General features: G+C 38.6%; 48 protein-coding genes (1 of these 48 running past the window's edge). 27 read left to right on the top strand and 21 right to left on the bottom strand.

The features are described 5' to 3' along the window. Positions 1 to 724, bottom strand: the 5' portion of a protein-coding gene (locus ACXAGS_RS11990) for a bifunctional aldolase/short-chain dehydrogenase (RefSeq protein WP_474907007.1). 1,376 nt of this gene lie to the left of the window's left edge; 724 of the gene's 2,100 nt are visible here — the first part of the coding sequence; it begins with the start codon at positions 722 to 724; its stop codon lies beyond the left edge, outside the window. 303 nt (positions 725 to 1,027) lie between these two features. On the opposite strand from ACXAGS_RS11990, the gene ACXAGS_RS11985 reads away from it, so the two are divergent. After that, positions 1,028 to 1,540, top strand: coding sequence for a GNAT family N-acetyltransferase (locus tag ACXAGS_RS11985; RefSeq protein ID WP_474907006.1), 513 nt, complete (start codon positions 1,028 to 1,030; stop codon positions 1,538 to 1,540). A 175-nt stretch (positions 1,541 to 1,715) separates the two neighbouring features. Here ACXAGS_RS11985 and ACXAGS_RS11980 read toward each other — a convergent pair whose 3' ends face one another. Beyond that, entirely contained in the window at positions 1,716 to 2,450 is a 735-nt protein-coding gene (locus tag ACXAGS_RS11980) for an NUDIX hydrolase (protein ID WP_474907005.1), read from the bottom strand. Between the two features lie 186 nt (positions 2,451 to 2,636). Between ACXAGS_RS11980 and ACXAGS_RS11975 the strand changes: the two genes are divergently transcribed. The 7 genes from ACXAGS_RS11975 to ACXAGS_RS11945 all read left to right on the top strand — a co-directional run bounded on the left by ACXAGS_RS11975 (position 2,637) and on the right by ACXAGS_RS11945 (position 13,084). Beyond that, entirely contained in the window at positions 2,637 to 4,178 is a 1,542-nt protein-coding gene (locus ACXAGS_RS11975; RefSeq protein WP_474907004.1) for an alpha-N-arabinofuranosidase, read from the top strand. A gap of 114 nt (positions 4,179 to 4,292) precedes the next feature. Further along, on the top strand, positions 4,293 to 6,329 hold the full coding sequence (locus ACXAGS_RS11970; protein WP_474907003.1) for an alpha-L-arabinofuranosidase C-terminal domain-containing protein: 2,037 nt from the start codon (positions 4,293 to 4,295) through the stop codon (positions 6,327 to 6,329). Between the two features lie 7 nt (positions 6,330 to 6,336). Continuing rightward, complete coding sequence (locus tag ACXAGS_RS11965; RefSeq protein ID WP_474907001.1) at positions 6,337 to 8,004, top strand: ribulokinase; 1,668 nt, start codon at positions 6,337 to 6,339, stop codon at positions 8,002 to 8,004. Between the two features lie 8 nt (positions 8,005 to 8,012). Next, on the top strand, positions 8,013 to 8,714 hold the full coding sequence (locus tag ACXAGS_RS11960; RefSeq protein ID WP_474906999.1) for an L-ribulose-5-phosphate 4-epimerase: 702 nt from the start codon (positions 8,013 to 8,015) through the stop codon (positions 8,712 to 8,714). A gap of 12 nt (positions 8,715 to 8,726) precedes the next feature. Beyond that, positions 8,727 to 10,235: an L-arabinose isomerase gene (gene araA, locus ACXAGS_RS11955; RefSeq protein ID WP_474906998.1), complete on the top strand. Its 1,509-nt coding sequence runs from the start codon at positions 8,727 to 8,729 to the stop codon at positions 10,233 to 10,235. Positions 10,236 to 10,256: 21 nt separating this feature from the next. Further along, positions 10,257 to 11,444, top strand: a complete 1,188-nt coding sequence (locus ACXAGS_RS11950) for an aldose epimerase family protein (RefSeq protein WP_474906997.1) — start codon at positions 10,257 to 10,259, stop codon at positions 11,442 to 11,444. 20 nt (positions 11,445 to 11,464) lie between these two features. Continuing rightward, positions 11,465 to 13,084, top strand: coding sequence for a sodium:solute symporter (locus ACXAGS_RS11945; RefSeq protein ID WP_474906995.1), 1,620 nt, complete (start codon positions 11,465 to 11,467; stop codon positions 13,082 to 13,084). A gap of 33 nt (positions 13,085 to 13,117) precedes the next feature. Here ACXAGS_RS11945 and ACXAGS_RS11940 read toward each other — a convergent pair whose 3' ends face one another. The 5 genes from ACXAGS_RS11940 to nirB are packed head-to-tail and all read right to left on the bottom strand — an operon-like array spanning position 13,118 to position 18,816. Beyond that, positions 13,118 to 13,486, bottom strand: coding sequence for a DUF7009 family protein (locus tag ACXAGS_RS11940; RefSeq protein WP_474906994.1), 369 nt, complete (start codon positions 13,484 to 13,486; stop codon positions 13,118 to 13,120). After that, on the bottom strand, positions 13,476 to 15,290 hold the full coding sequence (locus ACXAGS_RS11935; RefSeq protein ID WP_474906993.1) for a PAS domain-containing sensor histidine kinase: 1,815 nt from the start codon (positions 15,288 to 15,290) through the stop codon (positions 13,476 to 13,478). Before ACXAGS_RS11935 ends, ACXAGS_RS11940 begins: the two co-directional genes overlap by 11 nt. Before the next feature lie 3 nt (positions 15,291 to 15,293). Continuing rightward, positions 15,294 to 15,881 (bottom strand): DUF4202 domain-containing protein, encoded by a 588-nt coding sequence (locus tag ACXAGS_RS11930; RefSeq protein ID WP_474906992.1) that lies wholly within the window; start codon positions 15,879 to 15,881, stop codon positions 15,294 to 15,296. A 20-nt stretch (positions 15,882 to 15,901) separates the two neighbouring features. Then, positions 15,902 to 16,279, bottom strand: coding sequence for a nitrite reductase small subunit NirD (gene nirD / locus ACXAGS_RS11925; RefSeq protein WP_474906990.1), 378 nt, complete (start codon positions 16,277 to 16,279; stop codon positions 15,902 to 15,904). A gap of 23 nt (positions 16,280 to 16,302) precedes the next feature. After that, complete coding sequence (gene nirB / locus ACXAGS_RS11920) at positions 16,303 to 18,816, bottom strand: nitrite reductase large subunit NirB (RefSeq protein ID WP_474906989.1); 2,514 nt, start codon at positions 18,814 to 18,816, stop codon at positions 16,303 to 16,305. Between the two features lie 120 nt (positions 18,817 to 18,936). Between nirB and cobA the strand changes: the two genes are divergently transcribed. The 9 genes from cobA (at position 18,937) to ACXAGS_RS11875 (ending at position 31,326) form a co-directional block, all read left to right on the top strand. Further along, on the top strand, positions 18,937 to 19,713 hold the full coding sequence (gene cobA / locus ACXAGS_RS11915; protein ID WP_474906987.1) for a uroporphyrinogen-III C-methyltransferase: 777 nt from the start codon (positions 18,937 to 18,939) through the stop codon (positions 19,711 to 19,713). Between the two features lie 213 nt (positions 19,714 to 19,926). After that, positions 19,927 to 21,300 carry a CmpA/NrtA family ABC transporter substrate-binding protein gene (locus tag ACXAGS_RS11910; RefSeq protein ID WP_474906986.1) on the top strand — a complete coding sequence of 458 codons (1,374 nt, stop codon included), beginning with the start codon at positions 19,927 to 19,929 and terminating at the stop codon, positions 21,298 to 21,300. A gap of 12 nt (positions 21,301 to 21,312) precedes the next feature. Next, on the top strand, positions 21,313 to 22,419 hold the full coding sequence (locus ACXAGS_RS11905) for an ABC transporter permease (protein ID WP_474906984.1): 1,107 nt from the start codon (positions 21,313 to 21,315) through the stop codon (positions 22,417 to 22,419). Between the two features lie 11 nt (positions 22,420 to 22,430). Then, positions 22,431 to 23,270, top strand: a complete 840-nt coding sequence (locus ACXAGS_RS11900) for an ABC transporter ATP-binding protein (RefSeq protein ID WP_474906983.1) — start codon at positions 22,431 to 22,433, stop codon at positions 23,268 to 23,270. An 18-nt stretch (positions 23,271 to 23,288) separates the two neighbouring features. Then, positions 23,289 to 24,116, top strand: coding sequence for an ABC transporter ATP-binding protein (locus ACXAGS_RS11895; RefSeq protein ID WP_474906981.1), 828 nt, complete (start codon positions 23,289 to 23,291; stop codon positions 24,114 to 24,116). 42 nt (positions 24,117 to 24,158) lie between these two features. Next, entirely contained in the window at positions 24,159 to 25,442 is a 1,284-nt protein-coding gene (locus ACXAGS_RS11890; RefSeq protein WP_474906980.1) for an alginate export family protein, read from the top strand. Between the two features lie 100 nt (positions 25,443 to 25,542). Continuing rightward, positions 25,543 to 26,217, top strand: coding sequence for a response regulator transcription factor (locus ACXAGS_RS11885; RefSeq protein WP_474906978.1), 675 nt, complete (start codon positions 25,543 to 25,545; stop codon positions 26,215 to 26,217). Between the two features lie 128 nt (positions 26,218 to 26,345). After that, positions 26,346 to 29,873, top strand: a complete 3,528-nt coding sequence (locus tag ACXAGS_RS11880; RefSeq protein WP_474906977.1) for a molybdopterin-dependent oxidoreductase — start codon at positions 26,346 to 26,348, stop codon at positions 29,871 to 29,873. Positions 29,874 to 29,883: 10 nt separating this feature from the next. Then, positions 29,884 to 31,326 carry a rubredoxin gene (locus ACXAGS_RS11875; protein WP_474906976.1) on the top strand — a complete coding sequence of 481 codons (1,443 nt, stop codon included), beginning with the start codon at positions 29,884 to 29,886 and terminating at the stop codon, positions 31,324 to 31,326. Positions 31,327 to 31,340: 14 nt separating this feature from the next. Here the strand turns inward: ACXAGS_RS11875 and cls are convergent, their stop codons facing one another. The 5 genes from cls to ACXAGS_RS11850 are packed head-to-tail and all read right to left on the bottom strand — an operon-like array spanning position 31,341 to position 38,423. Further along, positions 31,341 to 32,747, bottom strand: a complete 1,407-nt coding sequence (cls, locus tag ACXAGS_RS11870) for a cardiolipin synthase (RefSeq protein WP_474906975.1) — start codon at positions 32,745 to 32,747, stop codon at positions 31,341 to 31,343. A 60-nt stretch (positions 32,748 to 32,807) separates the two neighbouring features. Next, a complete protein-coding gene (locus ACXAGS_RS11865) occupies positions 32,808 to 34,109 on the bottom strand; it encodes an ATP-dependent 6-phosphofructokinase (RefSeq protein WP_474906973.1) in 1,302 nt (433 codons plus the stop codon). Between the two features lie 14 nt (positions 34,110 to 34,123). Then, positions 34,124 to 35,752 (bottom strand): phosphoenolpyruvate carboxykinase (ATP), encoded by a 1,629-nt coding sequence (gene pckA / locus ACXAGS_RS11860; RefSeq protein ID WP_474906972.1) that lies wholly within the window; start codon positions 35,750 to 35,752, stop codon positions 34,124 to 34,126. A gap of 21 nt (positions 35,753 to 35,773) precedes the next feature. Next, positions 35,774 to 37,612 (bottom strand): SLC13 family permease, encoded by a 1,839-nt coding sequence (locus ACXAGS_RS11855; protein ID WP_474906971.1) that lies wholly within the window; start codon positions 37,610 to 37,612, stop codon positions 35,774 to 35,776. A gap of 19 nt (positions 37,613 to 37,631) precedes the next feature. Next, positions 37,632 to 38,423: a universal stress protein gene (locus ACXAGS_RS11850; protein WP_474906969.1), complete on the bottom strand. Its 792-nt coding sequence runs from the start codon at positions 38,421 to 38,423 to the stop codon at positions 37,632 to 37,634. 188 nt (positions 38,424 to 38,611) lie between these two features. Here ACXAGS_RS11850 and ACXAGS_RS11845 point away from each other — a divergent pair, with 188 nt between their 5' ends. The 5 genes from ACXAGS_RS11845 to ACXAGS_RS11825 all read left to right on the top strand — a co-directional run bounded on the left by ACXAGS_RS11845 (position 38,612) and on the right by ACXAGS_RS11825 (position 43,074). After that, the gene (locus ACXAGS_RS11845; protein WP_474906968.1) at positions 38,612 to 39,328 is read left to right on the top strand and encodes a DUF2490 domain-containing protein; all 717 of its coding nucleotides are present in this window, start codon (positions 38,612 to 38,614) and stop codon (positions 39,326 to 39,328) included. A gap of 99 nt (positions 39,329 to 39,427) precedes the next feature. Beyond that, entirely contained in the window at positions 39,428 to 40,159 is a 732-nt protein-coding gene (locus tag ACXAGS_RS11840; protein ID WP_474906966.1) for an energy transducer TonB, read from the top strand. 167 nt (positions 40,160 to 40,326) lie between these two features. After that, positions 40,327 to 41,685, top strand: coding sequence for an oxygen-independent coproporphyrinogen III oxidase (gene hemN / locus ACXAGS_RS11835; protein WP_474906965.1), 1,359 nt, complete (start codon positions 40,327 to 40,329; stop codon positions 41,683 to 41,685). Positions 41,686 to 41,704: 19 nt separating this feature from the next. Further along, the gene (locus tag ACXAGS_RS11830; RefSeq protein WP_474906964.1) at positions 41,705 to 42,526 is read left to right on the top strand and encodes a universal stress protein; all 822 of its coding nucleotides are present in this window, start codon (positions 41,705 to 41,707) and stop codon (positions 42,524 to 42,526) included. 128 nt (positions 42,527 to 42,654) lie between these two features. After that, entirely contained in the window at positions 42,655 to 43,074 is a 420-nt protein-coding gene (locus ACXAGS_RS11825; protein WP_474907229.1) for a CBS domain-containing protein, read from the top strand. Between the two features lie 64 nt (positions 43,075 to 43,138). Here the strand turns inward: ACXAGS_RS11825 and ACXAGS_RS11820 are convergent, their stop codons facing one another. Beyond that, the gene (locus ACXAGS_RS11820) at positions 43,139 to 43,408 is read right to left on the bottom strand and encodes a heavy-metal-associated domain-containing protein (RefSeq protein ID WP_474906962.1); all 270 of its coding nucleotides are present in this window, start codon (positions 43,406 to 43,408) and stop codon (positions 43,139 to 43,141) included. A 2-nt stretch (positions 43,409 to 43,410) separates the two neighbouring features. Continuing rightward, positions 43,411 to 44,823, bottom strand: a complete 1,413-nt coding sequence (locus tag ACXAGS_RS11815; RefSeq protein WP_474906961.1) for an MBL fold metallo-hydrolase — start codon at positions 44,821 to 44,823, stop codon at positions 43,411 to 43,413. Positions 44,824 to 45,089: 266 nt separating this feature from the next. On the opposite strand from ACXAGS_RS11815, the gene ACXAGS_RS11810 reads away from it, so the two are divergent. The 5 genes from ACXAGS_RS11810 to ACXAGS_RS11790 all read left to right on the top strand — a co-directional run bounded on the left by ACXAGS_RS11810 (position 45,090) and on the right by ACXAGS_RS11790 (position 51,075). After that, a complete protein-coding gene (locus ACXAGS_RS11810) occupies positions 45,090 to 45,950 on the top strand; it encodes a DUF5694 domain-containing protein (protein ID WP_474906960.1) in 861 nt (286 codons plus the stop codon). Between the two features lie 80 nt (positions 45,951 to 46,030). After that, complete coding sequence (locus tag ACXAGS_RS11805; protein WP_474906958.1) at positions 46,031 to 46,774, top strand: sulfite exporter TauE/SafE family protein; 744 nt, start codon at positions 46,031 to 46,033, stop codon at positions 46,772 to 46,774. Positions 46,775 to 46,837: 63 nt separating this feature from the next. After that, a complete protein-coding gene (locus tag ACXAGS_RS11800; protein ID WP_474906957.1) occupies positions 46,838 to 49,330 on the top strand; it encodes a glycoside hydrolase family 3 protein in 2,493 nt (830 codons plus the stop codon). 90 nt (positions 49,331 to 49,420) lie between these two features. Then, positions 49,421 to 49,783, top strand: a complete 363-nt coding sequence (locus ACXAGS_RS11795; RefSeq protein ID WP_474906956.1) for a DUF2200 domain-containing protein — start codon at positions 49,421 to 49,423, stop codon at positions 49,781 to 49,783. Positions 49,784 to 49,785: 2 nt separating this feature from the next. After that, on the top strand, positions 49,786 to 51,075 hold the full coding sequence (locus ACXAGS_RS11790) for a nucleoside hydrolase-like domain-containing protein (protein WP_474906955.1): 1,290 nt from the start codon (positions 49,786 to 49,788) through the stop codon (positions 51,073 to 51,075). Positions 51,076 to 51,119: 44 nt separating this feature from the next. Here the strand turns inward: ACXAGS_RS11790 and ACXAGS_RS11785 are convergent, their stop codons facing one another. From ACXAGS_RS11785 to ACXAGS_RS11755, 7 genes are all read right to left on the bottom strand, one after another. Then, positions 51,120 to 51,728: a hypothetical protein gene (locus ACXAGS_RS11785; protein WP_474906954.1), complete on the bottom strand. Its 609-nt coding sequence runs from the start codon at positions 51,726 to 51,728 to the stop codon at positions 51,120 to 51,122. 143 nt (positions 51,729 to 51,871) lie between these two features. Then, entirely contained in the window at positions 51,872 to 52,294 is a 423-nt protein-coding gene (locus tag ACXAGS_RS11780; RefSeq protein WP_474906953.1) for a hypothetical protein, read from the bottom strand. Between the two features lie 148 nt (positions 52,295 to 52,442). After that, positions 52,443 to 53,408, bottom strand: a complete 966-nt coding sequence (locus ACXAGS_RS11775; RefSeq protein WP_474906951.1) for a hypothetical protein — start codon at positions 53,406 to 53,408, stop codon at positions 52,443 to 52,445. 197 nt (positions 53,409 to 53,605) lie between these two features. Next, complete coding sequence (locus tag ACXAGS_RS11770) at positions 53,606 to 54,094, bottom strand: YybH family protein (RefSeq protein ID WP_474906950.1); 489 nt, start codon at positions 54,092 to 54,094, stop codon at positions 53,606 to 53,608. Between the two features lie 516 nt (positions 54,095 to 54,610). Continuing rightward, entirely contained in the window at positions 54,611 to 55,126 is a 516-nt protein-coding gene (locus ACXAGS_RS11765; protein ID WP_474906949.1) for a hypothetical protein, read from the bottom strand. A gap of 328 nt (positions 55,127 to 55,454) precedes the next feature. Beyond that, on the bottom strand, positions 55,455 to 56,138 hold the full coding sequence (locus ACXAGS_RS11760) for a hypothetical protein (protein WP_474906947.1): 684 nt from the start codon (positions 56,136 to 56,138) through the stop codon (positions 55,455 to 55,457). A 186-nt stretch (positions 56,139 to 56,324) separates the two neighbouring features. Next, the gene (locus ACXAGS_RS11755; protein ID WP_474906945.1) at positions 56,325 to 57,500 is read right to left on the bottom strand and encodes a DmpA family aminopeptidase; all 1,176 of its coding nucleotides are present in this window, start codon (positions 57,498 to 57,500) and stop codon (positions 56,325 to 56,327) included. Between the last annotated feature and the right edge of the window lie 171 nt (positions 57,501 to 57,671).

Raw genomic sequence — 57,671 nt, 5'->3', positions numbered from 1 at the left:
CAAAAACACTGCCTTTTTCGTTTATTTTTTTAGTAATGTATTCAGAGGCCGTTTCAATTACCTCCAGGCTGTTCATATAGCACTCGTAAGAGGTATCGCCCCACGTAAATAATCCATGGCTACCTAACACAATGCCCCTAATTCCCGGATTATCGTTAAGGCACTTTTCTAACTGTAAACCTAAATCAAAACCAGGTCTTTGCCATGGTACCCAACCCATGGTATCTCCCCATATTTCTTTGGTAACTTTTTCGCTATCTTTTGCTGCGGCCACTGCAATTAATGCATCTGGATGCAAATGATCTATATGCTTAAAAGGAAGTAGACCATGCAGGGGAGTGTCTATTGATGGTGCCCTACTATCTAAATCGTATATGCAGTGATTAAACAGGCCAACCATTCGGTCTTCGTCATCAAGACCCTTGTAAACTTTTTTAAGGTTTCTAAGTCTTTCTGTATATAAGCCGGCTATTCCGGCCCTATTTAAAGTACCAATATCGCCACCGGAACCCTTTATCCACATTACCTCTACCTCCTCGTTGGTTAGTGGGTCTTTTTCTATGGTTTTACAACTGGTATTTCCTCCACCGTAATTGGTGATACGTAAATCTGCTCCTAAAATATTGGAACGATAAAGAAAAAGTGCTACTTGGTCATCTCCCAATTCTGCAGCTTTTTGCTCATTCCATAGGTAGTTTACGTGTTTAAAGGTTTTTATGGACATCAGAAGTTCTATTTTAATGGTTTAGGGTAAAAGTAATTCCTGAGGTATTTTTAAGTGTCCTGTACTGTTCTGTTTTAGTTTTAGAACATAAACTGGATGAGTAACCTAATACACCTTTAATATAAATACTTTCAATGGTTTATTGGTCTATTTTACAACAATTAAGTAAATACCAAAAATTAAAAAGGTTTATCTTAGATAGTGATTTTAGTGCTGCTTTAAAAACGGGTTGTCTAGGTTGTTTGTGAACCGTTAGTCAACTATATTCCTAAGCGCGAAATAGGTTAAGATTCTAAATTTATTATGATAGTAAGAGGAGTAACTCTAAAAGATATTGATGCGTTAGTAGAGCTATCAAAAACCACGTTTTTTGATACGTACGCGGCAAAAAATACCGCCGATGACATGGATTACTATTTAGAAACCAATTTTTCTAAAACAGTGTTATTGTCAGAATTAAACGATTCAAACATCAATTACTATTTTATAGAATTAGAAAACGACAGGGTAGGTTACCTAAAACTCAATGTGGGTAATGCGCAAACAGAACTCAAAGAGGCTAAAAGCTTAGAAATAGAGCGTATTTACCTAAAAAAAGGATATCAGGGCAAAGGTATTGGTCTACAACTTTTAAAAAAGGCCATAGCGGTTGCTAAAGAGAAAGCGGTAACGTATATCTGGTTAGGCGTGTGGGAAGAAAATCCAAAGGCAATCCAATTCTATAAGAAGCATGGGTTTGAAGTTTTTGACACGCACACATTTTTGTTAGGTTCAGATGAACAAACGGATTATATGATGCGATTGGACTTGAAATAATGTGATTATCGGATTTTCTAAGTTTGTATAGAAGGAATTAATTGTAGGTGACACGCCAAAACCAAAAGAAGAAATTTAAGCTACCTAAAAAGCTTAAATTTCTTCTTGTTGTAAGTGATTGAAAATTACCTGTAATCTATAGAAGGCAAATAGCTTTTATTTCCAAGCTATATAATTATAGTTTAAAACTAAAACCATCTTCTTTAACTTTCTTCTCGTACTTTTCCTTATCAAAATTATAGAGGTAAGCACCCTTTCTAGAAACGGTTTTGTCTTTTTCTTCTAATTTAATAAGAACGTCTAAAGAGTTTATTTTATTGATAAAATTTCGTTTGTCTAGTTTTTTATCCAAAATAGACTCATACAAAGTTTGTAGCTGGCGCATGGTAAATTTTTCGGGCAACAATTCAAAGCCAATAGGTTTGGAAAGTGCGCGCCTTCTTAACCTGGCTATTGCTTTATCTACCATATCCTGGTGGTCAAATATCAATTTAGGAGCTTCATCCAAATCAAACCATTTGGCAGATTCTAATTGTATTCCATCAAATTGGTGGTTGGCCACATCTATCAAAGCAAAGTAAGATACGGAAATGGTGCGCTGCCCTGGGTCACGGTCTACTTTACTGTAGGTGTAGAGCTGTTCCATGTAAATATCACTCAATCCGGTAAGTGTATAAAGAACCCTAGCGGCGGTAGTATCCAGATTTTCATTTTTTTTCATGAATCCACCTATTAAAGACCACTTGCCTAGTTCTGGTTCAAGATTTCTTTTTACCAATAACAGTTTTAATTTGTTTTGGTCAAACCCAAAAATAATACAGTCTACCGCCAGTAAAACTTGGTCTTCTTTTTCATAATACGTAAGGGGCTGTTTTACATTTGTGATTTTGTCCAGTTCTGATTGATTCATGTCTAATGTTAATAGCTAATGTTAGTTACGAAAATTTAAAGTGTCAAAAATACATTTTTCTGATCGTTTCTTTGGTAGAAAGGTTATTCTTTCCTTAATTTACAAATGTAAAACTGACACTTTTTAAAAATGTACCTGATTTTGTTAGGGTACAACTTTGAAAAGATACCACAACAAGCTGTAATTATGAAAATTAAAGCATTCTTATTTTGTGTTCCACTACTATTACTAAATTCCTTAGTAGGGTGGGGACAAGAGGTCAATATTTCTATAAAGCCAGATGAAACGGCCCCAAAAATTAGCAAACACATATATGGGCATTTTGCAGAACATTTGGGAAGATGTATTTACGATGGTTTATACGTGGGCGATACCAATAAGATTATACCCAATACCGCAGGTGTTCGTAATGATATAATAGCGGCCCTAAAAGAATTACGAATTCCTAATTTAAGATGGCCGGGGGGGTGTTTTGCAGATACTTACCATTGGAAAGATGGTGTAGGGCCAAAAGACGAAAGACCTACCATTGTGAACCGTTGGTGGGGAGGCACAACAGAAGATAATAGTTTTGGAACCCATGATTTTTTAAACCTCTGTGAAATTCTAGATGCAGAACCTTACTTATCTGCAAACGTAGGGAGTGGTACGGTGCAAGAACTTATAGACTGGGTACAATATACCAATCATGATGGTAAAAGCCCTATGGCAGATTGGCGAAGGGAACATGGTAGGGAACAACCCTGGCAGGTTAAATATTGGGGAGTAGGTAACGAAACTTGGGGATGCGGTGGTAATATGACGGCCGAGTTTTACGCCAATATTTATAGACAGTATGCCACCTTTATGCCTGGTTGGTCTGGTGAAACTAAGATTGTTAGAATTGCTTCCGGTGCTTCTGAGGACGATTACCATTGGACGGAAACCTTAATGAAGAACGTGCCCCACCATCTTATGGAGGCCGTTGCATTACACGATTATGCCGTTTTTAATTGGGAAGATAAGGGCCCTTCTTTAAATTTTGATGAAGAAATTTACTTCAAAAGCATGGAGCAGGCGTTGAAAATGGAAGAATACGTGACCAAACATGTTGCGATCATGGATAAATATGACCCAGCCGGTAAAGTTGATTTATTTGTAGATGAGTGGGGTGGTTGGTACGATGCTGAACCCGAAGTTAAAAAAGGAGTGCTATACCAACAAAACACCATGCGGGATGTAATGATAGCGGGTACGGTGCTTAATACTTTTAACAACCATGCAAGGCGTGTAAAAATGGCAAACTTAGCCCAAATGGTAAATGTGTTACAGGCCGTAATCTTAACAGAAGGGGAAAAAATGATTAAAACCCCAACTTACCATGTGATGAATCTATATAAAGTACATCAAGATGCTATCTTATTGCCAACTACAATTACAAATAATACAGCATATAGAGGTTTACCTTCAATTTCTGTTTCGGCCTCAAAATCAAATGTAGAAGGCGTTAATATTTCATTGGTGAATATAGATGCCAACAAGCAGGTAGAAGTGGTCATAGATTTGCAGCATATTTCTTCTAAGAAATTTACAGCCCAGCAATTGGCCTCAAAAAATATCACGGCGCATAATTCCTTTCAAAATCCAGATAGCGTAAAACCAATGCCTTTTAAAGATTTTAAGGTTAAAGGAGATAAGCTAATTGTTAACATGCCTAAACATGCGTTGGTTGTATTTAACGCTAATTAAATTTTACACCAATATTAGCTGTGTTTTTTTAGGTGGTTGGGGTTTCTAACCAATACTATCGCCAATCATAAAGAGACTATATACGATTTGATGTTTTGTAATGACAAAAATAATATGAACAAAAAAATAAAGGGTGCAATTACCGCCTTGCTACTATTGGCAATAGTAAGTAGTTGTAAACAAAAAGAACCGCAAAATACCGGTGAAAACAACAAAGCGGTTTCCGAAGAGTTTGAAACCAAATCAGACTTGGTTGTAGATTTCTCAGATACCGGAATTGGTATACAACCTACAATGTACGGGGTTTTCTTTGAAGACATCAATTTTGGTGCAGATGGGGGTATCTATGCAGAATTAATCAAGAATAGGTCTTTTGAATTTCCGAATCCAAAAATGGGATGGCAAGAACCGAACAGTGTACGTTATTCGCTAAATGGTGATTCTGGTTTTGCAAAGGTTACAGATTATGTAAATGGTAAGGGCAACAAAAGGTATGTTCATGTAATGGTAGAGAACGACCAACGTTATGAGTTATATAACGAAGGTTTTAGGGGTATTGGAGTCAAAGCAAATGCCAAGTATGATTTATCGCTTTCCTTGGCTAAAAACAAAGGCATTTCCCAAATATCCGTTGCTTTATTGGATACTGCCAATACTGTGGTAGGCCAAACAAACATACTTCCCAAAGAACATGAAGAATGGCAAACCTATGAGGCCACATTACAACCTAATAAAACCGTTTCCAAGGGGAGGCTAAAAATTACATTTAAGGGTAAAGGGAGTATAAATATGGACCTGGTTTCATTGTTTCCTCAGGACACTTGGAAAGGAAGAAAAAAGGGACTACGTAAAGATTTGGTTACGCTGTTGGATGGTTTAAATCCTGGATTTGTACGTTTTCCTGGTGGTTGTATTGTAGAGGGAATGAATTTGGACAATCGTTACCAATGGAAAAAGACCGTTGGCGCTTGGGACCAACGTGAACTAATGATCAATCGTTGGAATATAGAATTTCCTAACAAAAATGCACCAGACTATTTCCAAAGTTTTGGTTTGGGATTTTTTGAATATTTCCAGTTGTCCGAAGATTTAGGTGCGGAGCCATTACCCATTTTAGGTTGTGGAATGGCATGCCAATTTAATTCTGGCGAGCTGGTACCGTTAGAAGATTTAGACCCTTATGTGCAAGATGCTTTGGATTTGATAGAATTTGCCAATGGTAGCACCAATACCAAATGGGGTAGTTTGCGCAAAGAGATGGGCCATCCAGAACCATTTTACATGAAATACATTGGTATTGGTAATGAACAATGGGGACCGGAGTATTTTGAACGATACAAGGTATTTGCAGCAATTTTAGCAGAAAAACACCCAGAAATAACCGTGGTTTCTACCCCAGGGCCTTTTCCGGATGGTGATATGTTTGAGTATGGTTGGGAACAGCTAAATCAACTGGATGTAGCCTTGGTAGATGAGCATTATTATAAATCTCCGGAGTGGTTTTTAGAAAATGCCGATAGATATGATTCCTATGACCGTAATGGTCCAAAAGTTTTTGCAGGCGAATATGCTGCCCATCCTAAAGACAAAGATGGTATAGTAGAAAATAATTGGCAAGCGGCATTGGCAGAAGCGGCCTTTATGACCGGCTTGGAACGTAATGCAGATTTGGTACACTTAACTTCTTATGCCCCTTTAATGGCACATGCAGATGCATGGCAATGGGCTCCAGATTTAATTTGGTTCAACAATTTAGAAGCGGTGCCTACCCCTAATTATCAAGTGCAAAAATTATTTTCTAACAACCCCGGTACTAATTTAATTGCAATTACTAAAGATAATAAGCCATTAACAGGTCAGAATAGTTTATATGCTTCGGCAGTGGTAGATGTCAATACGCTAGAAGTAATATTAAAAATAGTAAATACGGCAAGCAAAGCTCAAGAGGTAAATATCAAACTAAAAGGAAAAAAAGTTGTTGCTAACGGAACCAAAACGGTGTTGACCAGTACTGGATTAGAGGATATTAATTCATTTGAAAATCCTGAAAATATTGTTCCACAAGTAGAAGATATCACAGCAATAGAAGATACGGTTCTGCTACAATTAGTACCACAATCTTTAAACGTTGTCAAATTTAAAATCAAGTAAAGTAAAAATGGGCAATTTTGTAATTGGCTTGGATTATGGCACAGATTCCGTTAGGGCTGTGTTGATAAACACAATTAATGGAAAAGAAATGGCAACTGCTGTTTTTTACTATCCAAGGTGGAAAGAACAACGGTACTGTAATGCTGCCATAAATCAATTTAGGCAACATCCTTTAGATCATATAGAAGGCCTAGAAACCACCATAAAATCGGTATTAAAAAAATCAGGGGTGGAGGCTGCATCGGTAAAAGGTATTTGTATAGATACAACGGGGTCCAGTCCAATGCCTATTCAAAAAAATGGCACGCCGTTAGCATTACATCCAGATTTTTCTGAAAATCCAAATGCTATGATGGTATTATGGAAAGATCATACGGCAGTAGCAGAAGCAAACCAAATAAACGAGTTGGCATGGAATTGGGGCGGTACGGACTACACCAAGTATGTGGGCGGAATTTATTCGTCGGAATGGTTTTGGGCCAAGATTTTACACATTGCTAAAGAAGATAAAAATGTAGTTGATGCCACGTATACGTGGATGGAGCATTGTGATTACATGACCTTTATGCTTTTGGAAGACCAAAACATAGACCAGTTTAAACGTAGTAGATGTGCCGCTGGGCATAAGGCTATGTGGCACAAGAGTTGGGGCGGGCTTCCAGAGAAATCTTTTTTAGAAAAGCTAGACCCATACTTGGCCCATTTAAAAGATAGGCTATATGTGGATACGTATACTTCTGATGTTGTTGCCGGTAACCTGAGTGGTACTTGGGCCAATAAATTAGGCCTTACTACAGACACCGTTGTTACCGTTGGTACTTTTGATGCACATGCCGGTGCTGTTGGGGCCAAGATAGATGAACACACTTTGGTACGGGTAATGGGTACTTCTACCTGCGATATTATTATAGCAAATAACGATGTTGTAGGCACTAAAACAGTAAAAGGGATTTGCGGTCAGGTAGATGGTTCCGTAATTCCGAACACCTTAGGTTTGGAAGCCGGGCAATCTGCCTTTGGAGATGTATTGGCATGGTTTAAGTCGGTTTTAATTTGGCCGGTGGATAATCTGGTATTACAATCCGATACCCTTAGTGCCCAACAAAAGGAAGAATTGACCAAAGAAGTTGAAGCTAACTTTATTAAAGTCCTTTCTAAGCAGGCTGAAGCATTGTCAGAAGAAGAAGTTGTTCCGGTAGCTTTAGACTGGGTAAATGGGCGTAGAACCCCAGATGCCAATCAAGAACTTAAAAGCGCCATAATGGGCCTTTCACTTGGTACTAAAGCTCCCCACTTTTTCAAAGCGCTGGTAAATGCTATTTGCTTTGGTTCTAAGATGATCGTGGATCGTTTTGAGGAAGAAGGTGTACCCATAAAATCGGTTATTGGCATTGGTGGTGTAGCTAGAAAATCGCCTTTTATTATGCAAACATTGGCAAATGTGTTGGACAGACCCATTAAGGTAGCAGCATCTGACCAAGCACCGGCCTTAGGGGCCGCCATTTATGCGGCAACCGCAGCTGGATTATACAAATCCGTTATTGAGGCAAGCAAAGTAATGGGTAGCAACTTTGAAGCAGAATACCTTCCAAATAAAGAACAAGTTTCCAAGTTTGCCTTATTGCATAAAAAGTATGAGGATTTGGCTGCATTTATAGAGGAACAAACAAAATAAGACAACAGATGAATGCTACCTATAAAACGTTAAAAGAAGAGTGTTATGAGGCCAATATGGAACTCAATGCACTGGGATTGGTGATATATACCTTTGGTAATGTTAGTGCTGTAGATAGAGACAATGGGGTTTTTGCCATTAAACCAAGCGGCGTGCCATATGAAAACTTACAACCTAGCGATATTGTTATCGTAGATTACGATAATGCCATAGTAGAAGGTAAACTTAGACCTTCTTCTGATACCAAAACGCATAGCTTTTTGTACAAAAATTGGCCAGAAATTGGTGGTGTGGCCCACACGCACGCCATGTATTCCGTCTCATGGGCACAGGCACAGCAAGACATTCCTATTTTTGGTACTACCCATGCAGACCATTTAACACATGATATTCCTTGTGCGGCACCAATGGCAGATGGTTTAATTGCAGGTAACTATGAGCACAATACGGGAATCCAAATAATGGACTGTTTTAATGAGCGCCAATTGGATTATAAAGAAGTAGAAATGATTCTTATTGGTAATCACGGACCTTTTGCTTGGGGTAAAAATGCTGCAAAAGCGGTGTACAATACCAAAGTATTAGAGACTGTGGCACAAATGGCATACCTAACCCTACAAATAAATCCAGAAGCACCAAGATTAAAAGCTTCTCTAATCAAAAAACACTACGAACGTAAACACGGTAAAAACGCCTACTACGGTCAGTAATAACTATAACTTATGTCTAAAATAACAACAAAAGAAATATGGTTTGTAACGGGTAGCCAACACCTATATGGCCCTGAAACCCTACAACAAGTGGCAAACAATGCCCAAACCATTGCAGAGGGTTTAAATGGCGCCATGGCAATTCCTGTACCTATTGTTTTTAAACCAACGGTTAAAACACCTTCAGAAATTACGGATTTATGTACCCAAGCAAATGCTTCCTCTAATTGTATTGGTATCATAACATGGATGCATACGTTTTCTCCTGCCAAGATGTGGATACATGGTCTATCCATTTTAAACAAACCACTTTGCCATTTACATACACAGTTTAATGCGGCAATTCCTTGGGAAAGTATAGATATGGATTTTATGAACCTTAATCAGTCGGCCCATGGCGACCGTGAATTTGGTTACATAATGTCTCGTATGCGTAAAAAGCGTAAAGTAGTAGTAGGCCATTGGCAAACAGAACGCGTTCAGCAAAAACTGGGTATTTGGTCCAGAGTAGCTTTGGGTGCAGACGAAATGCGTAACCTAAAAGTGGCACGTATAGGAGATAATATGCGACAGGTTGCAGTAACCGAAGGGGATAAGGTGGAAGCACAGATACGGTTTGGACTTTCCGTAAATGGGTATGATTCTTCTGATGTAACACAGAAAATTGAAGAAGTTTCAAAAGATGCTATTGATAGTTTGTTGCAGCAATACGAAACGGATTATGAGTTAACACCCAGTTTAAAACAAGGTGGGGACCAAAGAGAAAGCTTGGTAGAAGCAGCAAAAATAGAATTAGGTTTAAGAGCTTTTTTAGACGAAGGTGGTTTTAAAGCGTTTACGGATACTTTTGAAAATTTAGGAACACTAAAGCAATTGCCCGGACTGGCGGTACAACGCCTTATGGCAGATGGTTATGGTTTTGGTGGTGAAGGCGATTGGAAAACGGCCGCAATGGTACGTGTAATGAAAGTAATGGCACAAGGTTTAGAAGGTGGCACCTCTTTTATGGAAGATTACACCTACCATTTTACTCCAGAAAAATCCTATGTTCTTGGATCGCACATGTTAGAAATTTGTCCATCTATAGCCGATGCAAAACCATCCTGTCAGGTACATCCGTTGGGAATTGGTGGTAAGGAAGATCCTGTTCGTTTGGTTTTTAACTCACCTAGTGGCGCAGCAATCAATGCTTCACTTATAGATATGGGTAACCGTATGCGTTTGTTGGTAAATGAAGTGGAAGCCGTGGCACCCATGGGAGAATTACCTAATTTACCGGTAGCAAGGGTTCTATGGGATGCTAAACCTAATTTAGAAGTGGCTGCAACGGCTTGGATTTTAGCTGGCGGGGCTCACCATACCGTGTATTCGCAAGCAATTACTACGGAATTTATGGAAGATTTTGCTGATATCTTTGGTATTGAGCTAGTGGTAATAGATGAAGATACAAGAATCAGGAACTTCAAAGACACCCTAAATGCTAATGAAAGTTACTATCATTTGTTTCAACACGGGTTATAGTATAAATCAAAAATTATCCACATGTATAAAATAACAAAATACAGTTATTTGTTTTCTACTTTCCTTCTTATCTTGGCTACTACTAGCTGCAAAGAGGCTAAAAAAGTAGAAACCAAAAACACAACTGAAACTGCAGAACAAATGAGCGCTCAGCCCATATCAAAAACGGAATTTGGCACCTTGCCAAACGGAACCGTAATAGACAAATATACCTTAACCAATGCCAACGGAATTGCTATAGACGTTATATCCTATGGGGGTAGGATTACCGCTATAAAAATGCCGGATAAAAATGGTAAAGTAGAGAATATTACCCTTGGCTTTGATACCCTAGAAGATTACTTGGCAGACAACCCTTATTTTGGCGCTTTAATAGGTAGGTATGGTAACCGCATAGCAAATGCTCAATTTTCCATAGGGGAGAACACCTATAAACTTGGAGCCAACAATGGTACCAATAACCTGCATGGTGGACCAGAAGGTTTTGATCGTGCTGTTTGGAAAGTAACCCCAAAAACAGGTAAGGATAAAAGTGCCTTGGTTTTGGAATACTACAGCAAAGATGGAGAAATGGGGTATCCGGGTAATCTGGCTACTGTGGTAACCTATACGTTAGACAACGACAACCAATTTGAAATAAATTATGAGGCCGAAACGGATAAGGCTACTGTGGTTAACCTAACACAACACGCTTATTTTAATCTCTCGGGAGATTTTAGCAAGCCTATTACAGATCATGAGGTTAAAATTGATGCGGATAGCTTTTTACCGGTAGATGAAAATTTAATTCCTACAGGAGAGATACGAAACGTTTCTGGAACTCCATTTGACTTTACACAACTTAAAACGGTAAGTAAAGAAATAGATGCGGATAATAAGCAAATTGCCTTAGGTGGAGGGTACGACCATTGTTGGGTATTAAACGGTGTTACCGGAAATCTAAGAACTAGTGCCACTGCGATGCATGCTGCATCCGGTAGAAAATTGGAAGTTTTGACCACGGAACCCGGTATTCAATTTTACACAGGTAATTTCTTAGATGGCACATTGCCAAATCCAGCTGGCGGGTTTTACGGTAAACGCTCTGGCTTTTGTTTAGAAACACAGCATTATCCAGACAGCCCTAATCAACCCAAATTCCCTTCTACAAAACTAGAACCGGGAGAACGTTACAAAACCACCACCATTTTTAAATTTTCAATTGAATAACAATTTTAACCAACTAACCAATGCAGACCTTAGATACATTTGATTGGATTGCCATAAGCGTTTATTTTGCCATTTTGTTGGGCATTGCTTTTTGGGTAATTCGTAAAAAAGAAGATAACACAGAAGATTATTTTTTAGCAGGTAGAAACGTTGGCTGGTTTGTGGTTGGTGCTTCTATTTTTGCTTCCAACATAGGTTCAGAACACGTTGTAGGCCTTGCTGGTGCTGGAGCAAGTAACAAACTGCCCATGCTTATCTATGAAATCCACGCTTGGATTGTGTTGATATTAGGCTGGGTATTTTTACCGTTTTATGCACGTAGTGGCGTGTTTACCATGCCCGAATTTTTAGAGAAAAGATTTGATGCCCGTTCTAGATGGGTTCTATCTATTTTTTCAATTGCCGCCTATGTGTTAACCAAAATATCCGTAACCATTTATGCCGGTGGGGTTGTGGTTTCTGCGCTATTAGGTATTGATTTCTGGACTGGAGCCATTGCAACCGTTATCCTTACGGGTATATACACGGTATTGGGCGGTATGCGAGCCGTAGTATACACAGAAACCTTACAAGCTGTTTTATTAGTTATTGGTGCAGGTATATTAACTTATCTAGGACTGGAAAAAGTAGGCGGATGGAGCAGTATGGTAGAGACCGTTAAGCCAGAATACCTAAATATGTGGCGTCCTTCTGATGACCCAGATTTTCCGTGGCCATCTTTGGTGGTTTCTAGTACCATTGTAGGTATTTGGTATTGGTGTACCGATCAATATATTGTACAAAGGGCATTGACCGCTAAAAACATTAAAGAGGGGAGAAGAGGTACTATTTTTGGTGCGGTCATGAAACTGATGCCCGTATTCCTATTCTTAATTCCTGGGGTAATTGCATTGACACTAAAAATGCGTGGCGAATTGCAATGGGATTCTCCAGATGAGGCTTTTCCGGTTTTAATGAGCAACGTTTTGCCTTCGGGTCTAAGAGGTTTGGTGGCTGCAGGCTTACTGGCTGCTTTAATGAGTTCCTTAGCCTCTGTATTTAACTCTGTTTCTACCTTGTTTACGGTGGATATCTACAAAAAGCTAAGACCAAACACACCAGAGAAAAAATTGGTGAGAACTGGACAAATAGCAACTGTAGCCGTGGTAATTATTGGTATTATCTGGATACCGATTATGGCTAATATTTCTGGGGTTTTGTATGAATATTTACAAAGCGTGCAGTCTTACATTGCACCACCAATTACTGCAGTATTTCTTTTGGGTATTTTTCATAAACGGATTAACGGGCTAGGTGCATATGCCACTTTGATCATGGGTATTGTGGTAGCTGCCTTGCGTATTGTTTTAGAATTGGTAAGGGGTTCCTTAGATCCGGACGGAATCTTGTTTTACCTAGGCGATATGAACTTTTTGACCTTCAGTGCTTGGTTTTTCCTGTTCTGCGTGCTATTTGCAATTGGTACTAGTTTATTGGCTCCTGCACCTACTATTGAGAAGGTAGAAAACCTTACCTACGGTACCATTACGGAAGAAGAAAAACGTAAGAATAAAACAAGTTATACCACTAGCGATATTATTATTTCCATTCTTGTTTTGGCAATTGTAATTGGCGTAATGGTATTCTTTAATGGTAAATAACACAATTAAGCTGCAACCTAAAGCGGTTGCAGCTTAATTAATAGCTTTTGGATTAGGGTAATTATCAGATTGATCTTCCACTGTTTCATCCATGCACACAAAATCTTTCTCCACTAATAAATAAAGGTCTTTTCCATTGGGTAATGGCAGGGTGGCATTATAACCAATAATTGACGATGATGCCCAGGTTTCTAAATTTTCAATTGACATTAATAGGATTATTTCATTATTTTCAAAAGAAGCTTCCATTTCTGAAATTCCTTTTTTGGACCGCAAAGAATAGCTAAATATACTTGTAGGGAATTCGGTTCGGTTTGTATAGAAGCCTTCTCTACAAAAGGTCTCCACCTCTGTTTTGGTTAAGCGTAACCTTACTGAGTTTCCTTTTATTCTAATTTTCATATTGTAAATCGTAATTAATAGTTACTCTGGTGCCGTTGCCAGGGTTGGAGTTAAAAAAGAGACGACCGTTAATATATCCAATACGTTCTTTCATAAAAAACACACCCATGCCGCCCTCACTATTATTTTTAGGTGGTTTACTTAATATGGAAGTGTCAAAACCTTTTCCATCATCCTCAATAGAAACGCTCAATAGGTTTTCCATGACATTAATTGTAACTAAGATATAATTTGCTTCTGCGTATTTAATGGCGTTATTTACGGCTTCTTGTGTTACACGGTAAATATTGGTTTCCGCAAGCGAATTAAAACGAATGTTTACTTCAGCTTTATTTTCAAAAAGCACATTTTGTCCAGTAAGTTTTGCCAATTCTGTGGTCATTTTCTGCAATGCGGGGAAAATGCCGTGGTCTCCTAATTCAGGAGGGGTTAGATTAAAGGTTGCCGTGCGTACTCCTTTTATTAGGTCAGACGTTAAGTCTTTAAGGTAAGCTACTTTTTCTGCAGCTTTTTCTGGATGGTCTAAGTTTATAGATTGTATGTTAAAGCGTAAGGCGGTTAGCATTTGCCCTATACCATCATGTATATCTTTTGCAATACGTTTGCGCTCTTCTTCTTGCCCTGCAACAATTAAACTAGCCTGTACTTGTTTCTGCTGCATACGGTCTTCGTAATTACGCTGGTTCAAGGCCGCAATTTCGGCTTCGTTCTTTTTACGCTCCGTACTGTCAGAACATAGAATTAAAATACTCTGCTTAAGGGTGGTTTGGAACATAGGTATAATAGACATGTCTAACCATACTTCTTCACCATTATGGTTTTGTATTTTTATTTCTTCCGTACGGATGTTGCGTTTTTTTAACGACAGTAACTCGCGCAAATATTGTTGTTGTCCTTCATTTTGCGTTAATGCTTCGTACAGGTAAGAATTTACAGGTGTTTTTTCTAAGCCCAATAGGCCTAAGAACTTTTTGCTGATAAAGGCAATTTTACCGTTGCGGTCTGTACTGGCAAATAATGCGGCATTGTCTATGGCAAAATTGAGTTCTTTTAGTTCCTGTAATGAAGCTTGCCTATCTTCTGCAATTTTCTGAATTTTTTGGGCATCCATTTCCGATTGTTGTCTGCGCTGCATTAAATCGCCAATGGTTCTTTTAATCTGGATAGACATCGGTTTAAAAATAAAAAGCACCTCTAATAACAGAATCAGCAATGATATACCCAATAACAGATATTCCTTAAGTTTTAATTGTTGCAGGCGTTCTTTGGAAATAGTATCATACGCATTTACTATGGCATCCATTTTGGTCAAAAAATACTGCTCGTTTTGTAGCAAGGTGTTCACCTCTTGATTAATACTAATCTTAGTTTTTTGCTTTTTCAAGATGCTTTTCACGGCCTCTACCATGGTGGTGTGGTGCGGTTGTAATTCTGTAAAGAGCTGTATAATTTCCGGATTTTCCTCTTTAGGTAAACCTATGCTATCATTACCATATAACAGCCCGCTGTGCGATGTTTCCCAAACATAAAGCGTCTCTTTTAAGCGTTCTGGTAAGCTGGTGTCTTCCGCACCTTTTTGTAGCAATAGACTTTCTTTGACCAATTTTTGACTGTAGGCCCTTTGGCGGCCGGCAACGTTAATAACTCGGGAATCGCTTAATTGGGAATCTAAATGATTTTGAATAAGTATTTGTGCAACAACAATAGTTAACGCTATAGTAGCTAGGGCAAGAATATACCATTTACGAACCCTTAAAAAAGTAAGGGTATCTAACGTTTGATGCTTCTGCCCGTTTACTGCCATATACTATGCTAATGCTTGTTGTATTAATTGCAATCCTTTTTCTGAGTAGTGGAGCTCCAAAGCGGCTTTATGTCCTTTCTCAGACATTTTTTTCCAAGTTTTCTGTAATATGCCTATCATTTTGGCATCATCATGTTTGCTTAAGAACGATTCATAGTAATGTTCTAAAAAAACGAGACAAATAACATCTTCTAAGCACTGGGTTTCATCATCTCGCTTCAGTTGTTTTTTCTGTAATAAAAACTGTACCCGGTCTATGGTTTCTTGGTCGTAGCCAACTTGGGTTAGTATATCTGCTGCTTTTTTAGCATGGAATTTCTTTAAATTCTGTCGCCATAACAAATAACCAGTTCGGTTCATCTCATAGCTTTCCCTAGGTATTTCCCATCGGCAAATGTGTTGGCAACGAGCAGTTAATTGCAAAGCCTCAGTGGCATTGGGTTCAAAACGATTTAAAGTTGCGGTCATTCGCTCAGCATATAGCAGTTCTTTGGGGTAGGTTTCCCCATTCACCACTTCTGTATTAGGGTCTTTGGCATTAGCAGCATCAAACTTGGCAAATGCTTGCTCTAATTTTTGGGAGTTGCCCATAAGTATTGGTTTTTCAGACGTTAATCAGAAAAGCCAATATACACAAAACCTGCTTCAATTTTTACGGGATAGGTGGCTATTGCGGGTAAATCGCCATTCAAATTTTCTCCTGATTCTAGAGAAAAGGTTTTCTTGTGCAGTGGGCAGGCTACCTTAGGTGTGCCTTGGTGGTCGCCAATCATACCACGGCTCAAAACCATTTCCAATTTATGCGGACATAAGTTTTGGCATGCAAACCATTGGTTGAGTCGCGCAAAATTGAACACGGCTATCTGCTTGTCTTTGTATTTTACACAGGCACCACCATCTTTTGGAAAATCGTTTACCGAAGCCGCTTTGAACCATGTGGTGACTTCTGCCGGAGCGGTTTTAGTATATTTAGAAAGAAATGTTTCCATGGGTTGTTTTTTAGGTTGATAGGTTATTGCCACTGCTGAGGCATTTTTTGTTCGCGCATGGGTACAAAAACCAAATTATCGTCTTCTTCTTTGCTGTTTACAAAATGGTTGAAGCGTTTCATCATTTCTGGATTGTTCACGGCTTGTGTCCATTCGCACTCAAACTTATTGACCAAGGTTTGCATTTCTGCTTCTAAATCTGCCGCAATCCCTAGCTTATCTTCTATAATTACCTCTTTTAGATATTCCATGCCACCGTCTAAACGCTCTTGCCATGCTGCAGTACGTTGTAAAGGTTTTGCCGTACGCATGTAGAACATTAAGTAGCGGTCTAGGTATTTAATAACCGTTTGGTTGTCTATTTGCTCCGCCAATAGTTCTGCATGCCGTGGATTGGCGCCACCGTTACCACCCACGTAGAGATTCCAACCGCCTTCTACGGCAATAAGCCCAAAATCTTTACCTCTGGCTTCGGCACATTCTCGAATGCAACCAGACACACCGCCTTTAATTTTATGGGGTGCTCTTATACCGCGGTAGCGGTTTTCCAGTTCAATACCAAAACTTACACTCTCGTCCATACCATAACGGCACCACGTACTACCAACGCAGGTTTTAACGGTACGGAGTGATTTGCCATAGGCATGTCCGCTTTCAAACCCGTGACTAATTAATTCTTTCCAAATTAATGGTAGCTGGTTTAAGGTAGCCCCAAACAAATCGATTCGGACACCACCAGTAATTTTGGTATACAAATCGTACTTCTTGGCAATTTCTCCTAAGGCGATAAGTTTGTCTGGTGTAATTTCTCCACCCGGTACGCGAGGTACTACGGAGTAAGTACCGTTACGTTGGATATTCGCTAAAAATCGGTCGTTAGAATCTTGTATGGCATACTCTTTATTGGCCGTATCTGCATGTATTGTAGCCATAAGCGAAGCAATTACAGGTTTACAGATTTCACATCCGTGACCGCCGTTACCGTGGTTATCGAGAACCTGATTAAACGTTTCATAGCCTTTTACCTGAATTAAAGAATACAATTCTTGTCGGTTAAAATCAAAATGTTCACAAATGTGGTCTTTAACTTCTATTCCTAAGGATTTTAAAGTGGCTTCCGTAAGGTCTTTAACCATAGGTTTGCAACCCCCGCAACCAGTGCCTGCTTTTGTACAGCTAACAACACCAGCTAAATCCGTAGCAGCACCTGTTTCTATGGCATTGCAAATTTGACCTTTAGAAACGCTTTCGCAAGAGCATACTTGGGCTTCGTCTGGTAAATCCATAACATCTCCCAACAATCCACCACCTTCACTGGCAGGTAAGATAAGTTGTGCTGGGTCTTCTGGGATGGCCATTCCATTTAGGTAAATCTGGTGTAGCATGCTATAATCAGCTGCATCACCTACCATTATACCTCCCAATAATTTTTTACCGTCTAGACTTACGTTGATGCGCTTGTATAGAAACTGGGTTTTATTTTCAAAAATGATGGATAGCCCCTTATCAGCAGGCATAAATGGAGTGCCAAAACTAGCCACATCTACACCAATGAGTTTTAACTTGGTAGACATGTCTATATCACTGGCCATTGTGGAATCTGTGTGCCCTAAAATTTGTTGTACGGCTACATGAGCCATATCATAACCAGGAGCAACCAGACCATATATCATTTGGTTGTATAAGGCTACTTCGCCTATGGCATAAATATTAGGGTCGGAGGTTTGCATACGGTTATTCACTTCTATACCACCACGGATTCCCATTTTTAAGCCGCAGCTTTTTCCTAGTTCGTCTCGTGGACGTATACCCGCAGAAATAATGAGCATGTCGGTTTCCAAAATATCGTCTTCACCAAACTCCATTCCTGTAATTACTTCTTCTCCTAAAATCTGATTGGTGGCCTTGCTTAGGTGAATGTGAATCCCCATAGATTCTAGTTTCAATTGCAGCACCTTACTACTGCGAGCATCTAATTGTCTAGGCATTAATTTAGGAGCAAATTCTACCACATGGGGTTCTAAGCCCATATCCATAACCGCTTTGCCGGCTTCTAAGCCTAGTAGTCCGCCGCCAAGGATTGCCGCCTTACCATTCGGTTTAATTTGGTTAATGTGCTTGGCATAGGCAATCATCCCTTCTAAATCTTCAATAGTTCGGTAGACAAAAACACCTTCCTTTTCTACGCCTTTAATAGGAGGTACAAAAGGCACAGAGCCCGTTGCTAGCACCAAATAGTCGTACGTATATTGTTGGTTATGTTGGTCGGTTACCGTTTTAGCTTCTTTATTAATGTCTACAATACGGTTATGGGTAATTAGGTTGATGTTGTTGTCCGTGTACCAAGAAGCAGGAGCCATTTCTAGTTTTGTAGCATTTTCATCTTCAAAATAGGCGCTTAAATGAACCCGGTCGTATGCAGGTCTTGGTTCTTCTCCAAAAACCGTAAGGGTAAAACCAGTAGTTTGGGTGGCAACAAACTTCTCACAGAATTTGTAGCCTACCATTCCATTGCCAATGACTATTATATTTTTCATAAGACTCTACTTAATTTGTAAATCAAAAATAAGTATAATTACTTAATTTATTACTTTTTATTTCGAAATAAATACGTATCATTGTTGCGAAATCAATAATCTTAACCCAATAAATTAGATATGAGAGCAATAGATAGAGAAGCGAGAATTAGTTTGGTGGGAGCAGGTCCAGGAGCAGAAGATTTAATAACAGTAAGGGGTTTACGTACTTTACAGGATGCAGATGTAGTTATGTATGATGCTTTGGTTTCAGAAAAGTTACTGGCAAAGATTCCTTCTACTGTTAAGAAAATATACGTAGGTAAAAGATGTGGTCAACACAGTTTTAATCAGCAAGAAATTAATACCTTGTTAATAGAGAGTGCTTTTGCTTACGGGCATGCGGTTCGCTTAAAAGGAGGTGACCCTTACGTGTTTGGTAGAGCTACGGAAGAAATAGCCTATGCCAATACATTTGGTATTCCTGTAACGGTAATTCCAGGTGTTAGCAGTGTTACTGCCGTTGCGGCTAGCCAAGGAATACCTATTACTAAAAGAGGTGTAAGTTCCAGCTTTTGGGTGGTTACGGCTACTACAAAAGATGGTAGTTTTTCTAAGGATTTAGGTTTGGCTGCGCAGTCTTCTGCAACCTTGATTATACTTATGGGAATACGTAAAATGAAAGCTTTAGCAGCATTGCTACTACAACATAAAGACAAGACCACGCCCTTTGCTGTTTTACAAAATGGGACCTTAGAAAATGAAAGTTGTACTATGGGTACATTAGGCGCCATGGCAGATCTTTCTAACACTATGGATGTTACGCAACCAGGCATACTTATAATAGGTGATGTAGTTGCAGAGCATAACTTCTTTTTTGAGGATGATATACAGCGGGTATTAGATTCTGTGCTGTAATTCAAATCTTTAAATTATCAATTTGTAAATCTTATCCCTTGGTTTTTTTGCATTCTGCAAAAATCCCCCTACTTAGATTCTCAATCACATAATAATCTGCAATTTTAAGTATAAATACGTAATAATACGTAGTTAAATATATTTTCATACGTACATTTACAACGTAAGGAATTAGAATAACCATTTAAACAATACCGCTTTATGAAAACGATTATGAAAAAATTATCCGCTTTTCTTGTTATGGCTGCACTTGTAGCCTGCGGAGGAAAAAAAGAGAAAAAGGGAGAAGATTTAGCGCAAGCAGAAACAGCTTCTACCGCTTTAGAGATTGAGAAACCACAGCTGACATTTGGTTTTATTAAATTGACAGACATGGCGCCTTTAGCCATTGCTAAAGAGAAAGGCTTTTTTGAAGATGAAGGTTTATTTGTTTCTGTAGAAGCACAATCTAATTGGAAAAACGTTTTAGACCGTGTTATTGATGGTCAATTAGATGGTTCTCACATGTTAGCAGGACAACCAATTGCAGCAGGTGCTGGTTTTGGTAGACAGGCCGAATTGGTAACGCCATTTTCCATGGATCTAAATGGAAATGGTATTACGGTTTCTAATGATGTTTGGTCTAAAATGAAGCCAAACGTGCCAAAAGGAGAAGATGGCAAACCAGTACATCCTATTAAAGCAGATGCTTTAAAACCTGTGATTTCAGATTATAAGAATAGCGGTAAGGCCTTTAAAATGGGTATGGTTTTCCCAGTATCTACACATAATTATGAAATACGCTACTGGTTAGCTGCCGCGGGTATACACCCTGGATTATACACTGCGGATAACGTACAAGGACAAATAGATGCAGAAGTATTGTTGTCTGTTACTCCACCACCACAGATGCCAGCTACCCTAGAAGCGGGTACTATTTATGGGTATTGCGTTGGGGAGCCTTGGAATCAACAAGCGGTTTTTAAAGGTATTGGTGTACCAGTAACTACCAATTATGATATCTGGAAGAACAACCCAGAAAAGGTATTTGTAATGACTAAAAAGTTTGTGGAAGAAAACCCAAACACGGCTACAGCAGTTACCAAAGCATTGATTAGAGCTGGTAAGTGGTTAGATGAACCTGGTAACAGAGCAGAAGCTGTAAAGATTTTATCTATGCCGCAATACGTAGGTGCAGATGAGGTTGTTTTGGCCAATTCTATGACGGGTACTTTCGAATTTGAAAAAGGCGATAAGCGTTCTATGCCAGATTTTAATGTTTTCTACAAGTATAACGCTACTTATCCTTTCTATTCTGATGGTATTTGGTTCTTGACGCAGATGAGAAGATGGGGGCAAATTCCAGATACAAAGCCAGCTGCTTGGTATGATGAAACTATCAAGGATATTTACAGACCAGACATTTGGAAAAAGGCTGCGGAAGCCTTAGTGGCAGAAGGTAAAATACCTGCTAGTGATATTCCTGCTACAGATGGTTACAAGCCTGCAACTACAGATTTTATAGATGGCAAAACGTATGACGCTAAAGACCCAATAGGGTACATCAACAGTTTTGAGATAGGAAATAAAGACGATTCATCACTCTAAAACGAACTCACCATGAAGCAAAGTGTTACTGTTGTTAAAGATGATAATGTAAAGTTTGGTGCTACAGTAAAAGCTGTAGCGACCAAGCTGCTACCTAAAATGCCTAAATGGAACGTGCAGACCTTTTTAAGAAAGGTATTAATACCGCTTGCATCCATATTGTTATTCATAGGATTATGGCATATAGGTGCTAAAGCACTATTTAATATAGAGGCCGATTATAAAATTGAGAAAGCATTAACCGACCAAGGTCAAGCCGCGGCAGACGAGATGGCGGCGTGTATAGCTTCTGGTGATGTAAGCTGTCAACCCAACACCTTGCCGTCTCCTGCTCAGGTTTGGACTTCGTTCAACACCCTCATTGCGGACCATAAAACCATTAGTGCAGACAAGGCTGAATTTAAAGCTAAAACCGCTGCTTTAAATGAAAAAAGAGAAGCAGAAGGTAAGGCGCCAATTACGTATACGGGTAGGCCTTCTTTTGTTGACCAAATTTTTACCAGTTTAAAAACGGTTTTTGCTGGCTTCCTTTTAGCATTAGTAATTGCAGTACCTGTTGGTGTTATTATAGGTTTGAGTCCAACTTTACGCAATAGCTTTAACTGGTTAATTCAGATTTTTAAGCCTGTATCTCCCGTAGTTTGGTTGCTTTTGGTGTTCATGATTGTAAAGACAATGACCAAAGATTCAGACTCTGATAGTGCATTTATCATCTCGTTTATTAGTGTTGGGCTTTGTGCCATGTGGGCAACTTTGGTCAATACTGCTATGGGCGTATCAACAGTAGATAAAGATTACATTAACGTAGCAAAGGTTCTAAAATTAGGAGCAATCCAAAAGGTGTTTAAGGTGATATTACCCTCGTCTTTACCCTTAATATTCACAGGGTTACGAATTACCTTATCCGTAGCATGGATGGTATTAATTGCTATCGAACTTTTAGCGCAAAGTCCTGGATTAGGTTCTTTTGTATGGGAAGAGTTTCAGAATGGCGCCAATGATTCTAACTCAAAAATAATTGTTGCCATGTTCATCATTGGTATAATCGGTTTCTTGCTAGACCGTATCATGTTAACCATACAAAATATGGTGTCTTTCAACAAAAACGCAACAGCTTAAATCGAAGGGGTATGGCGTATTTAGAACTAAATAATATCAACAAGACCTACGGCACGGGAGCAGATGCAACAGAGGTGTTAACAGACATTAACCTAAGTATGGAAGAGGGCGAATTTGTTGCTATTGTAGGCTTTACCGGTAGTGGTAAAACTACTTTGGTCAACTTAATTAATGGTTTGCTAAATCCTACTAGTGGAGAAGTGCTGTTTAAAGGCGAACCTGTAAAAGGTACCAGTCATGAAAGGGGTGTTATCTTTCAAAATTACTCGCTTTTACCATGGCTTACCGTGGGGCAAAATGTAGCTATGGCGGTGAAAGAAGCTTTTCCAAAAGCAAGTAAAACCGAATTAAAAGAACGCGTAACGGAATACGTAAAAATGGTAAATCTGTTACCAGCCATCAACAAAAGGCCTAAAGAACTCTCTGGGGGTATGCGCCAACGGGTTTCTGTTGCCAGAGCGCTAGCTATGAACCCAGAAATGATAATCATGGACGAACCCTTAGGCGCGTTAGATGCCTTGACCAGAGGGAAATTACAAGATGAAATCTTAAAAATCTGGAGTAAGGACAAGCGTACGGCATTGTTAATTACCAATGATGTGGACGAAGGTATTTATATGGCAGACCGTATTATACCACTAAAACCTGGACCTAATGCAACCCTAGGTCCAGAGTTTAAAATAAATATAGACAGACCTAGAGATAAAACGGCTTTAAATGATAATCCAGAATACAAAAAGACCCGTAACGCTATTATTGAATACCTCATGGGTATTGGAGAAGCGCGTAAATCTGCCTCTAAGAAGGAGTATGTTTTGCCAGATGTGGCCCCTAAAAGTTTTGTTGCCTAATCTCTAAAAAAAGAAATCATGGTTGTAGAAGTTACTAAAAAAGCACTTGGCCATCAAAATGGTATAACATTTCCGTCAGACAACGTAATGTTAGATTTAAACGACCTTAAAAAGGTGTACCCAACGCCAAAAGGCGATTATGTAGTCTTAGAACATTTAAATCTGCAGATATTAAAAGAAGAGTTTGTGACCATTATTGGGCATTCCGGTTGTGGAAAAACCACGATGCTTTCTATGATTGCAGGGCTAAATCCTATTTCTGATGGACGCATTTCGGTTTTGGGAAGTCCTATAAAAGGCCCAGGCCCAGACCGTGGTGTTATTTTTCAGGCACCCAGTTTAATGCCATGGATGACGGCTTTACAAAACGTATTGTTGGGGGTAAATCAGGTTTTTCCGCATGCCAGCAAATCCCAAAGAAAAGATATCGCCATGTATTATCTGGATAAGGTAGGGCTAGAAGGAGCTTTTCATAAAAAGGCGAATGAACTCTCTCAAGGAATGCAACAACGTGTTGGTATTGCAAGAGCTTTTGCTATAAAACCCAAGGTATTATTGTTAGACGAGCCGTTTGGAATGTTAGATTCCCTTACCCGTGGCGAATTGCAAGATATTTTAATTGAAATCTGGAATAAGGAAAAAATTACTGCGGTGATGATTACCCATGATGTGGACGAAGCTATCTTTTTAGCAGACCGTGTAGTAATGATGACCAGCGGGCCAAGAGCTAAAATTGGAGATGTTTTGCCTATAGAATTTAAGCGTCCCCGAACCAGAAAATCGGTCTTAGAACATGCCGATTACTACAAGTATAGAAAACACTTAATCGATTTTTTAGAACACTAAAAATTCCAATAAAAAACTAAATAACCCAAACATTTAATCAGTATGAAAAAGCTAATATGTACTATTGGCCTAGGTATCTTTTGCCTTGCCACCATCCAAGCACAGTTTACTCTAGATGGTCAGTTTAGACCACGTACGGAATATAGAAAGGGATTTGGAAGTATAATTCCAGATGCGGCAGACCCGGGCTTTGCCATTTCTACAAGGGCAAGATTAAACGCAGGCCTTAAAACCGAGAACTTTAATGTATTCTTAAGCATACAAGATGTATTGGTTTGGGGAGAGAACAGACAAATTTTACCAGATGACCAAAACGATTCTTTTGCTGTTTTTGAAGCCTGGGCAGAATTGAACCTAGGTTCTGGTTGGTCTACCAAATTAGGGCGACAAGTATTGTCTTATGATGACCAACGTATTTTAGGTGGTTTAGACTGGGCGCAACAAGGTCGTAATCATGATGCCGCTTTAATAAAATACGGTAAGGATAAATTTAAGATGGATTTTGCCTTTGCTTTTAACCAAGATTTTGATAACCCAACAGGGTTTCAATCTGTAGGTACGGCGTACAACACCACCGGATTCTTTAGCTATAAAACAATGCAAATGCTGCACTTGAGCCAAAAGTGGGATTCGTTTTCTGGGAGTGCTTTGTTAATGAATAATGGTTTCCAAAATTTTGATGATGAAGGAGCTGCAGATGGTTTAAATAATTTGTTTACTGCTGGGGTGCACCTTAAATACAACAAAGGTAGTTTTGGTGTTGCAGCTAATGCGTATTTCCAATCTGGAGAGCGCCAAGGCGGATTAGAAGTTAAAGGAGCTAGTTTACTAGGGTTAGATGTATCCTACAAGGCATCAACCAAAGTTGGACTAGGTGCCGGGGTTGAATTTATTAGCGGTAATGATGGCGAAACCGCAGGGGAAACGGGAGCTTTCTTTCCATTATATGGTACAAACCATAAGTTTAATGGCCTTATGGATTACTTCTACGTAGGTAATCACGCCAATTCTGTAGGGCTAACGGATGTGCACTTGAGTGCTAATTTTAAATTGGGAGAAAAAGGCAGCCTTATGGCAAAAGTGCTTAATTTCTCTGGAGCAGAAGAGTTGCCAAGCGGAGAAAAATCTTTGGGAACCGAATTAGATTTGGTGTATTCCCAAGGCTTTAAAGGTTTTGCCTTAAAAGTGGGCTATTCGCACTTATTTCCTTCAGATGGTATGTACGAGCTTAAAGGGGTGGCAGAAGCAGATGCGGCAAGTTCTCAAAATTGGGCTTGGGCCATGCTTATCATAAAACCTAAATTTTTCACTACAGCAGAAAAATAAAAGTAACACATTGCTTCGATTGGGTCATGTTGCTTAGGCAATGTGGCCTTTTCTAGTTTATAGATAATTCAATTACATTTGCGTTATGGACCCACAAACTATGCAGCAGACTATAGAAATTGTTTTGGCAGACGACCACGCTTTGGTAAGAGATGGTATTCGTGCGCTACTAGAAGAAGAACAAGATTTAGATGTAGTTGCAGAAGTCAGCAATGGTCTAGAGGCCTTGGATGTGGTAGCGCAGAAAGCCCCGGATTTGTTAATTATTGATATTCGCATGCCAAAAATGGGTGGTATAGAAGCGGTAGAAAAATTAAATCTGCAGAAAGACCTTAAAACCAAATGCATCATTTTATCTATGCACGATTCTGAGGAGTACATTCTTAAATCGGTTAAGGCTGGTGCCAGCGGATATTTGTTAAAAGATACGGACAAGGCAGAGTTTATCAAAGCAATACATACCGTACAAAACGGCGGTAAATATTTTAGTGGCGATATTTCCAATGTGTTGGTGAACAATTTATTTGCTAACGCTAATTCTAATGGGCCTGCAGAAAAAGTAGAAGCCGAAATACCATTCGATTTAACCAAAAAAGAATTAAAGGTATTGGAGCTGATACTAGAAGGCTATACCAATAAAGAAATTTCAGAAAAGCTTCAAAATAGCAAAAGAACCATAGAAACACATCGGTTTAACCTTATGAAAAAAATGGAGGTGAAAAACCTTATCGACCTAACTAAAAAAGCAAGAACACATAATCTTAGCTCGTTTTAAATAATTCTTTCTGTTTGCCCTTAATTTTTATTGAAACTCCATTTTTAGGGCACATATTTATGATATAATCACTACGTATTTATACGTATTTTTTTAATTTTCCATAAGCATTGGCAACTCCTTTGATTATGAAAAATTCTACCTCGCATAAAACTGTATGTTCCTATTGTGGTGTGGGTTGTGGCATGGTTGTACACAAAGACCCAAAAGGTACTTTAACCGTAGAAGGGGACAAGGAATACCCGGTAAATAAAGGAATGCTTTGCTCCAAAGGCAAAACCTTGAATTATGTAGCACAAGATACTACAGACCGCATTCTATATCCAGAGATGAAGTGGAGTAAAAACCATGCTAGACAACGGGTTTCTTGGGATGTGGCATTTAAAAGAGGTGCTGCTGTTTTTAAAAGTATAATTCAAAAATACGGCCCAAACAGTGTGGGTATGTACGTTTCTGGGCAATGCCTTACAGAAGAATATTACCTAGCCAATAAATTAACCAAAGGATTTTTTGGTACCAATAATATAGACACCAACTCGCGTTTATGCATGAGTTCTGCCGTAGTAGGGTATAAAAAAACGGTAGGTAATGATGCCGTGCCCATTGCCTATGCAGATATAGAATTGGCAGATTGTTTTTTAATTGCAGGAGCTAACCCAGCTTGGTGCCACCCCATCCTTTTTAGACGTATAGAGGCGCATAAAGAAAAAAATCCTAAGGTTAAGATAATTGTGGTAGACCCACGTAAAACCCAAAGTTGTGCTCTGGCAGATTTGCACCTGCAAATATTACCGGGAACCGATGTAATCCTATTCAATGCCATGGCAAGATGGCTTATAGAAAAGAAAAAAATAGATAAAGGATTTATAGCCAAGCATACCGTAAATTTTGAAGCTTGCAAACAAAAGGCTTTTGAATTGTCTTTAAAACAAGCGGCAAACTTGTGTGGTATTCCTGTAGAAGACATAAGAAAAGCAGCTAGGTATATTGCAGACGCCAAAGGCTTTATAAGTATGTGGACCATGGGGCTTAACCAAAGTGTTATTGGGGTAGATAAAAACGTATCCTTATTAAACCTCTCACTTTTAACTGGGCAAATTGGAAAACCCGGTAGCGGACCATTTTCTTTAACCGGGCAGCCCAACGCCATGGGTGGTAGAGAGGTTGGTGGTATGGCAAGTTTACTGGCAGCTCATAAAGATTTAGGTAACCCCAAAGACCGGTTGGCCGTACAAGAATTTTGGAACAGTGGGCCCATCCAAGCAGAACCTGGCTACACGGCCACAGAAATGTTTAAAGCCTTGGAAAGTGGTAAAATGAAAGCCGTATGGATTATTTGTACCAATCCTGTTGTGAGTTTACCTAATGCTAAGCTTGTAGAAAAGGCGCTAGAAAAAGCCCATTTTGTAATTGTACAAGATATAAGCCATAATTCTGAAACCACTAAATACGCAGATTTACTTTTGCCTGCAGCGGGTTGGTTAGAGAAAGAAGGCACTATGACCAATAGCGAAAGGCGCATTAATTATTTACCTAAAGTATTGGATGCTCCCGGAGAAGCCTTACCAGATGCAGAAATTTTATGGCGTTTTGCGCAAGAAATGGGATTTAAAGGGTTTGATTATGAGTCGGCCGCAGAGGTGTATGATGAATATTGCCTTATGACGAAAGGAAGCAATATAGATATTGCTGGGTTATCTCATGAACGCTTGCAAAAAGAAGGAAGTTTTCAATGGCCGGTACCACATGCCGAGCATCCGGGAACACCACGTTTATTTACAAACCAAAATTACTATACCCTATCTGGTAAAGTACAGTTTAACGCACCCCAAAATCTCTTTAACAAATCAGAAGCTACAAGCCCAGAGTTTCCATTGGTACTAAATACGGGTAGGGTAAGAGACCAGTGGCACACCCGTACCAAAACCGGTAAGGTTAAAAGATTGCTTACCCATATTCCCCAACCGTTTTTAGAAATGAATGCCGTTGATGCTTATGTTAGGGGAATCAAAGAAGGAGACCTGGTGGTAATTAAAAGTAAGCGGGGTACGGTTAGGGCCAAGGTTAATGTTAATTATGAAATACGGGAAAAGTTGGTTTTCTTACCCATGCACTGGGGTAAAATACTTAACCAAGATTTTAGCCGTGCCAATAATTTAACCCACGCCTTGGTAGACCCAATTTCTAAGGAACCCGATTTTAAATACAGTGCCGTACAAGTAGAAAAATACAAAAAAGCCAAACAGAATTTGGTGATTATTGGGGCAGGGGCGGCTGCCTACCGCTTTATTCAAACCTATAGAGATAAAAATAAGACCGACACGATATCCGTTTTTTCTAAAGAAGAAAACCCGTTCTATAATCGGGTTTTATTACCAGAATATGTGAATGAAGATTTAAGTTGGGAGGCCTTAAAAAAGTTTAAAGAAGGCGAATTAGAAAAACTTCAAGTTACTTTATATGCTAAAAATGGAATTCAGAAAATAGATACTCAGAAAAAGATAGTCTATGACGATTTTGGGCAGAAACATCCTTATGATTTGCTTATTATGGCAACAGGGAGTAGAGCTTTTGTTCCGCAAGGAGTACGTATGGATTTGCCGGGTCGTTTTACCATGCGTGAAAAAGGGGATGCAGACCGATTAAAAAGCTACTTAAAACAAACGGGGCTAGCAAATGAGCAACAACATGTAGCTATTGTTGGTGGTGGATTGCTGGGACTGGAGTTAGCGGCATCACTAAAAAAAATTGGTTTAGAAATTAGTATTATTCAGCGTGCGCCACGTTTAATGGAGCGCCAATTGGATCCAATAGCTAGTAGATTATTGGCAGAAGATGTACTAGAGCGGGGTATTAAAATCTATTTTGATAATGAGGTAAGTACCATTTTTGATGCCGAAGACAGTACCCATGGCTTGCAAATAAACCTAAAAACGGGGCGTACACTGCATTGTAATGCCATAGTGTATGCTATTGGTACAAGGCCTAATATGGATATTGCCAAGAATGCAGGCTTGCAAACGGGTAGAGGAGTGGTCGTTAATCCGTACCTACAAACTAGTGACCCCAGTATATTTGCTATGGGAGAGATTGCCGAATTTAAGGGTAGTCTATTTGGAATTACCTCTGCGGCGGAGCAACAAGCAGATGTGGCGGCCAATTATATTTTAGGCGATTTAAGTAGCATTTACAACGGTTCTGTACTAATGAATATTTTAAAGTTTGATGATTTGGACCTCTGTAGTATTGGAATGGTCAATGCTCCTAAAAATGATGATACATACCAAGAAATTATTCTAATGGATGTGCACAAACGGTTTTATAAAAAGTGTATCGTTAAAAACGATATTTTAAAAGGTGCCATCCTAATAGGCGATAAAAATGAGTTTGCCGAGTTTAAACGATTAATAGAAGAGGAAATTGAACTCTCTGAAAAACGTGACGAATTGCTACGTGGTGCACCTTCTGGCGAACCTATGCTAGGTAAGCTGGTTTGCTCTTGTAGCCAAGTGGGGCAAGGCAATATAGAAAAGGCCATAAAAGGTGGTTGCACCAGATTTACAGATTTAGTTGCACAAACAGGTGCGGGCTTGGGATGTGGTAGTTGTAAACCAGAAGTGAAAGCTATTTTAGAAGCACAATTGCAAACGGTATAAACCTAAAGCTATGAATGACGATTTACATCGCATATTTTTTAAAGGTGGGGTTACTTCGCCGGGCGAATTAAAGGATAGTATTGCCATGCTAGAGGCTGCTGGCCTGCAAGAAGTGTATTTTGGCTCGCGCCAAGATTTACTTTTTCCACTACCTCATAAAAGTAAAAAGCAATTAGAACTGTTGTCTGAGTTTAATACCAACATTGTTGCAGATAGAACCTATCAAAACATTGTATGCTCTTACGTTTCAGCAGATATTTTTGATATGACCCATTGGTTGAAAGGGTCTACATATTTGTATTTGTTAGAGCAATTTAATTATCAACCTAAATTAAAAATAAACATTGCGGACCCAAAACAGCGGTTGGTGCCCCTTTTTAGTGGTAACCTTAACTTCATAGCCTCTGCAGAAGAAGATTATTGGTATCTAAATGTTATGCTTCCCCATTGGAAGAACAAGGCCTTTTACCCGGTATTGATCTATAGCTGGGATATTGTAAAGATTGCCAAAGTTATAGAAGAGGTGTTTACGGGAATCGATAATGTAGACCAGTTGTTTACCATCATCAATCAGCAATTAGAAACGAACAACAAAAACATACAAGAGCCTTTGCAAACGCCCTATTTAACCTTTCCTTATTATGAGGGGATGAACAGAATGGGGCTAGACCAATATTGGTTAGGACTTTATTGGCGTAATAACCGCTACAATTTAAAATTTTTAAAAGAATTTTGCGGCTTTTGTTTGGACAATGGTATTGGTAAGATATGTATAACCCCATGGAAATCCTTGATTGTAAAAGGAATTAAAACCCAAAGTAGACCCGCTTTGGAACGATTTTTAGGTTTAAACGGTATTAACGTTCGCCATTCACAATTAGAGATGAACTGGCATTTGCCCGTAGATGATGCAGAAGCATTTGAGTTAAAAAGGTTCCTATTACGAAATTTTGACCAGAATGATATTAGTACATATGGGCTAACCTTTGGTATTAGTAACGATGTAGGCAAACGCTCACATTTTTCTTCCATTGTAATAGAAAAGAATGCGCCACCTAAACTGGTAGCGGATTTTGAGGTTAGACCTTCTTACAATGTACTACACTTTAAAAATTTTGACCCAAATACGGATACGTATATAGTTTATGCCCAAGATGTAGACAAGGTAGAATTGAGTGGCCTGCTTATGGAGCTAAGTAAAAAATATTTTGAACAGCTGTATAAGGTTGCCGAGCCAACAATTCAAAAAGAGCCCAATAAACCCAAAGATAAAGGCAGAAAGGTACACCAATGCCAGAATTGTTACACCATTTATGACGATGTTGTGGGGGATAAAAAGAATAAAATACCTAAGAACACGGCCTTTAATCAACTACCTTCTTTATTTACTTGCCCTACCTGTGGCGCATCTTTGGCAAAATTTAAACCTATTCAGTTGGAACTTCACAGCTAAATTCAGTACGCTTTTTATAACATAGGACTTAACAATTTTGCTGCGCCCTCAAGTAATTTTTTTCGTTTAGAGCGCTTATGGTAGGCATCAAAATCTGATAATCTTATGGCGCTTTCGCAATCTTTTAAAAACTGTTCTTTTACTTGTTTGCTTAAGGCTTCGTGATAGATAATAGCATTAGTCTCATAGTTCTGTTGTAGGCTTCTATTATCCAAATTTGCCGTTCCAATACTTGCTATTTTATCATCACTTACCATAATCTTACTATGGATAAAAGCATCTGGATGCAAATGTACTTTTATCCCCGATTTTAGGTAACTTTCAAAATAAGAGCGTACACACCAATCTACCATTTTATAATCTGTAGTCGCAGAAATTAATAACCTTACGTCTACACCGCTTAAGGCCGCCGTTTGCAAACTCTGTAAAATAGCGTGGTTGGGAATTATATACGGATTTACAATGTATAGATAGTCTTTGGCGTTGTTTATAATTTTAAAATAAACCTGTTCCATTACCGCAAAATCATCGTCAGGTCCGCTGGGTACTATTTGTAACGGAATTTTATGCCGAATTTCTTTCTTAAGGGTATTGCTTGGTATTTTTACTTCTTTTTCCGTAGCAAGGTACCAATCGGTTAAAAATATCCGATTTAAAAGATTTACGGCATCGCCTTCTATCTTCATGTGGGTATCTTGCCAAGAACCAATTTCCGTATCTTCTTTTAGGTACTTATCAGATACGTTTATACCTCCGGTAAACCCAATAATATTATCGATAATCACAATTTTTCTATGATTTCTATAATTTAAGGAAGAAATAAATTTGCCTAATCTAAAGGGTAAAAATTGGCCCACTTCCACACCAATATCGTCCAATCGTTTTTTGTAAGATTCATCCAAAGAAAAGCTTCCCACACTATCATACATTACGCGTATGCCAACCCCTTCTTTTCTTTTGGCTTCTAGAATTTTAAAAAAGCGTTCTGCCAATTCGCCGTCTTCAAAAATGTAATATTGTATGTGTATATGATCCTTGGCGGTTTCTAAGGCGTTAAAAATACAGTCAAAAGTGGCTTTACCATCTCTTAGTATCTCTACGCTATTGTTGCAGGTTAATGGGTAACCACAACTACCATAAATAAGGTTTACTAAATTTCTATGTTGTTTTACATCTTCAGTAGGTTTAGACCTAGGAGGTTCTGGCAGGTTTTTTGTAAAATCGTCCTTAAGGGTAAAAAGTTTATTTTTTCTTCTATTACGCCCCACCATTAGATACAGTAAAATGCCTCCAATGGGAATGGTAAAAATGGCAAGCAACCAGGCAAGAGACTTGCTTGGGCGCATGCCATTTATTAGAAGTTTAGCTACTATACCAAAGGCAAGTAACACGTAGAGTAGTATTGTTATGGTCCAGAACATATACAATGATAGTTTAATTGGCGCAACAAAAGGTGCTCTATTAAGTTAATAGTTAACCAACTAAAAAGAGAAAGGTTGGCCCGTACTTTGTAATACGGCGAACCAAAATTCGCTTTCTAAATCTATCTTTTTACGTTTTGTGGTAACTGCCGCTATAGGTAGGTATACAAACTTGTTGTTTACCTTGCCCACCACAAACTGAGTTTTGCCAGCCATGGCCCCGTGTACTGCTTGGTATGCCAAACTGCTGCAAAAAATACTGTCGCTACTATTTGCAGGTGCGCTACGTACAATGTAACTAGGGTCTATATATTTAATGGTTACAGGTAGGCTATTGGCAAAATAATCCTTGATTTTATCTTTTAAGAAGACACCAATATCCTCATGTTGTACATTACCAGAGGCATCTTTAACTTCCGCTTCCTTTTGTATCAAATGCTGCCCTGCGCCCTCTGCAACAACAATTACCGCATGTTTTTTATCCAATAATCGTTTTTTCAATAGCTCTAAAAAACCAGCTTCACCGTAAAGGTTAAATTCCATTTCTGGCACCAATACGTAATTTACCTCTGGCATAGCCAAGGTTGCAGATGCGGCGATGAATCCACTGTCCCTACCCATCACTTTTATAATGGCAATACCATTTAGGGCTCCAGCAGCTTCATTATGAGCATCTCTAATTATAGGGCTGGCAATGTCAAAACTGGTTTCGAACCCAAAAGACTTGTCAATTATATCAATATCATTATCAATAGTTTTAGGTATACCCACAACACTTATGTTCGCCCCGCGTTTAGCCACTTCTTCACCAATGGCATTAGCTCCCTTTAGGGTGCCGTCACCTCCAATAGTAAATAGGATATTAACCTTATTTGCAACAAGGGTATCTACCATGGTACTTACACTTTGGCCTCCTCTGGAAGAACCTAAAATAGTGCCACCGTGATGGTGAATATCTTTTACCACATCTGGGGTCAATTTTAAAAATTCATGGCCCGCCTCTGGGTTTAAACCCTCGTAACCGTAACGTATGCCCAGAATATCCTTTATATTATAAAAGTAATGTAAGGCCATTACTATACCTCTAATTACATTGTTAAGCCCAGGGCACAAACCGCCACAGGTAACAATAGCGGCTTTTGTATGTTTGGGGTCAAAATGTAAAAATTGTCTAGGTCCCGCCTTTTCTAACCAAACTGGTGCAATACCATCCGCAATGCATTGTTGGTAGTTTTCTAGGGAAAGGTCATAAATAAGTTTATCCTCATCTTTGATAAAATTGAAGATATTATCCCCCTTAACAGTACTTAACTGTAAGGGGGATTCTATTTTGGGTGTTCCCAATTGGTTAATTTGGAACATAGGTTTTATGTTTTTTAAAAGTGTTCTGCCAAACTATGATGTGAATCAATTAGCGGGCCTCCATTTAAAATTTCATCAGATGCCTCACTGGCAAATTTGTCAAAATTTATATGGAAAGAATGTGCCAATTGTATTGCTTTACTAATATAAGCACCTTTTTGCAACCATGTATTCATTGGGTCTAAAATCTCTGAAGGTACTCCTGGGCAATATTTAGGCATATGTAAACCAAATATTGGGTGTGCCTCAAAATCTACATCGGCTAGCTGGCCTTCTAAAATTGCAGAAATCATGGCACGTGTATACTTTAGCTTAATTCTAGAACCTACCCCATAAGGGCCGCCACTCCAACCCGTGTTTATTAACCAAACATTTACACCTGCTTCTGTCATTTTTTTACTTAGCATTTCTGCATATTTGGTAGGGTGTAACGGCATAAACGGTTCTCCAAAACAAGCAGAGAAAGAAGGTACGGGTTCTGTTATACCAGCTTCAGTACCAGCCACCTTGGCGGTGTAACCAGATATAAAATGATAGGCAGCCTGCCCCGGTGTTAATTTAGATACCGGCGGTAAAACCCCAAAAGCATCACAGGTTAAAAAGAAAATATTCTTTGGATTGCTAGCGTAAGAAGGTAACTGGATATTGTCTATATGGTCTATTGGATAACTAACCCGAGTATTTTGGGTAATGGTGCTGTCAAAAAAGTCTACTTCTTTGGTACCTTCCTTAAAAACGATATTTTCCAATAGAGCCCCAGGTCTAATTGCCCTGTAAATATCTGGCTCTTTTTCTTCGGTCAAGTCAATAACTTTTGCGTAGCAACCTCCTTCAAAATTAAAGATGGTATTTTCTTTTGTCCATCCGTGTTCATCATCCCCAATCAATTTTCTTTTTGGATCTGCGGATAAGGTGGTTTTTCCGGTACCGGAAAGGCCAAAGAAAATAGCGGTGTCTCCTTCTTCTCCAACATTTGCGGAACAGTGCATGGGTAAAACGTTTTTTTCTACGGGCAGAATTAAATTCAATGCAGAAAAAATACCTTTTTTAATTTCGCCAGTATAGGCAGAGCCACCTACTAAAGCAATTTTTTTAGTGAAGTTTAATATTGAAAAATTGCCAGCTATAATACCAAATTCCTTTGGGTTTTTTGCTTCATAACCGGGAGCACAAAGCACCAACCAATCTTCTTCAAAATTTTCTAATTCTGCTTCTGATAAACGTAAGAACATGTTCTTAACAAAAAAGTTAGACCATGGGTATTCTGTTACCACACGTACGTTCATAGTATATTGTGGATCTGCACAAACTGCGGCATCCCTAACAAATACTTCTTTGCCAGAAAGGTAGTTTTTAATCTCTGTTTCTAATAGGTCAAAATTTTCTGGGCTAATAGGTTTGTTAATTCTTCCCCACCATACCTTGTCTTTAGTATATTCATCTTTTACCAAGAAGCGGTCTTTTGGTGAACGACCAGTGAATTTACCTGTTTTAATGGCTAAGGTTCCATTTTCAGTTTCTACCCCCATGTCTTTTTCAAGCGTAATTTTTTGAAGGGTTTCTCCGTCTAAATTCCAATTTGCCTTAGTGTTTTTAAGGCCGTATTGTTCTAAATTTTTAGTGTTTTCCATAACTGTTTCCATTGTTGTTGTTTTTTAAGGTTTTTAAAAATTCCATATAAGGGGAATTAGTATTAGTGTTGTTATAAAAAAGAGTAGCAGTAAGGGCCCGCCAACCTTTACGTAATCCATGAATTTGTATTCGCCAGCCGTCATAACCATTGCGTTGGTGGTAGTGCCTACCGGGGTTAAAAATGCCGTAGATGCACTAATGGCCACGGTAATTAAAAACGGTTTTGGAGATACGCCCAAAGTGGTAGCGGCAATCAAGGCTATAGGGGCCATAAGTACGGCCGTTGCCGAGTTGTTAATGGTTTGGCTAAAGGCAGTTGTTAATAGGAAAATACCGCCTAAAAGGGCAACGGGATGCCAAGTGCCCAAAAAGCTTACTAAATTTTCTGCTGCTAATTGGGCCACGCCTGTTTTTTGTAGCGCTATGCCCATGGGTATCATGGCCGCTATCATGATTACACTGGTCCAGCTGATGCCTTTATATGCTTTAGAAATGGGTACACAGCGTGTAAGCATCATAATACCCGCACATAATAAAGCCGCTATTGCTCCTGGTAAAATTTTAAATACCAATAAGATAATCATGAGCAATAAAGTACCCATGGCAATAAAGCTTTTGGGTGTAAGGGCCGTAACATTTTTAGCCATAGCCTCTGGACTACCAATGATTACCACATTTTCATATAAATTTTGGAGCGATTCAATATTCTCCCAGGGTCCTCTTATCACAAAGGCATCTCCTGCATTTATGGTTATTTTACCTTTTAAAGGTCTATTGTTTCTTGAAGCTGCCAAGAGTTGCACCCCAGATTTTTTAAGGTATTGACCAAGGTTTATAGTTTTACCAACAAACATGGACTTTGGGGTAATGAGCATTTCTGCCATACCTACCTCTTGGTTTATAAACTCTTCTTTTAATCCGTCTTTTTCTGATGGGGCTGGCAAAATACCTAAGCTATAGGTTTGCATTAGTTGGTTTACAGCTGCTGCTTCGCCTTTTACCGTAATGATATCATGGTACCGCATTTCAGTATCTGGGCCTGGTAATTCTACAAAGAGTGGTGTTTTTTGTTGTAACGGACTAGGATGCCTACGTCTAAGTCGCATAATGCATACTTTGTAATTATCCTCAAAATTCCAATCGCCCATTTGAGTGCCAATTAGCTGGGACATGGAACGAATCCTAAATCGGTAAAGATTATCTCCAATACTATATCCTTCCATCCATTTCAGCATTTCAGCATCTAAATCTACTGGCTTGTTAGCAGTTTTGTTTTTGGGTAATAACCTATGCCCAATAAAACGGAAGTATAAAATAGCTACCAATAACAAAGGCAAACCTATTAGACCGAATTCAAAAAAGGAAAAACCTTCAAATCCGTTTTCTACCAAGGCGTTACTGGCAATAATATTTGGAGGAGTCCCCGTTAGTGTTAAAAGTCCGCCAGTATTTGAGCCAAAGGCTACCGGCATTAATAATTTAGAGGGTAGGGTGCCAGCATTCCAGGCCGCGGATACAGTTACGGGCAATAAGGCCGCAACGGTTCCGGTGTTACTAACAAAACCAGATAGGATACTAGCACCCATGGTAACAATTACTAGTAGTTTAGGAACACTTTTACCAGCCCATTCTACAAAGAATTTACCCGCCAAGGCAGTCCACCCAGTTCTAGATAAACCTTCACCAATAATAAATAATGCGGCTATCATGATTACGGTAGTATTGCTAAAACCACTTAAGGCTTCTTTTACCTCTAAAATGCCAAAGAGATATAGAGAGAGCATAGCAATAAGGGCTACTACGTCTGGCGGAAATTTTCCCCAAATGAATAAGGCTATGGTTATGAATAGTATGACTAATACAAGTGTCATAATTTGTATGTATTGCTTGTTAATCCAAGGTTAGAACAGGTACGGTGGCATGTAGGGTCAACAATTTGGTTAACCTACCTTCTGAGGGACTTGTTTTATGGGCATGATTTCTAGGTATAATGGCCAATAAATCAATTTCTTTCTCCTCTATAAAATCTAGGATACCTTTTTCCACATCTTGATTTTTTTCAAAATTGTGTTCGGCATAAAAGTGTTCCAGATAATACTCCAAGGTTTCTTCATTACCTTCTACTATTGCTTTTTCTTCTAAGATGTTTTCTTTGTAAATGGTAAGTACATGCACTTTTGCATTAAAACTTCTAGCTATATCCAACAGAAGGTTTAATACACTTGGTTTTTCAATTTCTTCGCTACCCAAGACCAATGCAATATCTTTTGGTATTACCATTTCTGCATTGTAGGGTACGGTAAGAATAGGACATTCCGCTTCTAATACCAGTTTGGATGTATTGGTAACATGATCGTTTGCACTTTGATCGCCCATGGTACCCATGAAAATGATATCTGCTGCCAAAAACTCTCTTTGATATAGGATTACATCCGTGAGTTTACCTTGTACCATAACTAGTTCTGGCCGGTTTTTGGTTTTCTTGTTCAGTTGTTTTAAAATTCGATTAAAACTTGCTTCACTCTCCTTTATATCCAGTTCTGTAAATGGATTAGGGCTAACGTATAGCGCCTTTATTTTAACATCATTGTTATAGCCAACAAATGTCATACTATAATCCAATGCATTTATAGCTGCTTCCGTAAAATCAAAGGGAACCAAAATGGTTTTTATGGTGTTCATACCTGATGTTTTTAAATAATTGTTAGTAACACCTCAAAAGTAGTATCAGGTACCATCCTAAAACATGACAGATATCACGTTTTCAAAACTTTACATGGAATTAACCTTAAATACTAGGTTCATGATAATTGTCATTATTTTGATTTAGAATCCGTAAGACCTTTGCACAAACAAGTAATAATTTGTTTATGCGGTGTTTAAAAAGCAATAGCTTCCAATTCATTTTATTCTGGTTTTTTGTCCTGCTACTAAACCCGGATACCATACAATCTCAAGAAAACTTAAAAAACCAAGTAGGTACCTGGTTTATAGTGGCTGGTGATAATACCCTTGGAGACCATTGGAACATACCAATTGTAGGTATATGGCGCCAATATAATTATGCGCAAGAAACAGAATTTGGATTTTTAAGAACGGGCTTAAATTATAAGCTAAGCAACCAATGGTACGTTGGTACCGGGGTGGCCTTTTTAGATACTCATCCTTTTGAACATCTAGGTAATCTAGAAGAAAAGTCACAATTTTGGTGGTACCAAGAGGCAGGGGTAAAACACTCAAATAAACTTACACAACGTTTTAGGGTAGAGAATAGATGGCTTAATGGACCTACGGGTAAATCTTTTAGAACACGATTTAGACACCGTTTACAATATAAAAAACCGCTTGCCACCAATACCTACCTTAAAGTGTCCAATGAATCTTTCTTTGAGTTTAAAGAGCTAGATTTTTTACAGAATCGTTTTTTTGTAGGGATAGGTAAAGCGGTGCATCCAAATGTATGCTTGGAGATAGGTTATTTAAAGAACCATGTAAATGGTGAAAACTACGACCGTATACGGGTATCTATATACTTTAAAACACGTATTGCAAAAAAAATAGTGGACGTAGCAAAAAATACACCTTAATATATAGTAATCACGTTTATTGGAAATTAAGTTGAACTGATAAATATCATGTTTTAAGGTACTTAGAGGTAATATCTTTAGGGTATAAATAACAAAGTCATGGAACGCAAGAAAAACCCACAAGCAGATTTGAATAGAAATAGCGGACTTTATTTTGTAATAGGTCTTGCCATTGTCTTGTTTACCGTATGGAGATTGTTAGAATACAAAACCTATGATACGGTTAAAGAGTATGACACGGTATTGAATGTTATGGACAATATGGATGAGGAGGTACCGATAACGGAAATGATAAAAACGGTTACACCACCACCGCCCCCTGCGGCACCAGATGTAATTGCTATTGTAGAAGATATGGTAGAGGTAGAAGAAACCATAATAGAAAGTACGGAAAGTAGCCAAGAAACCTATGTAGAAGATGCTATTGTTAGCGTAGAAGAGGTAGAGGTAGAAGAAGTAGAAGAAGAAATAACCGTTCCTTTTGCGGTTATAGAAGATGTACCGGTATTTCCAGGTTGTGAAAGCTTGGCCACCAATGCCGAACGTAAAGCTTGTTTTAATGAGATGATACAAGAACACATAAAGGCCAACTTTAAGTATCCTAGTACGGCAATAGAATTAGGTATACAGGGTAGGGTGTATGTTCAGTTTGAAATAAACCAATATGGTAAAGTAAGTAAGATATTAGAAAGAGGTCCGGATAAATTGTTAGAGGCAGAAGCTAGTAGGATCATTGCTTTGTTACCAACCATGAAACCAGGAATGCAACGCGGTAGACCGGCAACTGTTAGGTATGCCGTACCTATAAATTTTGTAATGCAAATGCAGTAGAGGGTTTTATATTGTTACTTGCAAGAGCCCCATATACTTAGGTGTATGGGGCTTTTTTAGTTTATATATTAGGGGTTAACAGACGTTTAAATTCCTCTCAAAGCTGACAATTATCATATTTTATCCCTACTACAACTTATAGTTTTGGAGTATAATTTATTTCAGGTATGTGTAGTTTAATTCAAAAATATAATGTTCCCGGTCCTAGGTACACCAGTTACCCAACGGTACCCTATTGGGATGTTTCTTCTTTTAGCGGAAAGCAATGGGAGGCTTCCGTGCGTAAAAGTTTTATAGAAAGTAAAGAAGAGGGGGTTAGCCTTTATATACATTTACCCTTTTGCGAACAAATGTGTACCTTTTGTGGTTGCCACAAGCGCATTACTAAAAGGCACGATGTAGAAATACCTTATGTAAAAGCGTTATTACAAGAATGGGATTTGTATGTGTCCTTATTGGGCGAAAAACCAACCATTAAAGAGTTGCATATTGGTGGTGGTACACCTACCTTTTTTGCTCCAGAAAACCTAAGTTGGTTGCTACAGCAAATTTTTAGAAAGGCGCACAAGGCACCAGATGCAGAACTTAGCTTTGAGGGGCATCCTAACAATACCACCAAAGAACACTTAATAGCACTTTATAACGTTGGTTTTAGACGTGTAAGCTATGGGGTACAAGATTACAATATAACCGTACAAAAAGCCATTAATCGTGTACAACCTTTTAAGAACGTAGAAAAAGTAACCCAATGGGCTAGGGAAATAGGGTATACCTCTGTAGGGCATGATCTAATTTATGGCCTGCCTTTTCAAACCTTAGAAGATGTGGCATATACTATAGAACAGACCAATGCCTTACGGCCAGACCGGATTGCCTTTTATAGTTATGCGCATGTACCTTGGATTAAAGGTAATGGGCAACGTGGTTTTAAAGAAGAAGACCTGCCAAGCGCTACAACCAAAAGACAGCAATATGAGTTGGGCAAAAAGCAATTGGAAAGCATGGGCTATAAAGATATTGGCATGGACCATTTTGCGCTACCAGAAGACGAATTGTACCTGGCGTCCACCCAAGGTAAATTACACCGAAATTTTATGGGGTACACACCCTCCAAAACACAGCTAATGATTGGTCTTGGGGCTAGTAGTATTAGCGATAGTTGGTACGCCTTTGCACAGAACACCAAAAGTATAGAAGAATACCAAGAATTGGTGGCCAATGGTGTAATTCCAGTTTTTAGAGGTCACATTCTTACGGATGAAGATAGTGTTATTCGAAAACATATTCTTAATTTAATGTGCCGTTTTAAAACAGAATGGCAGCAAGAGGATGCGGCTTTTATAGATAAACAGGCCATCCAAGAAAAACTGCAAGAAATGCAGAACGACGGGCTTTTGATTATGGATGACAAGGGCATACAGGTAACCCAAGAGGGGCAACCTTTTATTCGTAATATAAGTATGGCTCTAGATTTTAAATTACAACGTAAAAAACCGGAAACCAAGTTGTTTTCAATGACAATATAAACCCCAAAACTAAAAACAGATGAAAAGTATTGTAGTACCTATAGATTTCTCGCAACAATCAGAAAGAGCGTTAAAAGTAGCTGCTGATATTGCCAAAAAGAACAATGCGGAATTGTTTGTAATGCACATGCTAGAGCTATCGCCTTCGGTAACCTCTAGTACGGATTTGATTCCGCCACAACACATGGTGCATTTGCTAAAAATTACAGAGGAACGTTTTGAAAAATTTCTTCAAAAACCCTTTTTAGAATCGGTTAAGGTTACCCCAATTATTAAACATTACAAGGTGTTTTCAGAGGTAAATGAGGTTGCCGAAAAGCACAATGCAGATATGATCGTAATGGGATCACACGGTGTAGACGGCCTGGAAGAAATCTTCATTGGTTCTAACACGGAGCGTGTAGTACGTAATGCAGAAGTACCGGTATTGGTGGTTAAGGGCAATTACGATACATTTAATGCAGACCGTATTGTTTTTGCTTCAGACTTTAAAAAAGAATCTGCTCAAGTAGCCAAGCGTGTGGTAACGTTTGCAAAGCTTTTGGGTGCAGAACTTAAGCTGGTCTTTATAAATACCCCTGCAGATAACTTTTTAAGTACAAAGGACGCTTACGAACGTATCTCTAAGTTTTTAAATGAGGCCAATTTAGGTGTTGAGGTAGACATTTATAACGACTATACCGTAGAAAAAGGGGTTTTGGCCTATGCGGAACAAAATGCTGCGGATATGATTGCCTTACCAACACATGGCCGTAAAGGACTTGCACACTTCTTTATGGGAAGTATAGGTGAGGATATTGCTAACCATAGCGAAATACCTGTGGTTACATTTAGAATATAATTACATTTTTTAGATTGGTTTTCTTAGGCGCTGTTTACAGCGCCTTTTTTTTGTTCAATGCTGATAATTGTCATGTTTTGAGTTGGTTATATAGGGTAACTTGTAGTATAAACTAAAACTAAAAGATGATGAAAAAGCGAGTACCCGTATCAGAGATAATGACAAAGAATGTGGTAACCCTTAGTACTGCGGACGATTTGGTTACGGCAGAAGAATTGTTTAAAAAGAACAACATAAGACATATACCCGTAACCGAAGGCGCACGTATTATTGGAATGATGAGCTATACGGATTTAATGCGCATAAGTTTTGCAGATGCCATAGATGAAGACGAGCAAGAAGTAGATACCATGGTCTACAATATGTTCACAATTGAACAGGTTATGGTAAAAGATGTGGTTACCGTGCAACGCCACACCACCATAAGGGATGTAGCCCTGTTCCTGAGCCAAAAGGAGTTTCATGCATTGCCAGTTGTAGATGGAGATGAACTTGTTGGTATTGTAACCACTACAGATTTAATTAATTACTTGTTACAACAGTACTAGACGGATACTTAATAGAATCCAAAAAGTATTGTAAGAGGAGGTTTGGGAGAGCCTCCTCTTTTTTTTAGCCTTGTATTTTACCCATACCGCAGCTTATGTAAGATTTCATTTTTGTGCCCAAGCGGTTTTCATCCGTAACGGTAGGGTATCCCATTTCCTTTAAAGCCGTTAAAACCGTTTGTTCTTCTACTTCCTTGTTTATAGCTAAGTGTAATGTGGCATTTTCCACATCAATGGTATGCACACTAACACCTGTAATGCTGTTGAGTTTTTTTCTAATGGTACTGGCACAGCCACCACATTTTAGATTCTGTACTTCAATTGTTTTCTCCATAATTATAATAAAGTTGTGGGTTCTACATAATCCGTTACCGGTATATTGCTTTCTTTTATCCCAGCAAAACCATCGGCTACATCCTTAAAATTATCCCATCCACGTTGTTTTAAGATAGCGGCAGCTATCATACTTCTATACCCTCCGGCACAATGGATAATAAATGCTTCGTTTTTAGGAAATTGAGCCAAATGTTCGTTAATGCTATTTAGCGGTACGTTCAACGCTCCTTTAACATGCTCTGCATCAAACTCACTTTTTTTGCGTACATCTATGAGTTTTATACCTTGTTCCAACGCTTGGTTTAATTGATTTGCTGCAATACGCTCTACGGTTTCTATGTTTTTATCGGCTTGTACCCAGCTGTTAAAACCATCTTTTAAATACCCTAACGTATTATCATAACCTACACGGGCTAATCTTGTAATGGCCTCTTCTTCCGTTCCAGGTTCCGTAACTAATAAAATAGGTTGTTTTACATCTGGTATCATCTCACCAACCCACATGGCAAAGCTTCCTTTTAAACCAATATTTATGCTATTGGGGATAAAACCTTTGGCAAAAGTTGCCGCTTCCCTAGTATCTAAAACCAAGGCACTATGCGTATTGGCCATTAATTCAAAAGCTTCAGGATCTAATGCATTTAAGCCCCTATCCATAATGGTATCCATACGCTCATAGCCTTTAATATTCATTAAAACATTTTGCGGAAAGTAGCCCGGTGGCGTAGTTAGCCCATCTAAAAGTTCTTTTATAAATTCTTCCTTACTCATATTGGGCCTTAACGCATAGTTGTTCTTTTTTTGGTTGCCCAAAGTATCCGTGGTTTCATCGCTCATTTTTTTACCGCAAGCAGAGCCTGCCCCATGGTTGGGATATACGATTAAATGGTCTGGTAACGGCATAATTTTATTGCGTAGGGAATCATATAAGTGTCCGGCTAATTTTTCTTCCGTAAGTTCAGATACCACATGTTGTGCCAAATCTGGTCTGCCTACATCGCCTATAAATAAGGTGTCTCCTGTAATAATGCCGTGTTCCTTGTTATTTTCGTCTATAAGAAGATAGGTGGTACTCTCCATGGTGTGGCCGGGCGTATGTATTACTTTTATCTTATAGGCTCCTAATTCAAAAATCTGATTATCCGTGGCCACCAATGCATCATACCCTGGTTTGGCCGTTGGGCCGTAAACAATGGTTGCACCTGTTTTTTCTTTTAAATTTAGATGTCCGCTTACAAAATCGGCATGAAAATGGGTTTCAAACACATATTTTATTTCGGCCTTGTCCGCTTCGGCTTTGGCCAAGTACGGCTCTACTTCTCTTAAGGGGTCAAAAATTGCCGCTTCTCCATTACTTTCTATATAGTAAGCTGCATGTGCAAGGCAACCGGTATAAATCTGTTGTACTTTCATTTTGTTTTTAATTTAAAATTGGAATAAAACTAAAGGTTGAAGCGGTACCAAACCGTGACTTTTGTCACATTGGGCTTTTAAATTTTACTAAAGTTTGTTAAAAAAACTAGGGGCGTAGATTTCAGTTTAATTGTTTGATAAACAACGCGTAATCATGAATGGACTTCTACTAAAAAAGTTTAAGGCTAGATGGCTATACCTTTTACTGTAACAAACCGTGAAAACAACTGTCCTTTTAAAAAATCAATTAAAAACCAATCAAACAAATGAAAACCAAACTGTTTATTTACGTAGTATTACTAGGTGTTGTTTTTAAGCTTACGGCACAAGACCAAACCCAATTATTTAAAGAAACCAATCCTAAAGAAGTACTCTTGTGGGGTACGTTTCATTACCACAACCCAGGTGCAGATGTGGCCCAGACCAAGTCTTTTGACATCCTAAGCCCTAAGGCCCAGAAAGATTTGGATAAGATGACCAAACAACTGGTAAACTATAACCCTACAAAAATCTTTGTAGAATGGCCACATAATGAACAAAAAGAACTAGACTCACTCTACAACCTGTACAAGGCGGGCAACTATTTTAAACAAGAAAACCTATCTAATTTTTACAAAAAGAACGAGATTTTTCAACTAGCATTCAGGGTGGCCAAGGCCAATAACCTAGAGCGGGTTTACGCCATAGATTATACGGATACCAACTTTCCGTATACCGAGGTTATGGAAGATATAGAAGCCAACCAACAAACCCAATTACAGCAAGAAATAGAAGAAAAGCTAAAATGGTTTAGTGCAGATTTTGATAGTCAAATAAATCAGGGTGTTTCCTTAACTGCGTTAACATTGGCAATGAATACCAAAGCTATGCGGTACGAGAGTAACAACCTGCACAATAACGTACTTTCCCTTGCCGGTAACACAGAACAATTTAATGGCGCGCTTTTAACGGCAGAATGGTACAAAAGAAATTTGTACATGTGGTCTTTGGTACGCAAGTATACAGAAGAAATAGATAAGCGGGTTATGGTTTTGGCCGGTTCTAGCCATGCAGCCATGTTCCAGATTTTTGTAGACCAAGACAACAAATGGCAAGAGAAAAAAGTAGAACATATACTTTCTGAATAACAGTGTATTAAGCGTAATAATATAGGTTTAGAAGCAAGAAATAGATACCTTGTAAAAGGTTAGACTAGCTATTTGTTGTCATGAAAAACTTAAGTTATCTATTTCTTCTTTTGTCCCTTGTTGCAGAAATTTTGGGAACCATTGGTGGGTTTGGTTCTTCGGTTTTTTTTGTGCCCATAGCCAACTTTTATTTCAGTTTTGAAGCCGTTTTGGGGCTCACCGCAATTTACCATCTGTCTAGCAACCTAAGTAAAATAGCCTTATTCAAAAAGGGACTCAACAAAACGCTATTGCTCCAAATTGGTATTCCCTCCGTGGTATTTGTAGTGCTGGGTGGTCTATTGGCCAATTATTTTAAGAGTAGCAATTTAGAATTGGTTTTAGGGCTTTTTTTGGTTGTATTAGCCCTAGTTTTTTTAATTAAATCCAACTGGGTAATAAAACCCAATAAAAAGAATGCGCTAATAGGGGGTAGCCTATCCGGTTTTTCTGCTGGCTTGTTAGGTACAGGGGGCGCTATTAGGGGGCTAACCATGGCCATGTTTAACTTGGAGAAAAACGTTTTTATCGCCACTTCGGCTTTTATTGATTTTATGATAGATTTCTCTAGAACCTTTGTGTATTGGTACAATGGTTTTATCCATAAAGCTACCTTGGTATACGTACCTTTTTTATTGCTTATTGGCTTTGTAGGTACTTGGGTGGGTAAGAAACTATTGGATTATATTCCCCAAGAACGCTTTAAACGTATTTCGCTTGGGCTAATTTTGCTTATTGGTCTAGCCACATTGGTAAAAGTTTTTTCCCTTTCAGCATCCACATAATTAGTAACTTACAGCATCAAACCAACTAAAAATAACGTATTCGTTTTTCTAAATAATAACAACATGTTTACCAAAGCCGTACTAAGATGCACGCTAGTTACCGCCTTGTTTTTTCTAGCCTGCAAGCAGCAAACCAAAACACCGGAACCACCACAAGAAACCAAAGCTATGCTTACAGATTGGCCCGTTTTTGAACCCCAACCTTTAGACCCTAAAATAGAAGCCAGGATAGACCGTATTTTACCACAATTGACTTTGGAACAAAAGGTAGGGCAAATAATACAGGCAGACAGTGAATCCGTTACACCAGAAGAGGTAAAAAAATACCGTTTGGGTTCCGTTTTAAGTGGCGGTAATTCTGCTCCGGGCAACAAGGCCTACGCAGATGCCCAAACATGGTTGCAAATGGCAGATAAGTATTACAATGCTTCGGTAGATACAGAAGGTGTAGCAGTGGCCATACCTATTATTTGGGGTATAGATGCCGTACACGGGCATGGTAATCTAGAAGGGGCTATCGTTTTACCGCATAATATTGGTCTGGGTGCTACCCATAACCCAGCACTCATTCAAAAATTAGCAGGTATTACCGCGCATGAACTAACCGTTTCTGGGCACGATTGGACATTTGCCCCAACCTTGGCCGTACCACAAGATGTGCGCTGGGGGCGTAGTTATGAGGGGTTCTCAGAAGCGCCGGATTTGGCCAACCGCTACGCGGATAAAATTGTATTGGGCCTACAAGGCCATAAAGGCGATGCAGATTTTATGGGTGCAGGCCGCGTAATTTCTTGCGCCAAACACTTTTTGGCAGATGGTGCCACTGAAAATGGGGTGGATCAAGGCGATGCAAAAATTGACGAATCGGAATTGCTAAACGTACACGCAGCAGGGTACTATAGTGCCATCCCTGCCGGCGTACAAACCGTAATGGCCTCTTTTTCTAGTTATAATGGTAGAAAATTGCATGGCGATTATGAGTTGTTGACCGAAGTTTTAAAAGGCAAACTGGGCTTTAACGGTTTTGTGGTGGGCGATTGGAACGGCCATGGCCAAGTACCCGGTTGTACCAATGAGGACTGCCCCAATGCCTTTAACGCGGGTGTAGATATGTTCATGGCGCCAGATAGTTGGAAAGGACTTTATGAAAGCACCTTAAAACATGTAAAAGAAGGCACTATTACCCTAGAACGTTTAGACGATGCCGTGCGTAGAATATTGCGCGTAAAGCTGGCTTCGGGTATTTTTGAAAAAGGCGCTCCTAGTACGCGCCCATTTGCAGGAGATGAAAACCAATTGGCCTTGCCAGAGCACCGTGCCCTAGCACGCCAAGCGGTACGAGAATCCCTAGTATTGCTTAAAAATAATAACCAACTTTTGCCATTGGATGCCAGCAAGACCATTTTGGTGGTGGGCGATGGTGCGGAACACATTATAAAAGCCGCTGGCGGGTGGACGCTCTCTTGGCAGGGCGAAGGCCATACCAATGAGGAGTTCCCGAACGGGGAATCCATTTTAGCGGGTATAAAAGAAGCCGTAGCCGAAAAAGGAGGGAAGCTTATTTTTTCGCCAGAGGCAGATAACAACCTTAGTGCAGATGTGGTTATTGCCGTTTATGGCGAAGACCCGTATGCGGAGTTTCAAGGGGACCGCAAACACTTGGATTTTGTACCTAACGGATTTGATACCGAAAAATTAGCAGCCTACAAAGAAAAAGGAATCCCCGTAGTAAGCGTATTCCTTTCGGGTAGGCCCATGTGGACCAATCCAGAACTAAATAATTCCGATGCTTTTGTGGCCGCTTGGCTACCGGGTAGTGAAGGTGGCGGTGTTTCAGACCTGTTGTTTCAAAGAAACGAAAATTATGATTTTACCGGTAAACTATCCTTTTCTTGGCCGGCAACCGCGGTGGCGCCACAAACCAAAGACGTTCTTTTTGGTCTAGGGTATGGCTTAAACTACGGCAGTACGGAAGAAGTACCGCCGCTACCAGAAGAGGCTGGTTTAGAAAACCTAACGGTGGCCTCTACCGGTGTGTTTTTTGATAAGGGGCAAGCAACGGCTCCTTGGCAACTGCGGTTACAGTCTGCCGAATTGGAAAAGCAGGTAGCCAGTTTTCCAACTTCCATTGGAGGTTTGTTGGTAGCCAAAACAGACCATAAAGCACAAGAAGATGCCTTAAAATTGGAGTGGACGTCTACGGAGTTGCTACAAGCCCAATTAGTAACTACTAGTCCGGCAGATATGGCCCGGGAAAGCAATGGTGCCATGGAACTAGCCTTTTACGCACGCAACTTTGGCCAAGAAACTGCAACCGTACAAATAGGGTTGTGCGGTACGCCCGGCCTTTGCAACCAAACCTTGGCCGTAACCATAAGCGGGCAAGACTGGAAAGCCTACCGTCTAAGCCTTAGTTGTTTTGAAAAATTAGGTGTAGATATGTCCAAAATTACCACGGCCTTTAGCATTAGCGCCCCAAAAGGAACCACTTTAGGGTTGGCCGCTATACAATTGGCTACGGATGCAGATGCCAAACCCGGCTGTAACGGGCAGTAAGCATAAGGGAATGCTAATGGACTTATTAAATACGATAAAGAATTATCAAAATTTGATTACCTTTTTGGGAACCAAAACCAAACAACTCGGATGAAAGTAACACCAGAACATAACGAACGTATAGCCAATCTAAAATTCTTTTCGGTTTACCCGCATTATCTGAGTAAAGTAGAAAAAAAGGGGAGGACCAAAGAAGAGTTACACCAAGTAATTACCTGGCTTACCGGGTATGATGAGGCGGCCCTTGCACAGCACCTAGAAGACCATGTTACCTTTAAGACCTTTTTTGAACAGGCAACCGTAAACCCAAAGGCCCAATTGATAAAAGGGGTAATCTGTGGGTATCGTATAGAAGAAATAGACAACACCCTAACCCGGCAGGTACGGTATCTGGATAAATTGGTAGATGAATTGGCTAAAGGTCGAAAAATGGAAAAAATATTACGTGAATAACCATGAAAAAAAGCGCGTTAGTTTTACTGTTTCTTTTTGCTATCAGCTTAGTGGTGGCCCAAAACAAAACCACCCAAAAGCCTAGGGTGCTTATAAGCACGGATATTGGCGGTACAGACCCAGACGATAACCAATCTATGGCACACCTGCTCATGTATAGTGACCGGGTAAGCATAGCAGGTTTGGTTTCTAGCCCCTCTTATGGAGAAGGCAGTACCCAAGAAATCTTTAGGATGATAGATTTGTACGAAAAAGATTTGCCCAGATTAGCAAAACACTCCAAAGGCTTTGCCCAACCGGAGTATTTGCGCCAACGGGTAAAACAAGGCCAAAAAGGCACCGCGCCCTATAAAGGCTACAGAACCGCCACGGAGGGTTCTAATTGGATTATAAAATGTGCGGGCGAGGAAAAAGAGCCCTTATGGGTATTGGTTTGGGGCGGCTTGGAAGATGTTGCTCAGGCCCTGCACGATGCACCGGAAATAGCATCTAAAATAAAGGTGTATTGGATTGGCGGACCCAACAAAAAATGGAGTGCCAACGCCTATGCGTATATCGTGGCTAATTTTCCAGATTTGTGGTTTATAGAAGTAAATGCCAGTTACTACGGTTTTTTCTCGGACAATACCGCTATAGATACTATTAGGCCAACAGATTATTATAACAAACATATTAAGGGCGCAGGTCATTTGGGGGGCGATTTTAAAAACTATTACGGTGGCGAAATAAAAATGGGAGACACCCCCTCTTTGCTCTACGTACTAAACGGTAACCCAGAAAACCCTACTACGGAAAGCTGGGGCGGTAGTTTTGCCCCCATTACCCACAGCCCTAGAAAAATATACACGGCGCCTACTACGGTAAAAGACAGCATCCCTTTTTGTGGTATTATGGAATTTAACCTTAAAGGCCCAGAACAGGCCATGGAACCGGGTACGGTCTGTTTTAAAATGGTAGTGCCCTACGGCAAGAGCCAACAAGTATGGCCGGGCTATTATATGGGCAATGGGCAGTACCAATTGCGCTACATTCCTAAAAAGGCCGAAACCTTAAACTACTATTTTACCTCAGAAATTGAAGCCCTAAACGGATTAAAAGGGAGTATTGTAGTAATCAACAAATGGCCGGGAGACCAATTGAAAAACAGTTACCCCTTGGGCAAAACCTGGTTTACAGACAAACCCGAAGCCCAGTTTTATGATGGCAAACTACAAGGGGGCAAAACCATTGGTAAATGGCGTACTGCTGTTATGGAAGATTGGGCCAAACGCTGGGCATGGCTAAAAGAGTAGTGCTAGTAGGCGCCTAAAACGTAACTTATGCCATAAAATGGCGGTCAGTTTATTTCTAGATTTTTAAAAATAGTATCATAGTCATACGTACCGCTATTTACCACCTGTACATCTATGGTTTGGTCTTTAAAAGCTATAAAGAACCTAAGATTATTAGCTTTTAGACCTGCTGCGGTTGTGGTATACGCAAACTTATAAACGGTAGCCATACCAACTTTAGAAAATGTGCTTTCATCTATGGTGTAACCCACTTGGTAATTCTTCTTATTCGTTTCTAGGTATCCCTTCATTATTTCTTGTATAATTTCTGAAGTTTTAACGGTTACGGGTATATGACTCGGGTATTTTTTAATGACCACAAAATTTAAGCTGTCCCTTACGTCTTTAAAGATAGAGATGCCACTGTGTGGTGAGGATAAATTGGCCATCCACATGCTTTGTACATTTTGGGGTACAGCTTCCCCTTGGTTGGCTAAAAAGGCTTTAAGTTTATTTTTATCTACTTCTATATGATTTTTGGGTAAAAAAACGCTTGCGTTTACATATTCCAATTGGTGTTTGGCAAATTCTGATGCCTTAAAAAGCCCATTTTTATCCAGGGTTCTGCTACAGGATATTAGTAGTACTAAAAGCAATAAAAGGAAGGCTCTCATAAGAAGTAGTTTTGGGGAAGGTTAAAATTCGATTCTGTTTTTATGAAGTTACCAAAATGTTTGGTTTTTTATTGGGGCGGTTTACAACTATATCCAGACCGAAACATAAACCTATATCTTTTTCTCTTTTTATTTTACTGTGTTTAAGAGTTAAACCTAGTTATGGTTACAAAGATTAACAGCAAGGTTAATAGTCCAATTGCGGTTGTAAATAGGCCCACTTTTTTAGATTTGGTCCAGCCAGATAATCCAATCATGGCTGCTAGGGCAAAAAGACCGACCATAAAGGTTGACATTCCTAGTATTCTAGCCAGTTGAAAATCTTCTATGGAGACGTTTTTAAGATAGCCACCAGGGGTTGTGGTCATTACAATTTGTACCATGGCAAAAACCGTAACCAAAAAACAACCGGCCGATAAGGTAGCACATTTTAAAATACGGTTGGTAAGCTTCGTAGTTTTATCGGAAACCAATAGGTTTGCTACAACGGTAATTGAAAACCCACTTAATAAGGAGGTGATTAGGAGGGTTTGTTTTGCTAGTTCATTCCAATATTCTAAGGTCATTTTTTAGGAGTTGGTTGATTTGGATTATTGGTAGTCTGATATGTGCATAACAATGTATCCCGTATGGTTCTAGGTTATATAAGTGTGTCTCAAATTTAAAGCGGAAAAAACTTGTTTTTTAACTCAGTTCTTTGTTGTAAGCAGGTGTTTATTTTCCAATTAGTAAAAGTCTTTTGTCAAAATCCTGTTCAAATACTTTGTGATATCTATAAATGATTTTTCCAATAGGTGTTAAATCTTCTCTTTTTTCTCTTTCAAATGCCAAATCTCTATCAATCATTTCAGTTAATACTTCACCTCCAATTGAGCCTCCTCTTTCAAAAAACTGTCCCAATTGTAAAAAAGCTTTCCACTTTTTATCATTTTTTAATTCTTGAACTTTCATTAAAATTTCAGGTGGAAATTTGTCAATAGTAGAGTAAAATTCTTTACTTTTTTCATTAAAGTACAAATGTTCATATCTCTTTATTTTCTCTAGATATTCCCCATTATCTTTTTCAAGTGACTTTATAGAATTTTTTAAACCATCTATTTGTAAATTTTTTTCGCTAATTTCATTTTTTGAGGATTCTAATTCTTTTTTAGTAGAATCTAATTTTGTTATTGTTTCACTTATAGTTTCTGTTTGTTTTAATAAATTTTCATCTTTTTGTTTTAACTGTTCAGTTTGTTCATCAATAGTTTTTGAAAAATTTCTGACATAGTTTCTTTGTTCCTCATATTGGTCAAAATATTGTTCTCTTTCTTTAACAACTTCATCATATTCAGTTCTGCGTACAACATTTTTATTCACGATTTTTCCTGATATAAAAGGCATAAGTCCAAATTCAATAAACAAAACTATGCTTCTCGTAAGTACTACAATTAAATAGCCTATGAACATATATAAAAGAGCTTGTAAAGCATCTAATAGAAATGATTTCCAAGTGATATTATTTACAATATAACTTTTTACAAATTCGATTTTCTTGTCTAATGTAAATCCTTCATCGAAGTTAAATATCCCAAAAATTAATTCCCAATGATGAATTATTAAAACTAGGATAAGTGTACCAAAGTAAGGATTGGTCAATTTATCTTTTATGTTACTGAAAAATGAATTTACGACTTCCATTAATTATTTTATATATAATTTTCATTGATTTACGGATGTTTTTCCACTTGCTTACAACGTTTATGTATATTAGCTGTGGCGCCTCTCGTCACAGACCTTTGCCGATAAAAACTGGCTTTGTAAAATCTGCAGGATTTTCCAAGTGTGGACTGACCAAGCCATAGCTTATATACTGTGTTGGCAATACTTTTTTTAATTTATTCCACAATAGCAGATGCAACTTCTCTGTGTATTTTCCATTTACCATCATTTTTGTCCTTTTTGAGGATGACAAGAAAAGTATCCTTTAATTCTATGGGTTCTCCCTCGGCATTAGTATAGTAAACAGAACTTGTTCCAAAGTCATACGCAATAGTGTCACTAGCAATAATAGTTTCTTGAGGTCTCATTCTTATACTGTCATAGCTGAATTGTCCCATTGGTTTTTCACGAATTCTTTTGTATTCCAACCAATCCTCACTTCCTGGCGAAACAGCTTTAAAATCAGATGTTGAGTATTGCTTTAAGTCACCATATCTTTTTTCTTTTATTGCGAGCTGAAAAGCAGTTCGGGTTTCTTCAATAGATTCTAATTCAGCTTGTATATCAATTTTGTCTGTATCTGTCGATTTTAAATCCGACTGATTGTTTTTTTCATTACAAGAAATCAAAATTAAGGTCAAAATTATTAGTAATAGATTTTTCATTTTATGATGATTTTATGGTTATTCATAATTATTGCCAACAATTGTATATCCGTCATTTGACGGATAGCTGTTTTTATACTAAATAGGTGACACCCATGCCTAAACGCTTGGGTTGGGGGAAGTACTGGTACTAAAGATAGTTTTTATTTGCTTATGCTGTTGAGTTAGTAGCTAAAAGTTGTAAGTAGCTAGTATTAAGTAGTAAGTACAAAGTATTAAGACAAAGAAGCGGTCTCGACTGCGCTCGACCTGACCAGTAAGAAGCTGAAAACCCATTCTTTTAAAGGGATTTCTCGGTCCTAGCTACGCTAGTCCCTTCGAAATGACGCTAAACTACTAACTGCTGTCGCTTCGGATAAATATAGAACCCAATTATAGAATTATGTTTTACCTTTTTATAAGCCAAAACAGACCATATGGTTATTGCAATAAGTTTTTTTTCAGGATTTTTAAATACGCACAAACCTTTCGGTTTAGCCTATTTCATCTAGGTTATACAGACCTTGTTGTATTGCGTTATTTTTTTGGTTCTTTTGCCTTTCGCATTTCAATTCTATCGTAACTTAAATAGTACAAATTATTTATATCTGGAAAATCCTTTGATATGATTAATCCAATCTCTTTTTGGATACAACTATCTATTGTTCCGCAAGGTAAACTGTCTATATGTAGTCTTGTTCTAAACTTAAATTTACCTTGTTGGTAAGTATAGTTAATATGAAGGTCTGCATACGATTCCGATACAGGATAAATGTTTGCTACCTTACCTTTTATCTTAATTCCGTTTCTTAAAAGCGTTTTATGTCCAAGTGGTTTTTTTGTTATTTGTATTTTAGAGTTGCTTGGGTTTGTGGCATCATATTCAACTGGGTAAAACTTGTATTTAATAGCTCTGGCTTCTCGAACATACTTTGGCCATCCTGAGTCGTCAGGATCACTAGTGTCATAAAGCTTACCATTAACATAGAATTTGAAATCAACATATCCATTTCTAGTGGAATATTTAAGATCGGTCACTTTACCGATTGTCATTTTCCTATTAGCGTTTAATGAAATTTCATCTTTCCATGAATTATAAAATCCTATAATTAGGAATAAGCTAAGAATTGAAAAAATGAATATCCCTCTTTTGTTTTTTATTTTCTCCAAGAAATGGTCTAATGTTTTACAACGGTTCGGCTAAGCGTAGTGAAGAGGCAAGCTAACTTTTCCTTTTCTTCTAATTTGCAAGCCAGAACTTTTTTCTGTATTTGTTTTTTTAATTGCCAAACCCAAAAGATTTGGCAGCTTTGGCAATCAAGCCCAAGCCATTAAATTTAGAACTTTATGCCCTATTTGATATAGGTGTTTTTGTAAGTAGTTACTTTTCAGTTCTATATTCACCAACTTTTAATTCAGGCAATCCAATTTTTTTCCTTTCCATATTAGTGCTGTCAATATTTTCAATGAACGGCGGTACAATGGTATTTGTTTTAGGGTCGAATTCCTTTCCCGTTCCATAAAGTTGATTTTTTCCGAATGCTTTTTTACGCATATTGTCAACATACATTGCAAACTTACTAGGTTCCATACGCTTTGCATTTACTTCTTTAAAAAGTAATGTTTGCATTTTTTCAATGGTCTCTTTTGGGGTATGGAATAAAAATGTCATGGGGTCAACTATAGAGTCCAATCTTGTTTCACTTAACCATCCATATTTTTCTGTTAATTCATAAATACGATTGGTGTTTTTTAAATCGATTTCTTTTTGTATTGCCCAAAGTGAGTCTTCTTGTTTTTTATTGAGTTCTGATTTATGGGATTGCATAAACGAGATATATTCCTGAGTAGTTAGGTTTTTAGTGCTGTCAATTAAATTTTGATTAAACGTTCCTAATGAAATGTACGACCTGTTTAGTTGGTCTTGTTCTTTCATTTCTTTTAATTCTGATATTAATTTCTCTTTTACAGATTCGGTTAATTCCGCTTTCTTTACTTCATATTCTTTTTCTTTACAGGCATTAATAGCCAACACTATTGTTAAGAGGTATATTACTTTTTTCATGAAATTCAGATTTTTCATAATTATTAAGAACGTTCTCGGCTATGAGTAGTTGCGTGATTTAGCACTTAACTTAGCAAGTACACACCAAACTGACACGAGCGTAGCGAACTGGCACAGGCAAAATCCGCTAGGATTTTCAGAAGTAGGCGAGAACAAGCAATTACTTATATAAATTGTTGTAACACGTTATTTTTTTATTCGTTTATATTTTTTAAGTGTTTCAATCAGCAAGTCGTGTGGAATAGCATAAGCTTTATTTCCATTAATTCCTTCCATTGTTTCGGCAGCTACCATTGCATTTATTATTGCTTCTTCTACTGCTTGAACTGTAGCTTCAAAAACCGGCATCAATAAATCATTTGACATAGTTTCGACTGTCGTCATTTCATCGCGATTAAATGCTTTTTCATTTGCAGTTGAAAATGCTAAAAATATGTCTCCAGAACCATTGCTTCCTCGTCCACCAACAATACCAATACCTAAAGGAATTCTTTGTGCAATTCTTTTTAATTGATGTGGTAATAAAGGAACATCGGTTGCAACAATTACTATAATAGAGCCATCACCTTCTTGCCTTCTAGATTTTGGTGATGCTTTATATTCATAATTCAAAGTGTCTTTTAACTCAATACCTACTGGAACACCCGCTATTGATAGGTTTCTTTTAGCTCCAAAGTTAGATTGAACAATTGCTCCAACTGTATAAGTAGAATCCTTGATTTTGAAAACTCTTGATGATGTCCCTGTACCGCCTTTAAAACCTAAGCACATCATACCAGTTCCACCACCAACATTTCCTTCAGCAATTTTTCCACTTGAAGAATTTTCTATAGCTTCTAAAACGTGCTTTTCTTTTACGTGAAATCCATAAATATCATTAAGAAAACCATCATATGTTTCCGCTACTACTGGATAGGTATACCACCAATCTTCTCCACTATACCAATCTGTATCAACAAACCATTTCAACACAGCTTGTCTTACTTCACCGACACTATTCGTATTGGTTATCATAATTGGCGTTTCAAGGAAACCTGATTCGGTTACCCATGTTGTACCTGTCATTTCTCCATTTCCGTTTAAACTATACCAATTGGCGAATACTGGACTAAATTTTTTGGCTTTTCCTCTCGGAAATATGGCAGTAACTCCAGTTCTAATTGGCCCTTTACCTAAGATGTTTTCTCCATCGCCAGAAATAATTGTGCTATATCCAACCTCAACTCCATTTACATCTGTAATTGCATTGAATTCTCCTGTTTTTCCAACAAAAGGAACTCCCAAATCTCTTGCTCTTGGCTTTTGTCCGTAGGATTGAGAACAAATGAGCATTGCTATTAAAACTAAAAATATTTTATTCATATGGGTTGGTTTTTAATGTGGTATAACGGTCTGTATATGGTGTGTTGCCGTCTCGTAGGGCGGCTATGCACTATATACCTCTTAAGTTTAATTCTTGTTATTTTAAAGTAATAAACCAGAAAGAAAAAAAGCGTAGAATAAGGTTAATATACACCGAGAAACCTAGATTTC

The sequence above is a fragment of the Croceivirga sp. ABH4_376 genome, from assembly GCF_056160685.1.
This window is presented reverse-complemented; position numbering and strand designations above follow the sequence as displayed.

What these genes read in the sequence shown, in the direction of transcription:
- ACXAGS_RS11890 (WP_474906980.1), top strand. Translation starts at nt 24,159, where the DNA reads ATGAAAAAGCTAATATGTACTATTGGCCTAGGTATCTTTTGCCTTGCC.
- ACXAGS_RS11780 (WP_474906953.1), bottom strand. Translation starts at nt 52,294, where the DNA reads ATGACCTTAGAATATTGGAATGAACTAGCAAAACAAACCCTCCTAATC.
- ACXAGS_RS11785 (WP_474906954.1), bottom strand. Translation starts at nt 51,728, where the DNA reads ATGAGAGCCTTCCTTTTATTGCTTTTAGTACTACTAATATCCTGTAGC.
- ACXAGS_RS11985 (WP_474907006.1), top strand. Translation starts at nt 1,028, where the DNA reads ATGATAGTAAGAGGAGTAACTCTAAAAGATATTGATGCGTTAGTAGAG.
- nirB (WP_474906989.1), bottom strand. Translation starts at nt 18,816, where the DNA reads ATGAAAAATATAATAGTCATTGGCAATGGAATGGTAGGCTACAAATTC.
- araA (WP_474906998.1), top strand. Translation starts at nt 8,727, where the DNA reads ATGTCTAAAATAACAACAAAAGAAATATGGTTTGTAACGGGTAGCCAA.
- ACXAGS_RS11775 (WP_474906951.1), bottom strand. Translation starts at nt 53,408, where the DNA reads ATGGAAGTCGTAAATTCATTTTTCAGTAACATAAAAGATAAATTGACC.
- ACXAGS_RS11880 (WP_474906977.1), top strand. Translation starts at nt 26,346, where the DNA reads ATGAAAAATTCTACCTCGCATAAAACTGTATGTTCCTATTGTGGTGTG.
- ACXAGS_RS11765 (WP_474906949.1), bottom strand. Translation starts at nt 55,126, where the DNA reads ATGACAATCGGTAAAGTGACCGATCTTAAATATTCCACTAGAAATGGA.
- ACXAGS_RS11900 (WP_474906983.1), top strand. Translation starts at nt 22,431, where the DNA reads ATGGCGTATTTAGAACTAAATAATATCAACAAGACCTACGGCACGGGA.
- ACXAGS_RS11825 (WP_474907229.1), top strand. Translation starts at nt 42,655, where the DNA reads ATGAAAAAGCGAGTACCCGTATCAGAGATAATGACAAAGAATGTGGTA.
- ACXAGS_RS11800 (WP_474906957.1), top strand. Translation starts at nt 46,838, where the DNA reads ATGTTTACCAAAGCCGTACTAAGATGCACGCTAGTTACCGCCTTGTTT.
- cobA (WP_474906987.1), top strand. Translation starts at nt 18,937, where the DNA reads ATGAGAGCAATAGATAGAGAAGCGAGAATTAGTTTGGTGGGAGCAGGT.
- ACXAGS_RS11840 (WP_474906966.1), top strand. Translation starts at nt 39,428, where the DNA reads ATGGAACGCAAGAAAAACCCACAAGCAGATTTGAATAGAAATAGCGGA.
- ACXAGS_RS11845 (WP_474906968.1), top strand. Translation starts at nt 38,612, where the DNA reads ATGCGGTGTTTAAAAAGCAATAGCTTCCAATTCATTTTATTCTGGTTT.
- ACXAGS_RS11770 (WP_474906950.1), bottom strand. Translation starts at nt 54,094, where the DNA reads ATGAAAAATCTATTACTAATAATTTTGACCTTAATTTTGATTTCTTGT.
- pckA (WP_474906972.1), bottom strand. Translation starts at nt 35,752, where the DNA reads ATGGAAACAGTTATGGAAAACACTAAAAATTTAGAACAATACGGCCTT.
- ACXAGS_RS11945 (WP_474906995.1), top strand. Translation starts at nt 11,465, where the DNA reads ATGCAGACCTTAGATACATTTGATTGGATTGCCATAAGCGTTTATTTT.
- ACXAGS_RS11905 (WP_474906984.1), top strand. Translation starts at nt 21,313, where the DNA reads ATGAAGCAAAGTGTTACTGTTGTTAAAGATGATAATGTAAAGTTTGGT.
- cls (WP_474906975.1), bottom strand. Translation starts at nt 32,747, where the DNA reads ATGTTCTGGACCATAACAATACTACTCTACGTGTTACTTGCCTTTGGT.
- ACXAGS_RS11820 (WP_474906962.1), bottom strand. Translation starts at nt 43,408, where the DNA reads ATGGAGAAAACAATTGAAGTACAGAATCTAAAATGTGGTGGCTGTGCC.
- ACXAGS_RS11810 (WP_474906960.1), top strand. Translation starts at nt 45,090, where the DNA reads ATGAAAACCAAACTGTTTATTTACGTAGTATTACTAGGTGTTGTTTTT.
- ACXAGS_RS11970 (WP_474907003.1), top strand. Translation starts at nt 4,293, where the DNA reads ATGAACAAAAAAATAAAGGGTGCAATTACCGCCTTGCTACTATTGGCA.
- ACXAGS_RS11950 (WP_474906997.1), top strand. Translation starts at nt 10,257, where the DNA reads ATGTATAAAATAACAAAATACAGTTATTTGTTTTCTACTTTCCTTCTT.
- ACXAGS_RS11795 (WP_474906956.1), top strand. Translation starts at nt 49,421, where the DNA reads ATGAAAGTAACACCAGAACATAACGAACGTATAGCCAATCTAAAATTC.
- ACXAGS_RS11980 (WP_474907005.1), bottom strand. Translation starts at nt 2,450, where the DNA reads ATGAATCAATCAGAACTGGACAAAATCACAAATGTAAAACAGCCCCTT.
- ACXAGS_RS11865 (WP_474906973.1), bottom strand. Translation starts at nt 34,109, where the DNA reads ATGTTCCAAATTAACCAATTGGGAACACCCAAAATAGAATCCCCCTTA.
- ACXAGS_RS11975 (WP_474907004.1), top strand. Translation starts at nt 2,637, where the DNA reads ATGAAAATTAAAGCATTCTTATTTTGTGTTCCACTACTATTACTAAAT.
- ACXAGS_RS11895 (WP_474906981.1), top strand. Translation starts at nt 23,289, where the DNA reads ATGGTTGTAGAAGTTACTAAAAAAGCACTTGGCCATCAAAATGGTATA.
- ACXAGS_RS11935 (WP_474906993.1), bottom strand. Translation starts at nt 15,290, where the DNA reads ATGGCAGTAAACGGGCAGAAGCATCAAACGTTAGATACCCTTACTTTT.
- ACXAGS_RS11790 (WP_474906955.1), top strand. Translation starts at nt 49,786, where the DNA reads ATGAAAAAAAGCGCGTTAGTTTTACTGTTTCTTTTTGCTATCAGCTTA.
- ACXAGS_RS11930 (WP_474906992.1), bottom strand. Translation starts at nt 15,881, where the DNA reads ATGGGCAACTCCCAAAAATTAGAGCAAGCATTTGCCAAGTTTGATGCT.
- nirD (WP_474906990.1), bottom strand. Translation starts at nt 16,279, where the DNA reads ATGGAAACATTTCTTTCTAAATATACTAAAACCGCTCCGGCAGAAGTC.
- ACXAGS_RS11960 (WP_474906999.1), top strand. Translation starts at nt 8,013, where the DNA reads ATGAATGCTACCTATAAAACGTTAAAAGAAGAGTGTTATGAGGCCAAT.
- ACXAGS_RS11850 (WP_474906969.1), bottom strand. Translation starts at nt 38,423, where the DNA reads ATGAACACCATAAAAACCATTTTGGTTCCCTTTGATTTTACGGAAGCA.
- ACXAGS_RS11755 (WP_474906945.1), bottom strand. Translation starts at nt 57,500, where the DNA reads ATGAATAAAATATTTTTAGTTTTAATAGCAATGCTCATTTGTTCTCAA.
- ACXAGS_RS11940 (WP_474906994.1), bottom strand. Translation starts at nt 13,486, where the DNA reads ATGAAAATTAGAATAAAAGGAAACTCAGTAAGGTTACGCTTAACCAAA.
- ACXAGS_RS11855 (WP_474906971.1), bottom strand. Translation starts at nt 37,612, where the DNA reads ATGACACTTGTATTAGTCATACTATTCATAACCATAGCCTTATTCATT.
- ACXAGS_RS11875 (WP_474906976.1), top strand. Translation starts at nt 29,884, where the DNA reads ATGAATGACGATTTACATCGCATATTTTTTAAAGGTGGGGTTACTTCG.
- ACXAGS_RS11910 (WP_474906986.1), top strand. Translation starts at nt 19,927, where the DNA reads ATGAAAAAATTATCCGCTTTTCTTGTTATGGCTGCACTTGTAGCCTGC.
- ACXAGS_RS11760 (WP_474906947.1), bottom strand. Translation starts at nt 56,138, where the DNA reads ATGAAAAAAGTAATATACCTCTTAACAATAGTGTTGGCTATTAATGCC.
- hemN (WP_474906965.1), top strand. Translation starts at nt 40,327, where the DNA reads ATGTGTAGTTTAATTCAAAAATATAATGTTCCCGGTCCTAGGTACACC.
- ACXAGS_RS11885 (WP_474906978.1), top strand. Translation starts at nt 25,543, where the DNA reads ATGCAGCAGACTATAGAAATTGTTTTGGCAGACGACCACGCTTTGGTA.
- ACXAGS_RS11815 (WP_474906961.1), bottom strand. Translation starts at nt 44,823, where the DNA reads ATGAAAGTACAACAGATTTATACCGGTTGCCTTGCACATGCAGCTTAC.
- ACXAGS_RS11965 (WP_474907001.1), top strand. Translation starts at nt 6,337, where the DNA reads ATGGGCAATTTTGTAATTGGCTTGGATTATGGCACAGATTCCGTTAGG.
- ACXAGS_RS11830 (WP_474906964.1), top strand. Translation starts at nt 41,705, where the DNA reads ATGAAAAGTATTGTAGTACCTATAGATTTCTCGCAACAATCAGAAAGA.
- ACXAGS_RS11805 (WP_474906958.1), top strand. Translation starts at nt 46,031, where the DNA reads ATGAAAAACTTAAGTTATCTATTTCTTCTTTTGTCCCTTGTTGCAGAA.